Here is a 57,671-nt window from a genome sequence, read left to right as displayed (position 1 = left end):
ATGTAACCCACGCCAGCAAACATTCCGCTTGACACAAACGCATGGGAGATCATGACAATGATAGCACCCTCCAGAACAAGACCGGCATTTTGTAAACCAGACCTTTCGGCAATGGTGAAAATCGCAAAGCAACCCAGGGTAACAAAACCCATATGCGAAATGGAAGAATAAGCGATAAGGCGCTTCATGTCCTGTTGGATAACGGCAACCAAACCAATATAGACCACCGCAATCAACGACAGCGCAATCATCACATCGGCATAATACCGACAGGCATCGGGGACAATGGGTAATGCAAAACGGATGAAACCATAGGCGCCGAGTTTAAGCAGAATGGCGGCAAGAACGATGGAGCCGCCTGCCGGCGCTTCCGTGTGGGCATCAGGCAACCAGGTGTGCACGGGAAACATCGGTATTTTAATGGCGAAGCCCAGGAAAAACGCTATAAAAATCAATGTCTGGGCAGTCATGCTCAGTTTTACAGCATAGAACGTTTCAATTTTAAAGGATCCAGCAATGTAGCCCATGTAAAGAAAGGAGGCCAGCATTAACACAGAGCCTAAAAAGGTGTACAGGAAGAATTTAATGGCAGCATAAACACGATTGTCCGAACCCCAGATACCAATAATCAGGTACATGGGAATTAAGGTCGCTTCCCAGAAAATATAAAAGACAATGGCGTCCGTGGCAGCAAAGACCCCGACCAAAAAGCCCTGCATAATCAAAAAGGCAGCCATGTATTGTCCAACGCGTTTGTGGATACTCGTCCAGGTGGCCAGCACGACAATCAGGTTAGTAAAAATGCTTAACACAATCAGCAGAAGCGACAAGCCATCAACACCAAGACTGTAATTAATCCCTAAAGCCGGCATCCAGGCCATGTCTTCCAGATATTGCATGCTGTACGTGTTCACATCAAATCCGTTCACCAACGGGATACAGATGAGCAACGTCAGCAATATCGTAAACAATGCCAGATAACGTGAGACATTGGGATTGTTGTCATCACCGGTCAGGAATACAAACACGCCTCCAATAATGGGTAACCAGATCAACAAATTGAGCAAATGATGCATACCTTCACCTTATAATCAGCCTAATAGCAACCAGCATAAGAAAACAATTAAACCCAACACCATGACCGTTGCATAGTGATATAAATAGCCGCTTTGAATACCACGTCCCTTCTGAGCGAACCAGCGCACTGTTCGTCCTGCACCGTTCACAACCAGTCCATCAATGAGGCGTTGATCGCCGGTATTGTAAAAGAATCGACCGAGCGCTTTAGAACCGCCCACAATCACTTTGTCATTAAAGGTGTCAAAGCCATACTTATTAAGCAACAGGCGGTAAATCCAGGAGAAGGAACTCGCTAGTTTTGCCGGGATGGCAGGGAAGGCAATGTAACCTGCCCAGGCAATGGCGATTCCGACCAGGGTTAACCAGAACGTCAGTGACAACGGAGCATGCAATGCCGCCTGTAAAGGGGAGTGCACTTCGCGGGACAATTCTTCAAGCACGTTGTGTTCAGGCAGCACAAACAGTGACTTACCCAGCAGAGTCGGCACATTGTATAGCATAGGCATGAACAGAATATACCCAATAATCACCGAGGGTATGGCCAGAATCACTAATGGCAACCAGACTACGGCGGGTGATTCATGCACATGGTCAAAGGTGTGCTTATCCATGCGCGGTGTGCCATGGAAAGTCATAAAAAAGGATCGGAACGTGTAAATGGCAGTCACCATGGCGCCGAGGGCGACGCAGAAGTAGGCATAAGTGCTTCCTGGGATGGTGGATACTTTCGCTGCCTCAATGATGGTATCCTTCGAATAAAATCCTGCAAACGGCGGGATGGCACACAACGCCAGGCTGCCGATAATGTAGGTGACGTAAGTAATGGGCATTTTACGCCAGAGGCCGCCCATTTTTCGCATATCCTGTTCATGGTGCATGCCAATAATCACGGAACCGGCGCCAAGGAATAACAGTGCTTTAAAGCAGGCATGCGTCAACAAATGGAACATACCGGCACTGTAGGCAGAAGCGCCCATGCCAACCATCATGTAACCCAACTGCGACAAGGTAGAGTAAGCGACCACACGTTTGATGTCATTCATCACCAGCGCCAGGAGGCCAGTGAACAATGCACCCGTTGCGCCAATAACAAGAACCAGGGACAGGGCTGTTGTGGAATATTCCATCAATGGTGAAATCCGACCAATCATGAACACACCCGCAGTCACCATCGTGGCGGCATGAATTAATGCTGAAATGGGTGTTGGACCCTCCATCGACTCGGGTAACCAGACATGCAGGGGAACCTGAGCGGATTTACCCATGGCGCCAATGTACAACAGGATGCAGATCACAGTGACCAGCGACCAAGGATGGCCAGAATACAGTTCAATGGTTTGGGTATTCAAACTGGATGCGCTTTTGAATACCACGTCATAATCCAGGCTTCCGGTGTATGCCAGTACGAGACCAATGCCCAGGACAAAACCAAAATCCCCTACCCGGTTGACTAAAAACGCCTTAAGGCTCCCTTCAATGGCAGACTCCTTACTGTACCAAAAACCGATCAGGAGATAGGACACAAGACCTACACCTTCCCAACCAAAAAACAGTTGCAGGAAGTTATTGGCAGAAACCAACATGAGCATCATGAAGGTAAACAAGGATATGTAGCTGAAGAATCGTTGATAACCGTCATCATCAGCCATGTAGCCAATACTGTAAATATGAACCAGTAAGGAGACAAACGTCACAATAACCAGCATCACCACTGACAGGGGATCGATTAAAAAGCCGATATGAAATTCATAGGGAAAAAACATCCCACCGCTTGCCCAGGTGTAGAGGTTGACATTCACTGATTCGTGAGCGCCGCTTAAAATCGCGACTGCAACATAGAGCGACAGAAGAAATGACAGCGCCACACCGGCTATAGTGACCGAATGCGCACCAACCCGTCCAATCTGGTTACGGAAAAAGCCTGCGACAAGCGAGCCGAGCAGCGGTGCGAGGACAATGATAAGACATAGTTGTTGAATGCTCACGTTGTTAACCTTTTAAATGATTCATTTTATCAACATCAATATTGCCCCGATTACGATAGAGCAACATCACTATAGCTAGGCCAATGGCCGCTTCAGCGGCAGCAACCGTTAATATAAAAAAGACGAACACATGCCCAGTCACGCTTCCATAATAGTGAGAAAAAGCAACAAAATTCGTGTTTACGGCTAATAACATCAGTTCGATGCACACCAGCAACAGGATGATATTCTTTCGGTTAAGCATAATGCCAACAATACTTAAGCCGAAAAGAATGGCTGCCAGAATGAGGTAATTGTTTACTGGTATCATGGTCATTCCTATGATTGTTTTTCTGACTTCATCGCAATCAGTTCAATTCGATCGTTGCGATCAGTCATAATCTGGCTGAGTATGCTTTGCCGCTTGGATCGGATAATGTTTCGATGCGCCAAAGTAATGGCTGCAATGATAGCGACCAACAACAACACGGCCGCCAACTCAAATGCGAATACGTAATCGGTATAAAGAACCCTGCCAATGGCTTCTGTGTTTGAAATCGTCTTTGCAGGTTGGGCAACCACTTCATCGTACTCGTTAAAGTCATCAACTACCGATGTTGTAACTGGGGTTTGTTCAACCGCTGCTTTAAACATATTATCCGGCAAGGCAATGAGCAGTAATCCAGTCAGGAATGCCACTATAATCAAGCCAAAGGGAAGGTAACGTACAAAATGGGATTTCATGGATTCAACGTCGATATTCAACATCATAACCACGAAAAGGAACAGGGTCATTACTGCTCCCACATAGACTAAAATAAGAATCAGTGCAAGGAACTCCGCGGCAACCAGAATCCAGAGTACGGCACTGGCAAAAAATGTCAGCACCAGAAACAGCACGCAGCGTACCGGGTTATTTTGAGTAACCACCATTAGTGCTGAAAAAATTGCCAGCGCAGCAAAAACATAAAATACAGTTTGTATTAGCAACTCATGCATGTCGCACCTCGTTAGCGGTAATCTTTATCAGCATCTCTATCTTCAGCCAGTTTCTTTTCCATCAGGCTGCCGATAGCCAACAGTTTATCTTTGGTTAAAATATTCTGCCCGCGCTCCGTGTAGTGATAGTGCTGGATAGGGGTCAATACAATGGAATCGACCGGGCAGGATTCTTCACACAAACCGCAATAAATGCATTTAAAGCTGTCAATATCATAACGTGTTGTGCGACGGGAGCCGTCTTCGCGCACTTCCGATTCGATGGTAATCGCCAGCGCAGGACACACGGCTTCGCATAATTTGCAGGCGATGCAGCGCTCTTCACCATTTGGATAACGGCGCAAGGCTAACATGCCCCGGAAGCGGGGAGATACGGGAGTACTTTCCTCGGGAAACTGCACGGTAAATTTCTTTTTGAAGAAATATTTACCCGTCACTGACAATCCAGAGAAAAGCTCCAGCAACAGGAAGCTCTTTATGTAATGTTTGATGTATCGATATAATTTTTTCATTACTTAGCTCATTGCTCGTTAAAACCATGGCTTCAGATGAGTTATTACCATCAAGGCGGTAACAATCACCCAAACTATGGTCACCGGGATTAAAACTTTCCAACCCAGGCGCATTAACTGATCATAGCGATAGCGAGGGAAAGTGGCGCGAATCCACAAATAAACAAAAAGGAAAAAAGAGATTTTTAAAAGCAGCCATACAAAGCCGGGAACGACAAAGAAAATGCTGTTAAGAAGGGGAATGCCTTCAAAAGGCGATAACCAGCCTCCCAGAAAAAGAATGGACAACATGGTGGAAATGAGAATCATGCTGGCATATTCGGAAAGGAAAAACAGCGCAAATCCAATCCCCGAATACTCGACATGGAATCCCGCAACAATCTCTGACTCCCCTTCCGCCAAATCAAATGGCGCGCGATTGGTTTCCGCAATACCGGCAATCCAGCAGGTTACAAACAAAGGCAATAACGGCAAAAACCACCAGTGCCAGAGTCCTCCGCGTTGAGATTGGACTATTTCGGTCAGATTCATGCTGCCAGCGGCTAACAATACGCCAACCAGAGCAAAACCCATGGCAATTTCATAAGACACTGTCTGTGCTGTGCTTCGTAAAGCACCAAACATGGCGTATTTTGAATTCGATGCCCAGCCGGCGATGAGAACACCGTAAACCCCCAGGGAACTCATGGCGAACAGGTAAAGCACACCGGCATTGATGTCGGCTAAAACCATGCCTTCCGAGAAAGGAATAACAGCCCAGCCCACCAACGAAGGTGCCAGTGCAAATAATGGTGCAATAATGAACAGGTACTTGTTCGATTTCGTCGGGATAATGATTTCTTTCGTGATTAACTTAATCAAATCAGCAAAAGGCTGTAACAGCCCTTTAAAACCCACGCGGTTAGGACCGATCCGTACCTGAATGTAGCCAATGACCTTGCGCTCAGCATAGGTAAGATAAGCGACAGCGATCAGCAGGGGCACGACAATGATTAATATTTTTATAATAATCCACAGCAAAATGCCTATATCATGTAGCATAATCTTACCTGTTAGCGCTTAATAGTGATTGCAGCAAAAGAATGCCCAAGGTCAACTGTTTCAGGCATTGCATTGGCTACCCATACAACATCGGGTGCTATTCGCTCGTCTCGTTTGAGCGGCAATGTTATCTCAATATCTCCTTGAGATACAGTAGCAACCTCATCTAATTTCAATCTATTTGCCGTATCGGGATGTACACGGATACAAGCGGGCTCCGCCGCTGCACAATGTTGCAGAGCCTGCGTGCTGCGCACAATGGCATCGCAACGGTACAAGGGCCACTCACCCACCCTGACCAGCTGCTGGTGATAAGAAGGCAGCGACTCGGGGTAGTAGGGTTGGTATTTCACGCCGGATGTCATGTCAACAATGGATTTCACCTCGGTCAGGATTTCATCGCTGGAGACGTAAGTAAAATTCTGACAATGCAGCAGATTGCCCAATACCCTCAGTATCTTCCACGCCGGACGCGCTTCTTCATAAGGACTGCAGGCACCTTTCACGCTTTGCCAGCGGTTTTCAACATTAATGTAGGTTCCAGAGGTTTCTGCATAAGGAGCCATGGGCAGAATCACATCTGCATAATCAAACATCGATTCATGTTGAAAAGCAGAAACCATGACTACAAATTCCGCAGCAAGCATGGACTGTCTGGCATTAAAAGGATTGGCAAAATCAAACCCAGGTTCAACCCCCAGCAGGAAATAGCCTTTTAATTTGGCATCAAGCGCTGATTGCACATCAAGACCGGGTTGAGACACTGTTTTGCCTGCTGTGGTTCGATGAGGAAGCATCCCCGCCAGTTCTGCCCCGGCTGCGTTAGCGCCTGAGGTTAATCGCAACACACGCAGACCACTGATTGTTTCAAGCACATGCACCAGCGTGCGCAGCAAAGCCGCATCAGGATGATTTTCGCAAAGCGCACCCATGATGATAGCCGCCTTGCTTTGGCTCAATTCAGCGGCCATGGCGCGAGAGACGTCATCGACTTCGAGACCCACGATTAAACGTTGAACGGCCTCAGGCAACTTCTGAACATCGGCAGCCATGGCTGCAACCAGTTTTGCCAACTGCATGGGCATTTCCTGGGGTGAGACAATGGCTTTCGCCCGAACATCGAAATGGTAGTCATAGTCCACGGGATTAATCGCAAACAACCTGGCTCCGTTTCGAAACGCTTTACGAACTCGAAGGCCGGCGAGCGGAACTTCGCGATGAACATTGCAGCCCAACAAAAGAATTGCCTGTTGATGTTCAATGTCCGTCAGGCTTAATTGATTCTCCCAGGCGGCAGGCAAGCCATCCTGATCGCGGAAATCAATTTGTCTTAAGCGGTAATCGAGATTATTAACCCCCAGTTCCCGCATTAATTTTTGCAATAAATAGAATTCCTCAAGGGTAGAGGAAGGCGAAGCAAACGCAGCAAATTGCTCGGGTCCATGCTGTTTAATGATGCGGCTCATCCCTTCGGCCACAAATTTCAGTGCAGTTTCCCAATCCACTGTCTGCCATTGCCCCTGAGTTTTGATCATCGGGTGGCCTGCACGCATTTCGCTTTTAAGCCCCAAATAGCTGAATCGATCGCGGTCAGAAAGCCAGGTTTCATTGATGGCTTCATTTTCTTTAGGGACAGCACGCATGACCTGATTACGCCGAACATGCAAGTACACATTGGAACCCAGGCAGTCATGAGGGGCTAAGCTGTCATGTTGGGTTAATTCCCAGGCCCTGGCTGTAAAGCGATAGGGCTTGGACGTCAACGCACCTACCGGGCATAAATCAATGATATTGCCTGATACTTCCGATTGGATGCTGTGTTGCACGTAGGTGCCTATTTGCATCTTTTCACCGCGTCCGGTCGCACCAAGCTCACGCAGACCGGCCACTTCCTCACCAAATCGCACACAGCGCGTGCAATGGATGCAGCGGGTCATCTCTGTCGCGATCAAAGGGCCCAGATTATCGTCTTCAACGGAACGCTTGGTTTCCTCGTATTCGGAACTGTCATGTCCAAATCCCATGGAAATGTCCTGTAACTCACACTCTCCGCCCTGATCACAAATAGGGCAATCGAGAGGATGGTTAATTAACAGGAATTCCATTACCGCTTCCTGGGAACGAATGGCTTCTTCAGATTTGGTAAACACTTTCATGCCGTTCGTGATCGGTGTCGCACACGCGGGGACAGGTTTTCGACCGTTTTCTACTTCAACCAGGCACATACGGCAATTGGCGGCAACAGACAATTTCTTGTGATAGCAGAATCGCGGAATATAAATCCCCGCTTCATCAGCCACTTCAATGATCATTTTGCCATTTTCAACTTCAAATGTTTTCCCGTCGATTTCAATGGTAGCCATTGTCTAAACCTTCTCAATTATGCTGCGACGATCGAGCGTTTATGCTTAATAAAATACTCAAACTCATGATAAAAATGTTTCACGAAGCTCTGCACCGGCCAGGCAGCCGCTTCTCCTAATGCACAAATGGTGCGGCCATCAATTTTATTGGCCACGTTGACAAGTTTTTCAATGTCACCCGGCTCGCCGTGCCCTTCACGAATACGATGGATCAGACGAACCATCCAACCGGTACCCTCACGACAAGGTGTGCATTGACCGCAGGACTCGTCCATGTAAAATTCAGAAATGCGGTAGAGCGCATCCACCATACAGGTGGTTTCGTCCATAATGATGACCGCACCGGAACCCAGACCGGAACCTGCTTTTTGAATGCTGTCATAATCCATATCCAGACCCATCATGACATCCCCAGGGAGGACACGCATGGAGGAACCGCCCGGAATAACCGCCTTGATTTTATTGCCATTGCGTACACCGCCTGCCAAGTCCAGCAGGGTTTTAAAGGGTGTTCCCAGCGGAATTTCAAAATTACCTGGCTTGTTGACATGGCCACTGACACTGAAACATTTCGTCCCGCCATTGTTTGGCTTGCCGAGTTTTAAGAACCATTCACCGCCTTTTTCCAGAATAGGAGGAACGGAAGCAAATGTTTCTGTGTTATTGATGGTCGTGGGTTTGCCATAAAGACCGTAATTGGCTGGGAAAGGGGGTTTGAAACGCGGCAAACCCTTTTTACCTTCCAGCGAATTTAACAAGGCAGTTTCTTCACCGCAAATGTAAGCGCCGGCACCAAGGTGATTGTATAAATCGAAATCAATGCCGCTGCCCAGGATGTTTTTACCCAGGAGCCCCTCGGCATAAGCCTCCTTTAAGGCCTGCTCTGTTCGCTCAAAAGGCAGCCAGAATTCGCCGCGGATGTAGTTGTAGCCTACCGTAGCGCCCATAACGTAACCCGCAATCGCCATACCCTCTATCAACTGGTGGGGGTTATTGGCGAGAATTTCCCTGTCTTTGCATGTACCGGGCTCCCCTTCATCCGAATTGCATACCACATACTTTTGTACAGGAGCATTTCGGTTCATGAAACTCCACTTAAGGCCAGTAGGGAAACCCGCACCGCCGCGTCCGCGCAAGGCTGAGGTCTTTAATTCCTCAATAATTTGCTGAGGCGGGATTTTTTCGCTCAGAATACGTCTCCACGCACTATACCCACCCACACTTAGATATGATTTTAACGTCCAAGGCTCTTGCAGATGGAATGTTCGGTAACAGACTTGATTTAATTCAACCATGGCAATCACCTCTATCGTTCATTGATACTGTTCCAACACGTGATCAATTTTTTCAGGGTTTAAATTCTCGTGATACTCTTTGTTGACCTGCATCATCGGTGCATTAACGCAGGCACCGAGGCACTCGACTGAGCGGAGGGTGAAGCGCCCATCAGCGGTTGTTTCCCCAAGCTGAATGCCCAATTTGGACTGCAGGTAGTTAACCACTTCCGATGAACCCATCAGTTTACAGGAAATATTAGTACACACATTAACCAGATGACGCCCGATGGGCTTGTGTTCATACATGGTGTAAAAGGTGGCGACTTCATAAACGGCAATGGCTGGCATCTCCAGGTAATCGGCAACCGCGTCCATCAATTCAGGCGACAAATACCCGTGTTCCTCCTGAACGATACGCAGGGCGCTCATTACGGCGGATTGCTTTTGATCCGCTGGATATTTCGCTATCCAGTAATTAATTTCACTGATCCGCTCTGCTGATATCAGTTGACAAAGTATTTTAGCTGAATGCTCAGACATGCTTCTAACCTTAAAAAACGTTTAATCCAACAGCGTCGTGTTACCGATCGATTTCACCGAAAACAATATCCTGACTGGCAAGGATGGCTACTCCATCAGCCAACATATGGCCTCTGACCATTTCATCGTATCCCGCTAAGTGGGCAAAACCAGGCGCCCGAATTTTCAAACGGTAGGGTTTGTTCGCGCCATCAGAAACCAGATAAATACCAAATTCACCCTTAGGGGCCTCCACTGCGCTGTAAACCTCGCCCCGCGGCAAGGAGAAACCTTCCGTGTACAGCTTAAAGTGATGAATCAGCGCTTCCATGTCATGTTTCATTTCAACCCGTCGCGGCGGCGTAATCTTGTGATCCTCGAGTCGAACCGGACCCGGATTTTTGCGCAGCCATTCGATGCATTGGCGCATAATGCGGTTGGATTGTCTCAATTCCTCGACGCGCACCAGGTAACGATCATAGCAGTCACCGGTTTTGCCGACCGGTATATCGAAATCGACCTGATCATAGGCAGCATAAGGCTGTTTTTTACGCAAATCCCAGGCAATACCGGAGGCACGCAGCATGGGGCCGCTGAACCCCCATTGCAGGGCATCCTCAGGGGAAACCACACCGATATCTACCGTGCGCTGTTTCCAGATTCGGTTATCGGTTAATAATGTTTCGTACTCATCCACGCACTTTGGAAAACGCTCAGTAAAAGCCCAGAGAAAATCAAGCAGGCTTCCCTGACGATTTTCGTTCATTTTTTCCACTTCCCGCTCATTGTGCCATCGGGATGCCTTGTATTGCGGCATGCTGTCAGGAAGATCACGGGCAACGCCGCCAGGCCGATAGTACTTGGCGTGCATACGGGCGCCGGACACGGCCTCGTAGCAGTCAAACAAATCTTCCCGCTCACGGAAACAGTACAAAAAGACTGTCATGGCGCCAATATCCAGAGCACTGGCACCTAACCAGAGCAAATGGTTAAGAACCCGTGTTACTTCATCAAACAGGGTGCGGATGTATTGAGCACGCACCGGCGCTTCAATGCCCAATAATTTTTCAATGGCCAGCACGTAGGCATGCTCATTACACATCATGGACACGTAATCAAGCCTGTCCATGTAGCCAATGTTTTGCAGGTAAGGTTTTGACTCGGCCAACTTTTCAGTCGCACGATGCAACAAACCAATGTGCGGATCCGCACGGACGATGGTCTCCCCCTCAAGCTCAAGAACCAGGCGTAATACACCATGGGCAGCAGGATGCTGGGGGCCAAAGTTAAGCGTATAATTTTTTAATTCAATCATGGCTCACTCCATGGTTATCAAGATAACGGTTGTCGTTGCGTATTACCTTGGGTACCAGGATTCGGGGTTCTATGCTGACCGGCTCATACACGACTTTTTGTTGACGTGCGTCGTAACGCATTTCAACCTCACCAATCAAAGGGAAGTCCTTGCGGAACGGGTGACCGATGAATCCATAATCCGTCAGCAGACGTCTAAGATCAGGATGACCGGAGAAAAGAATACCAAATAAGTCGTAAGCTTCACGCTCAAACCAGTTGGCTGACTTCCATAGTTCATGGACCGATGGAATAACCAGATTATGCTCATCAAGAAATACTTTGACACGAACGCGTTGGTTTTTGGCTGTTGAGAGCAGGTGATAGACTACAGCAAAGCGAGGTTTATCAAAGACAAAGGCTCTGGCTTCATGCGCCTCCACGCCACGGGAAAAGCCGCTTTCAGTGGCTGCTTCGGTTTCCCAGTCATAGGAACCGTAATCGAGGTAATCCACGGCACAAACATCCATCAGCTGATCGAATGCAAAATGCTCATGCTCCTTCAACTGCTCCAGGACCTGCTTTACGTGTGCGGGACTGCATTCAATCGTAATTTCATGCGTTGCCACATCGATGGAGTCAATCAAATGAGCCAATTCAGTGTTTATTTTTTCGGCCAAGCTAGTCAGTTTAGTCATCGATAGATACCTGTGCTCGTTATGCTTCTATTACAGGTTTACGCCTGATTTTATTCTGTAACTGGATAATGCCGTAAAGAAGCGCTTCAGCCGTTGGAGGACAGCCCGGTACATACACATCAACCGGTACAATGCGATCACAACCCCGCACGACCGAATAGGAATAATGGTAATAACCCCCGCCATTAGCACATGACCCCATGGAAATGACCCAGCGGGGTTCAGGCATTTGGTCATAGACCTTACGGAGGGCAGGTGCCATTTTGTTGCACAGGGTACCGGCAACAATCATGACATCCGATTGCCGGGGACTGGGTCTGAAAATAATCCCAAAGCGGTCCAAATCATAGCGGGCAGCACCCACATGCATCATCTCTACTGCGCAACAGGCCAGGCCAAACGTCATCGGCCACATCGAACCGCTGCGCGCCCAACCCACCAGTTTCTCAACGGAGGTTGTGACAAAGCCCGTTTTTTGCAATTCTGCAACAGCCATAGCAAGCCTCTAAAATAATATATCTTGGTTTAATAACACGCCGCCACAGGACTCCACGCGGGATTGATAAAAACAAATCATTCCCATTCAAGAGCGCCCCGCTTCCATTCGTAGATAAAGCCAATGACCAGCAGGCCGAGAAAGATCATCATCGCTGAGAAACCAAACCAACCTATCTCACGCAATACCAAGGCCCAGGGGAAGAAAAAAGCAGTTTCCAGATCAAAGATAATAAAAAGTATAGCAACCAGATAAAATCTGACATCAAAAGGGATGTGGGAACTTTCAAACGCATTAAAGCCGCACTCATAGGGCGCGTTCTTGGCTGAATCCGGTTGATGTTTGGAAAACAATGACGCGGCAGTAATCATAGCAATGCCTAAAGCCAGGGCTATGATAATAAAAACTAATATTGGCAAGTATTGTGATAGCATCATTCATATCGCTCGGATAAATGGTGCCGAAGGCCGGACTCGAACCGGCACGGCTTACGCCACCGCCCCCTCAAGACGGCGTGTCTACCAATTCCACCACTTCGGCATATTTAGTTATTCTTTTCCGTTTTTACTGCTATCAACCGGCACCGGAATCGCGTTATTTGGCGCGCTGATTGGTTGAGGAATGGCTTGTTGTTCTGCCTTTTGGTATTGTGTGGATACCATATAGGACAGGAACAAACTTGTCACAAAAAATGTCAATGCCAATCCGCCGGTCAATTTGAACAGAAATCCTCCGGTACCCTGGCTGCCGAAAACGGTATTTGATGCGCCTGAACCAAACGCAGCACCAATATCGGCGCCTTTTCCATGCTGTATCAACACCAGTCCAATCAGGACCAAGGCGACCAGCACATGAATGATTAAAATTAATTGATACATTTAACAATTTCCACAAACTGTTGTGCATTAAGGGATGCACCACCAATTAAACCACCGTCGACATCCGGCATGGAAAACAACGAGGCTGCATTTTTGTCATTTACACTTCCGCCATATAGCAGCGGTAATGCAGCAGCGTCTTCCTTGCTGAATTCGCTCACTAATTCTCTAATAAACCCGTGCATTTCCTGAGCTTGCTCAGGGCTCGCTGTTTGACCGGTGCCTATTGCCCATACGGGTTCATAAGCGATGACTGCATTGCCAAAACAAGCCGAGTCTTCTTTAGCTACGGCTAAAATCTGACGGGTCAATACGTCTTTCGTTTTTCCTTGCTGGCGCTCCTCAAGCGTCTCGCCCACGCAAAGAACGGGTATCATACCATGATCTTTTACATGGTGGTATTTATCAGCAACAAATTTTTCGCTTTCTCCGAAAAGTTGCCTTCTCTCCGAATGACCTACCAACACATACCGGCATTGGTAATCGTTAAGCATTGTGCTGGAAAGTTCACCCGTATAAGCGCCCGTGTTCGCCGGGTAAACATTCTGCGCGCCCCAGCTAATGCAGCTGTCCTGCAGAAGCGCCTGCACCAGAGGCAGGTAAATCGCGGGCGGCATCACGGCACATTCCCTGCCGTGGCTTAATTCAGGCAGTTGCTGAATGAGGTCTTTGAGCAGCGGGGTAATGGTGCTGACTGTACCATTCATTTTCCAGTTCCCGGCTACAATTTTTTTCCTCATTGCCACTCCAGTTAATAACCGGGGCAATATACCTTAATGTTGTTCGAAATCCTAGTATTTTGCTTGATTTTTATGAACTGCTCCGTTAATTATAGAAATTGAGCTTCTTTTCAGTCCAGGGTGTACTCAGGGATTGACTTATTTGTATTCAGGAGAATCGCATGAAAGAGGAACTCAGAGCCCTGGCAGCTCAACTTCTTACCTCATCACCGCCGACGAACTTCCTTTCGTTCTATACTCTTTTCACCCATTATGATCATTTATTCAATCCAGAGAGCAGCCCCCCTGAGGAAGTCAAAGCATTATGGCTGTTTCTCCATGACGTCAGGGACTTGCTGCAACGCTGGAAAAGCAATGCGGACAAACAGGCTGCAATCGCTGCGATCCATGACGAGAAAAAGCGCAACCGCAGCGAACTCCAGCTGATTAGGGACAGTCTCAAGTCCCATGATCTTGAGGCACGTAAGATAAAAAGCCAGCTTGAAGAACCCTATCAGCAACTCTATGAAATCTATGCCAAACTACAATACCAGAAGGACCCCATACTGGCGCTTCCAATTTATACCGGCCTTCGTGAGCGCGAGGTGTTGATCACAGGACTTGAAGAAACCCTTACCAGGGAATTGAACAGCATCAAATTTAACGATCTCAAACTCATTCTCAATAGGAACTGGTTAAGAATCAGCGACATTCAAAGGCAGTTAAAAGAGCTCAATATCACACTGATCTCTTACAACGACATACGCCTTCTGAGGAGCGAGCTGGAGAATATTCAAGGTCAGATCATCGGGCATGAGCGATATCTTCAGGAGTTTACCCGCTACTCGCAGCGCTTAAAGGAGTCCATATCCCATCAAGAGCTTTCAAGTACCCTTAAGCAGTTAAGCGACGAACTTGAAGCATCCCAACAGACACTCAAAATGCTGGATAAAGACATTGAACAATTTGTCCTTCCTGCTGAAGTGAAACGGGATCTGACCTATTTGTTTGATGAAGCAACGGACAAGGAGAACCTGCTTTACATAAAAGGTTGGCAACAAGTCATCAGCACATCAAGTCTAAATCCATTAGCCTGGGTGAACTGGTTAAATAATAAGAACTACGCCCAGAATGTTCAGAGCATGGAGCATCATTATGCCTACCTTTCGCTTTTGCTCAAACGGAACAAACTGCAATCAACCATTGATTCACTCAATAAAAAAAGAGACGATGCTCAAGCGATGTTGCCAGAAGCCCCTAAAGAAGGGCAAACGGCGTCCGCGCCGGATTCACTCAATCGGACAATTGTTCAGCTTATCCAATCGTATGATGCGTCCTATTCCGGGCAGAATAACAGCAGCCTGGAATTAAAGCAGGAGCTTGACAGGCTCAGTCTTGCCGCGTCAGGTAACATCAGTCTATTAGGCAAGGGCTTGAAACTGGTCCAGGAGCTTAGCGAACTTCTTTCGGAAAACACACGCCTTCGCACTCACAATAACATTATTCATGGCAATGAACTTCAGTTATCGCCGACGCAGATTAAAGAGCTGACGGAGAAAACCCCGGCCCGTAAAATTCGTATTGAGGAATTGATTCGGCAAATTAGCCAGTGCAAAGAGTATTTAGCTCGTATGCAGCAGGTAACCTTGTCTGATACCCACACGATGGACCTCAATTTACGGACCATTCAGTTGAAGCGTCGGCAAAAAGAGTTGCGGGAAGAGTTAGGCCGCCTGCCGCCACCCCATGAGTTGCCCCTTGAACAGAGCCAGCTGGAGAAAGAGCTCGAACTAAATCTGAAGCAATTGAAAGCCTTATTGTCTGAGCAGGATAATGGCAAAGTCGAAGACCCGAGTGAGAATCATCCTTTGCCGCTTAAACAGGAGATTGAGTACCATCAAAAACTAGATGGGATGCACCAGAACATTCTGCCACTGCTTCAAGGGCTGGACCAGGACTTGAGGCACTGGTACCAGAACCTGTTTATCGCCCTGCGATCCCAGGCCAATGACAAAAAACATTATTATCAGGCAGCTCAACTGTTAAGGGACATTCATTTCGAATTGGCATACCCTCATCCGACAACGCCACATGCCGTGCTTCAAGCGTATCAAACCCTCGCCCCACACCCGGATAAAGATTGCGCGCTTTTGCTTAAACTGAAGCCTGCGGTACCGGTGATGGACACAAAGCCCGACGAGGTGAAATCGCCCGCCCTGAAAACACGACTTGACAACCTGTATGCCCATCAGGCCGGCATGCAGAATAAGCACCCCCGAGAAGCCAAATTACTGGAGCAGGCAACCATCAATCTGCATCAGTTAGCCCATATCGCGGAAGCGAATGAGGAAAATGACGATCTTCAGAACATGACGGAATGCCTGGTCGACCCCCGTTATGAAACCCTGCAAACGCATCGCGGCTTTTTGAAGATCGTGGAAATGCTTGCGCAGTTTATAACTTATCTCCTCCGGATGGTTTCACCCAGGGCAAATGACCATCGGCATCGTTTTTTCTTTATACCGACTTGTTCGTCGCAACTGCTGCAAGCCACCAACCACGAATTAATCAGTTGCCCTGCCTAGGGCAACGGTTAATTTTTATGCGCAGTCTTTTCAAAGGATATAATTTCATCGCGTAACCACTGCGCGTGACGCGCCACTTCCTGTTCATCGATGCCTTCTACCATGACCCGAAGCAAGGGCTCAGTCCCTGATGCGCGTAAGAGCACGCGCCCATTGTTATTCAACTGGCGGCTGACATCATCAACCAGATGAGTAATGTTTGGGTGGCTGGCCAGTTCACTGGCATCCCTGGTTTTAATGTTAATCAGGGTTTGCGGTAACAGCTGAATGCCTTCCGTGAGCTCTTTTAACGATTTATCCTGTTTAACCATACAGGCTAAAACCTGCAAGGACGCAATGATGCCATCGCCCGTTGTGGTTTTGTCCAGGCAAACAATGTGCCCTGAAGGCTCACCGCCTATTTTCCAATCCTTTTCTTTCAATGCTTCCAGCACATAACGGTCGCCAACCTTGGCGCGCAAAAACGGAATCCCCATGGTTTCAAGCGCCTTCTGCAATCCGAAATTGCTCATCTGTGTCCCTACCACGCCCCCTTGCAGCATGCCGCGCTGATGCCGTTCCCGAGCAATGATATAAATGATTTGATCCCCATCCACAACATTGCCCTCGGCATCAACCATGATGCAGCGATCGCCATCACCGTCCAGAGCAATGCCTAGGTCAGCGCGCGATTGAATGACACGCTGGCGGAGTATTTCGGGCGCTGTGGAACCGCAATGCGCATTGATATTAAAGCCATCCGGCTCATCCCCGATTGCAATCACTTCGGCTCCAAGCTCAGTGAACACATTCGGTGCAATATGGTAGGTGGCGCCATTGGCACAATCAACAACCAGTTTAATTCCCGACAAGCGCGTCATGGAGGGAATGCTGGATTTGCAGAACTCAATGTAACGGCCGGCGGCATCATTGATGCGTCGTGCTTTTCCCAAATGCCGGGCTTCTGCGGTCTGTAAGGGTTTTTCTATTTCTGCCTCGATGGCAAGTTCCATGGCATCTGGAAATTTACTGCCGTCGGAGGAAAAAAATTTAATGCCGTTGTCCTCAAAAAGATTATGAGACGCACTGATGACAATGCCGGCATTGGCCCTTAGCGTTTGCGTCAGATAAGCAATGCCAGGCGTAGGCATCGGTCCCAACAGGGCTACATCGACACCCGCCGCAGCCAACCCTGCTTCCAGCGCCGATTCAAGCATGTAACCTGAAACCCGCGTGTCTTTGCCGATGATGACCTTTTTACGCTGTTCATTACCCAACACCCGGCCTAAAGCCCACCCCAATTTCAGCATGAACTCAGGATTGACAATGGACAATCCAACCCGTCCCCGAATCCCATCTGTACCAAAGTATTTACGTTGATTCATCCTTATTACCTCACTCATTCTCAGCCTGGACAATGGCGTCAATCATCGACAAGGCCTGATTGGTTTCATCCACATCGTGGGTTCTGATGATTGCGACTCCCTGCAATCCGGCAAAAACTGCCACAGCAATACTGCCAATCAGCCGCTCCTCCACCGCTTTATTCAATACCGCCCCTAATGTACTTTTACGCGAAGCACCAAGCAACAGGGGTAATCCGTGCTGCTGAAAACGCTGAATATGTTTTGTAAGCCACAAATTATGCTGAACAGACTTACCGAAACCAAATCCTGGATCAAGAATAAGGTGCTGCGGAGCAATACCCGCCTGCGTGCATCGCTCAATGCGGTCAATGAAGAAATCATTGATTTCATCCACTACATCTTTACTATAGTAGGGATTTTCCTGCATCGTTTCCGGTATGCCCTTCATGTGCATCAAACACACTGGAACTTTTAACTCCGCCGCGGCCGCAAGGGCTCCTTCCTCGGAAAGGGCTTTTATATCATTAATCAAATCCGCGCCTGCCGCAACAGCCGCACGCATAACCTCCGCCCTGGTGGTATCAATCGATAAACAAATATCGCTTTCCTGACGTATCTTTTCTATCACGGGAAGCACGCGATCCAATTGTTCCTGTATCGACACCGCACGGGCACCCGGTTGCGACGACTCGCCGCCTAAATCAATTATATCCGCGCCGGCGTCCCTCATGGTTAAGGCTTGTTGCAGCGCGGCGTCCGGATTGAGGTAACGCCCACCGTCGGCAAAGGAGTCTGGGGTGATATTCAATACACCCATAATGAGGGGTTTGGCAGAAACAGGGATAGAATAGGTCCTGGCATAATGAGTAAGCCAATTTAAAAACTCGCTGTTATTCACGTTTCTCTCAGGATAAAGGGAATGGTAATGGCAATTGGGCGGGGTAACCTTAACGCGGGCGAAAGCCGCGTCAAGGTTACTTCCGGTTAATGTTCTCCCGCAGGATGATCAACCGTTTTTCCATTAATGGGTTTATTGGATTCACCGGTTTCAGGGGAGTTTTTTTCTATGCGTTTGGTTTCATCCCAGTCTTCAGGAGGGGTAGGCTCTTTGCCTGCCATAATTTCACTGATTTGATGGGTATCGATCGTTTCATATTTAATCAAGGCCTCCGCCATGACGTGCAATCTATCCATGGCTGCAACCAGAATAGTTCTGGCACGCTCGTAGTTTCTATCAATGATTTTTCTTACTTCTTCGTCAATATGCTCAGCAGTTTTGTCGGACACTTCTTTACGCTGGCTGACGCTGCGGCCCAGGAAAACTTCCCCTTCTTCTTCACCGAAGGTCAAAGGACCCAAGTCAGACAAGCCCCAACTGGTCACCATCTTACGAGCGATTTCTGTAGCCCGCATGATGTCATTCGATGCGCCAGTCGTCACGCTTTCAGCCCCAAAGATGAGCTCCTCGGCAATCCGGCCGCCAAACAGGCTGGATAACTGACTCTCCAGACGCCGCTTGCTGTGGCTGTAGCGATCCTGCTCAGGCAGAAACATGGTCACACCCAACGCACGTCCACGAGGGATAATGGTGACTTTATAAACCGGATCATGTTCCGGCACGGACAACCCGACAATCGCATGACCTGCCTCGTGATAAGCCGTCAGTTTTTTCTCGTTTTCATCCATCACCATGGAGCGGCGTTCAGCGCCCATCATGATTTTGTCTTTGGCTTTGTCCAGTTCAACCAGACTGACTTTGCGCTTGTTGGCACGAGCTGCAAACAAGGCGGCCTCGTTAACCAGGTTGGCTAAGTCGGCACCGGAGAATCCCGGCGTACCGCGAGCAATAGGCAGGATTTCCACGTGCTTTTCCAAGGGTACTTTTTGCAGATGCACTTTGAGGATTTGTTCGCGTCCACGGATATCGGGTAAAGGAACGACAACCTGCCGGTCAAAACGGCCAGGACGAAGCAGGGCCGGATCAAGCACATCAGGACGGTTGGTGGCAGAAACCACAATCACGCCTTCATTCCCCTCGAACCCATCCATTTCCACCAGCAACTGGTTCAAGGTTTGTTCCCGTTCGTCATGTCCGCCGCCAAGTCCTGCACCGCGATGACGACCGACCGCATCAATTTCGTCAATAAAGATGATGCAAGGCGCGTGTTTCTTCGCCTGTTCAAACATATCACGTACACGGGAAGCACCAACACCCACAAACATTTCCACAAAATCAGAACCTGAAATGGTAAAGAAAGGCACTTTGGCTTCACCGGCTACAGCCTTGGCCAACAGGGTTTTACCCGTTCCCGGGGGGCCAACCAGCAAAACGCCGCGGGGAATACGACCGCCTAAATTCTGAAACTTGGTCGGATCCCTTAAGAAATCAACCAATTCCTTCACTTCTTCTTTGGCCTCATCCACACCCGCCACATCGGCAAACGTCACTTTAACCTGATCTTCGCCCAGCAGGCGCGCGCGCGAACGTCCAAACGACATGGCTCCTCGACCGCCGCCGCCTTGCATCTGGCGCATAAAAAAGAACCAGACACCAATCAGTAAAAACATGGGGAACCAGTTAATGAAGACATGAACAAGGAAACTTTCCTGTGGTTTTTCCTGACCACTGACATCCACCTTGCCTTTCAATAATTCACCCAGCAGGGCATCATCCTGCAACGGCATGTAGGTTACGAAACGTTGGTTCTTTTTAGTCATGCCCTTGATGACTTTACTGTCTTCAATGGTCACTGAATTGACGTTACCCTGCTCCACTTCTTTAAGGAACTGGCTGTAGGATAATTTTTGAGTGTCAGCGTGCCGTGGCCCAAAATTGCTGAACACTGAAACCAGTACAATAGCAACAATTAGCCACAGAATCAGATTTTTTACCATGTCGTTCAAAGTATTAACCTCAATTGTACGTATTTCTACGTCGTTAGAACGATAAAGTTACTATAAATTATAGCCCTTCGCCAGCAAATAGGTTTCTCGCGAGCGAGAACGTGAGGCCATTGGTTTACGAATAACTACTTTTTCAAATCGTGTGCGGGCCTGTTTAATCAACTCATCAAACCCCGCACCATGAAATATTTTTATCAGCATTGAACCGCCAGGCTTAAGGGTCTTGTCAGCAAAATCAAAGGCTAATTCCGCAAGGTACATTGCGCGCGGAATATCGACAGCGGCCGTACCGCTCATATTTGGGGCCATATCTGATAAAAGCAAGTCCACACTGCGCTCAGGGATTAAATTCGTTAATTGATGCAGCACCTCATCTTCACGGAAATCACCCTGAATGAAATCGACATCAGGCAAGGCATCCATGGGCAAAATATCCAAGGCAACAATACGCCCCTGGCCCTCAAGTTTTTGACTGACGTATTGGGTCCAGCCGCCCGGGGCGGCGCCCAGGTCAACCACCGTCATGCCCGGGCGAAGCAGATGTTCTTTAACATCCACTTCCTTCAATTTATAGACAGCGCGGCTTCGATACCCTTCTGATTGCGCTTTTTTGACATAAACGTCATCAAAATGTTCTTGCAACCATCGCTTACTGCTTTTGGAACGTGGCATACTGAAAAATGAATTGGAAAACTCTCGCTATCATACTTAAATTTACTACCTTTTCCCAGCAAAACGTGCAATAATTCGCCATTTATTTTCTCAGGATCCCCCAGTGAACACTGCGTTTAAACAGGCTCTAAAAGCCAAAGCCCATCATTTAAAACCAGTCATCTTGATTGGTGCCAAAGGATTGACCCCTCCCGTTATTGAAGAAACCAGCCATGCCCTTAACGCGCATGAACTGATTAAAGTAAAAATTAATGGCGCTGAAAAAGAAGATCGTGAAGTCATGATTCACGATCTCTGTGACGCCTTGCAGGCCGAACTCATTCAGGTCATTGGCAATACGGCAGTGATTTACCGCAAAAAAGAAGATTGAGACAGCCCCGCAGGGCGCTTTCCTATCCCTCTTCCGGAAGGAGGATCTTACACTGTCCTCCTTTGAACGATTGCGCACGCTCTCCCTCCCCTCTGGCTGATAATTCCCTCCTCCTGGGGAAAGAAGAATATTCTGAAAGTCCGTTAAGTCCCACTTGAAAATGAGAATGATTATCATTTATATTTAATCCATCTTTGTTGATGGAATTCAGACTATGGCACTTGCATATGGTAATTTTCATGATTTAAGTCATCAATTACGCTTCCTGTTATTTGAAGTAGGCATTGGTCTTCCACAAAACGCCGTGGATCATTACATCACGGTCGCCCACCGTGACTGCCTGCAGCGCCTTAAACAGGCGGCCATCATGGAACAACTGGGTTTAGCCCCTCCAAGTCATCACGTTCATGATTGGCTTGATTTATTGAAAGACAGAATGAAACAGACTCACCCGGCCAGCGCCTTTTATCACTGGCAGGACTTACGCCAGGAACTCAATGAAAGCATCGCCAATGAGGCACTGGCCTTAGCCTATCGCCAACGCTGGGAGGCTGATTTAAAAAGGCAGCTTCATGGCCGAACGTTCTGGAACTGGCTAAATCAACGCAGTGCACAGGAGAGCACGGGGCTATTGGAGCAATGGGGGTGCACAGGGCATCCCTACCATCCCAATTTTCGTTGTAAAATGGGATTTAACCGTCGCGAAGTCATGCAATATTCGCCGGAATTCAATGCCCAGGTGGCCATCCACTGGGGCGCTTTGCGGCGTGATCGCGCTCACGTAAGCCATGGCCGTGTGGATTATCAGTCCCTGCTGCAAAGCCAGTTTCCACACGAGTATCAGCGCTGGCGGGATAATCTCTGCTTTAAGCAAATGAACCCCGAGGATTATTACCCATTGCCCATCCATCCCTGGCAATGGCGTAATAAAATTCAGAGCCTGTGTGCTGAACTGCTCGATAATAAAGAATTACTTTTAATTCCCCATCATCAACTCACTCGCCCTTCCATGTCCTTTCGCACCATGATGACGCAGGGCGACAAAAGCGGCCATTTAAAATTGGCAGCCGCGGTGCACACCACCTCGGCGTTGCGCACCGTTTCTCCGGCTTCGGTGGACAACGGCCCCGTCTTATCCTCCTGGATTAAAAAGCTCCTGCAGGATCAGGATGACTATCGAGGGACGCTTTTTTTAGCCGGTGACCTCGCTGGAATCAATATCAATCATTCCGCCATCCCCGCCCATCAACGCAATCAAGCCGCTTTGCTCCTGCGGGAAAACCCGGTTGTTTATGTGCAGCATGAAACACAGCGCTTAATCCCACTTGCCGCACTTTTGACCCAATCACCCGCAGGACCCTATCCGTTGCTGCTTGAAATCATCGAAGCCAGCGGGCTGTCTCTGCGTGAGTATTTTACTGTTTACTGCCGCCTGGTGCTTGCCAGCCAACTGCATCTGATGATGCGCTACGGCATTGCCATGGAAAGCCACCAGCAAAATACCTTAATCCGTTTTGACGATCACCTTCCTTCAGCCGTGGTTGTACGTGACCTTGGAGGAATCCGCCTATCGACCCATCCCGTTTATGACCACGTCGCCAAACCCCGATTGCATCCCGATTCAACCTTAGCCAGTCCTGAGCTTGACGGGGTGTGCGACAAATTCATCCATGGCAATCTGCAAAGCAATCTGGCCCATGTGATCGCGGCCCTGAATCAGCAGGGTCAGGTTACAGCCTGCGAATTATGGCAGCGGGCAAGTGCCGAATTAAAGCGTTTATTCGCTGAACTGGCTCCCGCGGTTCCAGCTGATCTTGCCGATTGGTATTATCAAAAATTGTTAGTCAGGCCATGGCCATATAAAAACCTGCTATCCATGCGGCTGCAGGGAAACCAGGATGACTTGTTTAGCTTTGTCGCCAACCCGTTGAGCGTATTCTCATGAGCAAGCGTTTAGAATGGATCCTTCTCGTCAGTCAGTTCGTTATGCTGCTTGCGATGGAAATGACAAATCCCTTTCTTCCCCTGCTGGTTGCAAGCCAATCCAGTTCCCTTAAAGCCGCTGTTTTTTACAGTACCCTGGCTTTGGCACTGCCCATGGTAGCCAACATTATCATGGGGCCGTTGTGGGGCCGGCTGGCCGATCGCTGGGGATACAAACGGATGTTGATGCGGGCGGCCTGGGCCCTGGTTTTCTGCCAAGGTCTGATGCTTGTTGCCAATTCGGCTTCAGCGATCCTCATTGTCCGTATTATTCAGGGCGGCTTTGCCGGATTCATTGTCGCCATGCAGACCTATGCCTTATCCCTTTGCGATTGGCACCGAAAGAGCCGTCAATTGGCGCGTCTGCAATCCGCCAAAGCCGTCGCCACCACCGTTGCAGGCCTTATTGGCGGTTTGTGTCTGACTTACAGCGGTTATCGCGGCCTCTACAGCACCGCCTTGCTGCTCAGCCTGTTGACCGCACTGGTCATGCAGAAACAGTTACCGGACTCTGGCCGTCAACACGTCAATTTCCCCATGAAAAGAGGCGCTTCGTTGAGCGCCATGGGGCTTTTTACCAGCGTCATCGGTTTATTGATTCTGTTGACCCAGATGGCCAAATGTTTAACCGATCCCGTCTTTTCTGTGGCTATTGCCCACTTGCTTAACGCGGATGCCGTGTTCATCGGCCTGCTTTACTCTCTCCCTGCGGTCTCAATGCTTCTGGTTTCGGACTGGTGCGGGCGGCAATTTGATCAATGCCGTCTCCACCCGGAACGGATTAAATACTATTTATTGAGCTTTTTCTTATTGGGTGCACTCATCCTGCTGGCCCAGGGTTTGTTTATTAACCGGTTCAGCCTGATTGGTCTGCGTCTTCTTTGGGGGGTGGTGCTTGCAGCACTTTTGCCTGCCCTGTTTACCCTAATCAGTGACAGGCACCCACAACAGGGCTATGCCCTGGGCGTGGCCAACTCGTTAGCCAAACTCGGTAATTTAACGGGTCTTTGCCTTGGGGGGTATCTGGCGGGGTTTATGACCCTCGCGCAATTGTTTTTAGTGGTTGCGGCGCTCTATGCCATGATGGCCTTGCTTGCTTCGACTGTGCTGCTGCCGCACCGTTTCCCCCTTCAATCCGCTGTTGAGGTGCCATGATGAGAAAATCAGCCTGGATCATGATTTTATTGACCTGGTTCCTGGGCAATATGAGCATCCATTTTATAACCCCGGCTTTGCCGCAACTGGCTGCTTTTTTTAACGTGACCCCACGGATAGCCCAATTGACCATCAGCTTTTTTTTAGCCGGTAAAGCCGTCAGCATGCTTTTATGGAGCCAACTGTCTGAACACCACGGCCGCAAGCCCATTTTTATCCTGGGCTTATTACTTTACACCCTCAGTAATTGGCTTTGCTCATTCAGTCATTCCGCGCTTTTTTTTCTTTCATGCCGGTTTGTGCAGGGCATTGCTGTGGGCGCCACCCTGCTCATGGGGCGGGCGATGGTGAATGACACCCATGATGAACAACAGGCCACCCGGCAATTTGCTTTTTTATTTTCCTTAGCCGGGTTGTTTATCTGCTTTTTGCCTTTTATAGGCGGACGTATTCATCAGTTTTGGCCCTGGCAGACTGCAATGCTCACCATGGCCGCGTATGGATTATTACTACTGTGTTTCACTGCCTGCATCGATGAAACCCATACCACCCCGCCGGATGCGTTGACGTTACGGCAAACAATTAAACTGGTTTTTCACAACGCTCTGTTCGTGCGTTACCTGCTGGTATCGGCTTTTATGATGGCCGGTGAATCGGCATTCAATACCAGCGCTTCGTTTATTTTAATCCAGGGTGGGGGGTTTAGCGTCAGCCAGTATGGCAGCATTAAAACACTCATGGCCATCATGCACCTGCTGGGAACAGGGGCCTGCGGCTGGCTCATCCGTTATTTCAGCAGCGCCCAGCTGGTGGTGCTGGGGGTGCGGTTTTTTGCTGCCAGCGCCTTCCTGATGGTTCTCTTTTCATGGACAGACGCCAGCCTCGTTTTTCTCTTCATTTTACCCATGATGGTGTATTATTTCGGCACAGGGTTTATCGTCGCGTCGAGCACCGCCGCGTCCGTGCGTCCTTTTCCGCGGCACATGGCCACGGCACTGGCATTGACCCTGTTCTGTCAGTTTGCCTGTTCCGCGCTGTTCAGTTTAATCAGCAGCCTGCTCAGTATTGAGCGTGTTGTGCCATTTATGTGCCTGATGAGCTTGATTGGGATTTGCAGTTTAATGACCGGATCCGGTCTTTCGCTTGACAAATCACCTTCGCAACAAGGTGACAGTCGCGGCAGGATTGTATAAACTTGAGGGCGATTAATAATAGAATCGTGGCAGCAAGGCGGCAGCCTTGCTCTTGCTGGCCAAAAACAAAAGGTCAATAAATTATTGTGTCTCACCCGATACTAAAACATATTCCTAATGCATTGACCGTATTACGGCTGATATTGATTATTCCTTTTTTGGTTTATCTTTATCGTAAAAATTACCCGATAGCCTTTTACGTGTTCATGCTTGCAGGATTTACCGATGGCTTTGACGGCTGGCTGGCGAGGCATTTCAGCTGGCAGAGCCTTTTTGGCTCATTCATTGACCCCCTGGCGGATAAATTATTAATTGCCTCCAGCTTTATTTCCTTGGCCTTGATTGGGCAACTGCCCTGGTGGTTGGTTATTCTGGTTTTTTTACGGGACTTCACTATTTCGATGGGCGTCCTGGCCTGGTACTGGTTTGTGCAGCGTCAATTGGATTTTGAGCCTACCGCACTCAGTAAAGTCAACACCACATTACAACTGGCACTGGTTACTGTTTGCCTTTTCGAACTGGCTTTTTTCCCCATTACCGATTATTTAATTCAAACCTTAATCATTCTGACTGCCATTACTACCACAGCCACTTACGTTCATTATGTCTGGACCTGGAGTAGGAAAGCCTGTATTGCCAACCGTTTGCCTCAATGAATAATCAGCAGTTAGCGTTAGCCATTCAATTGAATCACCAGGCCAATTTAACTACTTTTTGCTGGGGTGAGGAAAACCGTTTAATCAGACAGCAGATTGAAGCCATGTTAAAAGGCAAAGGGGATCATTTTCTGTACCTCTGGGGAGCGAAGGGATGCGGTAAGTCGCATTTGCTGCAAGCCTGTTGTCAATTGCATCCTCAGGCCATCTATCTTCCATTGGATATCTTAAAGGAATGGGGGCCAGCCAGCATTGAAGGCATGGCAGACCATGATTTAATCGCCCTGGATAATATTGATGCGATAGCCGGGGACGCGGCCTGGGAAGAAGCCTTGTTTCATCTTTACAATCAGGTTCGCGATCGCGCGGAGGCGACGCTCTTAATCAGCGGCCAGCACCCACCGGCATCGTCTGCCATTCAACTGCCTGATTTGCGTTCACGCCTGGCCTGGGGATTGGTACTGCAGCTTAGGGAATTAAATGATGAATTGAAAATCACCGCCCTGCAGCAACAGGCCGATAAGCGGGGATTCCACTTAAACAGCAGTGTTGCGCTTTTTCTGATTAATCGCTGCGGACGTAACATGCATGAATTACAACGCATCCTGGATAAACTCGATGAAGCGTCTCTGGCTGCCCAAAGACGAATTACTGTCCCTTTTGTAAAAAAAACACTCGGTGTTTGACTTTTTTGCAGGGTCATTACTATAGTAAACCCTTTATGTCTTTTTCCAGGGAGGGAAAATGGACACGGGCGCTATTTTACGCACTGACTTGTTCAGTACGGAGCAGGGCGAAGCGTTGCCTTCACTGCTTGTTCAAAATCTGGAACGATTCACCCGCCAGCATTACCTGATTCAGGATGCCATGCAGTTCAATGAGGCTGTTTTAGGAGCTGGCAAACCAGGTGATTTGGCTGTTTTTTATGGGCATCATGATCGTATAATCGGCTTTATGCGCATTTATCGGCAACTATTTTGCGTGGATGCCCGGGACTACATTGTTTTTCTGGGTGGGACTTACCATGATCAACGGCTGAATATTTGTTACAGTGCAGCCAAAATCGGACTCATTCAGGCCATGAAGTACAAATTGAGTCATCCCGAGCAGGAGCTGGTGTTTTTCTCCAATGTCAATACGCCAACCAAGTACCAGTTTTTGTCGACTATGAGCGAGATATACTATCCACGACCGCAAAAGCCTGTCCCCGGGCCGATTCTTCAATTGGTGAACAAGCTCAAGGCGTACAATCACTGGCAATCAGCCGCCCATCATCCCATGGTGATCACCAATCAATTGGCGGTCCTTCATCCCGACCTGCCGCTTATCGAGCAGAATGAATTGACGGATTATTATCACAGCATCAATCCCGAGTACCGCAAAGGCCACTCCCTATTGGTTTACCTGCCGCTTAACCTGGCCACCATAGGCCATGGTATCCGACAGGTAGTGACTAACTCGCCTCATTTAATGAGTTCCGACAGCTGTTAGGTATATACTTTGCCATTGACCTGTTCTTCATGGGTCACCTGGGTGGCATTGACCACGGCGGCGGGCAAATGGGATTTGGGTTGGGTAGTAAACAGACTTAAAGCCACCAAAGGTGATACCTTTTCCTCATCCGGTGATTTTTTGCTTTTCTCCTCATCAGCCAACTCGACTGATTCTGCCGACAAGCCCCCGGTGGGTTTTTCTACCACAACACGGATGGGTTCGGCCACCGTTAAAAGAGCCAATTCCAACTGAGACACTTTTTGTTCAAGCTTGCCTTTTTCTTTCTTTTCAAAGCCCAACGCGTTATCTAATTCATTAGCACGCTGTGTTTCCTTTTTCAAAGCAGACTGTAATCTTAGATTTTCTAGTCTCGTTATTTCGAGCAGCTTTTGGGTTTCTTCCATTTTCTTTAATTCTTCCTGAGTCTCTTTAAGCCGCCTTTCCATCTCAATTGCTGCATTGTCTACTTTTTCTTTTTCAACAACGACTTTTTGCAATTTTTCGGTTACTTGAGCCAGCGTCTCTTCCGCATGTTCTTTCTGTATAACCAATTCATTGTTTCGCGCACGGATATTATCCACTTCTTTTTCTAGTTTTCCAGCGGTTCCAATTGTTCCTGCATGAGCCGTCTTTTCTTTACGAAGTTCTTCTTCAGTGGATGAAACACGTTTTAATTGATCTTTTTGATGGCTGATGTTCTCAAGCAGGCTCTGGATTTCATGATTTTCATCGTTGTTCTCTTTTTTATCAGTTAACTTCTCAATTTTTTCTTTATCAAGACCGATCATTCGACCAATGAGGTTTTCAATACCGGGACGCTCGACAAACCAGTAGACAGCAAGTGCGGCCAGACCAACGCCCACGCTGACTAAAATAATAGGCCAGAACGTGGCGGAAACGCTACCTACAATAGCCCCCGCAATGGCCAGAGCCACCGTTTGGCCTGCAAAAAAACCACCGCTGAAAAAAATGACACCGGTGATAGCCGCTGTCACCAATTTGGCGGCTTTAAGGGCTGGCCTGTCCAACGACTTTTCCAACGTTTCAGCGTCTTTTAAAATTTCTTCCCGACGTGCCTTTAAAGCCTGGATCAACTCTATGTATTCTTCAAGTTCCTGTGGGGTTTTCTTCTTGCGCCATTCGGAATTAATTTTTATCCGCAGTGCCTTAATGGATTCAAGTTCTTTGGTGTAGAGATCAACCATCTTCGGCGCGCTTTTCAAATTCACACCCAGATTATGGGATATCTCGACTAAGTCAAACGCATAAAAAACCAGAATGGACAGAACAGAAAAGACTGTACCGGCAACAAAAATGCCCACCGTAGGCAGATTAAAAATACCCAATAAAGCCGTGACGCCATCGAAACCTTCACAGCCAAAAAAGACAGTGCCCGCAGCGGCTAAAAGAATGAGTTTAAGCTTGTTAAGCCAATTGGACTTTTTCTTTTCTGCAATTTTATTGACTTGTAAAGCTTTCTCCATATCTTTTAAATGGGCTGCAATCAACGCTTCAACATAGTACCGCTCTTTATCTGTCAAGGTTTGAGACGTGGATGCAAACAACCTCAGTAAATCTTGAAGCCCAGCCTTTGCAGGCTCAGACTTTGAACTGTCTGATTCATCTAAAAAAACAGCTGGAACTATCGGCTTCAGATCGATGCCCGCCTTTTTAGCCTTGGCGATTACTTTTAACGTCGCTTTTCTGGTTACAGGAGGTAAACTCACGTCAGTACTCCACTGGATTATGTTGATTCACTGCGAGCAGTGCATACCTGGGATCATACTGAATGTTTATTAAACAAATATTAACAGGCGCATGGTATTGAAAATAAAATTTATTCCGATACCGGAAGTGAGTATTCAGGAACAGATAAGGGGGCGTGCGGAGAATACCCAAAGCGCGTGATGATGGCTAATTCCGTCCCTGTCGTCACCACCGCCTACACAGAATGTGCCTTAACATCCAGGGTACGGGTCTCTTTACTCTGCATTATTGTGATAAAAGACTTACAATGGAGCAAGAAAACCCTTTATTTTATTCATCCTGAGGGGTTTTGATGTAATGGCTTAAGCGTGCGGAAATTAACCACATGAAAATGCCAATGGCTAGAGTTACCAAGCCAATCCAGGCAAATACATTGGTGTAGATAGCCAAAGACTCCAAACCCGGTTTCACATGCTCAGGTAACGCGGTAAAGGAAGCGACGGAAGCACCGATAAACCCGGCCACCGCAGACGTGAGAAACCACATGCCCATCACAAAACCGGCAATCTGGGCAGGCACCAGTTCAGCCACCATGGCAACGCCGAGAGCCGAAACAAACAATTCGCCGGTACTTTGGAAAAAGTAACTGGCCACCAGCCACCAGGACGAAACCAAGCCGGACTCGTCATGAAAAAAACGTGCAAAATAAAGGAGGGTAAAGCTGATGCCGCAGCAAATCATGCCTACTGCAAATTTGTAGGGAATGTGGAAATGCACGCGTGATTTGTGCAGGCGGCTGTAAAACAAGGCCAGAATGGGACTCATGATAATAATCCAGATGGGATTCAGTGCCTGGAAAGTCTGGGGATCGAAGGTGACGCCTAACAGGACCGGGTGCACATTATTGACCGCAAACAAATTCAATGAGGTCGGCATTTGTTGATAAAGAGTAAAAAAAACAATGGCTTCAATCATCAGCACCAACGCCACAACCATGCGCAGGAAGGAACGATTCTTTTCGCGGCGCATATAAACAAAGTAAATCCCCACGACAATTGCCGTCACCAGCCAGACTAATTCCTGAGCAATCATCACATGCTGCAACAGGTAGGCCGAGGCGAAGGTCGCTGAGACAATGCCGGCAACCACCACAGCCCATTGCCATAACTGGATGACTTTATTGTCTGCTTCGGTATTCACATTCGCAACATGCTGACGCTGAAACCAATAGTTGGCCAATCCTAATACCAGTCCGATGAAGCTCACAAAATAAGCGTAGGGGTATCCATAGCGGGAAGAAATGGCAGGCCCGGCAATCAGAGCCACCGTTGAGCCTAAATTAATGGCCATGTAATACAAGGTGAAACCGCCGTGCAGGCGGGGATCGTCTTCCGTGTAGCATTTGGCGAGAAGGCTGGAGGGGTTTGCCTTAAACAAACCATTACCCACACAGATTAAGCCAAGCGCAAGAAAAACGCGCTCCTCGTCTGCGAAAGCCAGCGCGAGGTAGCCCAGAGCCAGTGTGATTAATCCCAGAACGATGGTTCGCTTGGTACCAAGTACTTTATCGCCGAGGTAGCCGCCAAAAGCGACCATTCCATACACCAAAGCCGAAAAAGCGCCAAAAGCAAAATAGGCTTCGTTGTCGCTGAATCCTAAAAACCGCATGAAATACAGGGTAAGAATGCCCTGTACCGTATAAAAACCAAACCGCTCCCAGATTTCCAGCATGAAAATCATGTGGAAAGCGCGTGGTTGCTCACGAAATAATGCTAGCATGAGCCGCCGCCTCATCAATCCATATCAAGATTAACTAAGCTATACCACTTTATTGAGGATTGCAATCGTAGAAATTACTTTGGCTTGTGGCCTTTGGCTTCCTCGCCTTCCTCCTCACCTTCCTCCTCACCTTCCTCCTCATCCTCCTCTTTATTCTGAACGACGGAAGTGCTTGGTGAACTGTCCTTGGCATGATGTTCATTAGCAATAGCCAACATCATCGATGCCTCGGGTTTTTCCAGTAGCGAAATCGTGAAGTCAGCTGCGTTTTCCAAATCAAGCTGCTCCTTCTCACTGAGTTTCAATTCACCGTCCCTGATTTGCTTAACGGCTTGCCCCAGTAATTTCAGAGCAGGTTTAATGGATTCAAACAGATCAGAGACACAACTCAGGTTTTCATGCGGACATTCGGCCTTGAGATTTTGTTTTAATTGGGTAAAGAAATTCAAAACCCCTTTGGCATCGTTTTTTTCGACCAGGGTGGTGAGTTTGCGATCCATTTCATCCATATGCTCTTCCTGGATTTCCAGATCCTGGCGAAGCTTAATGAGTTCCTCTCTGGAGCGCCCAGTTAACAGACTTAAGCGCGGGTGCGGGTTTTCAATCCTTAACTCTGTATCCTTTTCAGCAAGCGCATCACTGCCTGTCAAGGCAACCTTTTCCTTGTCGGCATCGATTAACTCCGGCGAGGGTTCGTTGGAATTGTCCTTGTCCTGACTGAATTTACTCGCAACCCAGCTGCCAAATTTTTTAAGATAGGGCGCAACCATGGGCCCCAGGAAACGCCCCGCCGCATAGCTGACGCCGATGACACCTGCGGCAGCCAGAATGCTTAAGCCAGCCACCGGAAAAAACAGGCTCACAACGGCGCCAATCACAACCATGGAGCCTAAACCAATGGCAACACCCTTATCCATAAAGGCGGTGACGCCCATTTTTTTGAGTTTGACTTTGTCAGTGGCCTGTTTATCGTACAATCCCTGCAGATCCTTCTCCAACTTCTCCGCCTGCTTGTCAAGCGTTGTCAGACGGTCTGCGATTTGGCTTATTCGTCCTGAATCCTTGGTCGCATCGAGTGTTCCAAGCTCATGCTCCAATTGCTCAGCTTCCGAAGCAATGGCCTTTAACTCCGTCATGCCGGTTTCAATGCTTGTTTCCGTTTCCTTCAGGGATTTTTTCAACTTCTGGCGTTGATAAATCATATTTCCCAGCGTAATGACACTGACTCCCAAAGCGATACCCGCAGCGGCTACACCAATGTAAGGCGCGGCAACCGGAACCAGGATGGCAGTTAATGCAAGTCCAAGTCCCACGGCTGAATACAACCAGCGTCCCGTTTTAGACAGAGTAATCGGCTTTTCACCGGCGATGAATGCCGCCAGAGAAACAAGAGGGATACGAATAAAATCAACCGCCGCCAGGGCAGCGCCGGCGATGTGAAACCCGGAGCCCGCCGCCTGCAGCGGCTGAGACACGTGACCTGTTGCAGCAATAAGACTGCTGATGGTGCCGCCAGTCCTACCCATGCCCTGCAGCAACCCGGTCAGACCGGGTATTTTGGCTTTAAGCATATCCATTACAAAACCGGGATTAGCCGGTGGATGGCCTTCAAATGTCCGGTCCTTAAGCTCCTGCAATTTTCGTGCATGCTCAGTGGCTTTTTTACGCAAGGCTTCCGGAGTTAATTCCTCGTCGAGATCGGTTTCGGGTACAAAACTGGGTGGGGGATTGGGGATTTTATCCTGACTCATTACTACACCTTATTGATGGCAATAATTATTACTATAGCAAACCGTTGCTTAACGAATGCTGATGTAATGAAATAAATCCCTCTGCTCAGTGGAAATTTAAACAATTCATCCTGGCTTTCTTAAGAGGCTTGCCAGAAACACCCGAAGTCATCTATATTTTCAACATTAATTTTAAGAATAAGAGTCCATGGCTAAAAAAGCCCTTTATCTTGCTGGCGGCGGTGCTCGAGGCGCCTATCAGGCCGGCGTATTGCAAGCCATCAGCACCATTCTTGGGGTTAAGAAGATACCCTTTGAAGTCATCAGCGGTGTCAGCGTCGGCAGCATCAATGCAGCGATCCTGGCTGAAAACGCAACGGACTTCCCGGCTGGCGTGGAAAAGCTGGTGGGTCTCTGGGGCGAAATCCGTTGTTCGCAGATTTATAACGCAAGTAATTATGAGTTAAGCAAATCGGTTTTCCGCAACTTAAGCCACATGATCATCAAACAGCGGCAATCCGGTTATCTGCTCAATACGCTTCCTCTGCACGACTTCATCAATAGCAATGTCGATTTTGAGGCCATCGAGCGTCACATCATCGATAATCACATCGAAACGCTTGAAGTCATCAGCAACTGCTATGAAACCCATCAAACCGTTTCCTTTTACCAGCATACCGATGCCTTTTTTGAGGATTGGAATTACCCCAGGCACATGAGTGAGCGCACCAACTTACGAATGGAGCACATTCTGGCTTCCGGTGCGCTGCCTTTGTTTTTCCCCACTGTTAAAATCAATGGCCTTCATTACGGGGACGGCAGTATGGGGCTGGTTTCTCCATTGCGCGGCGCCATACGCTGCCAGGTTGAAAAGATTCTTATCCTTGGCACACGGCAATTGCCGGAGGCAACCAATACCGAAAAATTACGCAATGGCGACATTGGTTTTGCACACATCCTGGGAGGCATGCTGAACGGCCTGTTCCTGGATAACCTCGACCGGGATATTGAACTCGTCAATCGCATGAACGACATCGCCCGCATGATTTCCTTATGGAAAAAACGCCGCTCCCCCTGGCGTCCCATTGAGACACTGCATTTGCGCCCCAGCATCGACATGGCCGCCATTGCTCAGGAACAATACAAAAACATGCCGGCACTGCTGCGTTTCCTGCTGAATACGCTTGGGGCCAAAAGTCACTCGGGCGATCTGCTTAGTTTTCTCTTGTTTGAAAAGGAATTCACTCAGGAACTCATTCAGCTGGGTTATGATGACACCATCAATGCCAAAGCGGCCGTTGAAGATTTCTTTTCCTAGCGTTTCCCAAGCTGCTTTTCGCGCAACAGGGCCAGCACTGCTGCACGTTCCGGAAAAAGACCATGCCAGATAAAAAATGCCTCAGCAGCCTGCTCTACCAGCATGCCCAAACCATCTGCTACCCCACAGCCCCTTTGCCTTGCCCAGGTGACAAACGGCGTACTGCCCTGCAGTGTATAAGACAAGTCATAGCAGAATGAATCCGCCTTGATTGCCCCCGCAGGCCAGCTGATTTCCTCCTGCCGGGTACCGGCAGACGTGGCGTTGATGAGAAGATCAAATGGCGAGGAGCTTCCCCAGGCCTGGCAATGAATGGAGGGAAAATCGGCCTGTAAATCCTCCGCACGGTGAAGGCTGCGGTTAGTGACAGTGAGGCCAGCAATGCCTTCCGCCAGCAGCGGCGCGATAATTCCCCGCGCCGCGCCGCCTGCTCCTAAAATTAACACGTGCTTATCGGCAAGGGAGATGTGGGTTTTCAAATCGCGAATTAAGCCGATGCCATCCGTGTTGTCCGCGTGCAAATGCCCTTGCTTCATCCACAGGGTATTGGCTGCACGGGCTTGCCGGCAACGCGGCGTTACCTGTTCTGCCAGCTGGTAGGCCTCTTCTTTAAAAGGAAGGGTCACATTAAGCCCCTTCCCCTGAGCAGCAAAAAAATCCTGCACGGCCGTCACAAAATAACCGGGCTCAACAGCGATTTTTTCATAACTTAACGAAACACCACTCTGAAGAGCGAACTGTTCATGAATAAACGGCGATAAACTATGGGCCACAGGATGGCCCATCACAGCATAACGATTAACCATGAATCCTCTTTAATCTTTAAGGCTCTTGCTGACAATTTCTTTCAGGTCACGCGATAATTCCAGCGCGTTCAGCCGCTCCAATTGGTTACGCATTAATTCCTGTCTTGGTTTATTAAAGCGTCTTAAGCGGGTGAACGGCGTGGCCAGTCTTGCAGTCACTTGGGGATTCATTTTATCCAGTTCAACCAGGATATCAGTTAAAAACCCATAGCCGCTGGCGTTTAACGCATGGAAATGCCGGTAATTGCTCATACAGAACGCCCCAATGAGCGAGCGCACTTTGTTGGGATTCTTTAGAGAAAACGCCGGATGATGGACTAATTGTTTCACCCGTTCCAACGTATTGGCCGCCTCGCCTGTGGCCTGTACGGCAAACCATTTATCAAGCACCAGTTCATCGTTTTGCCACTGGTCGAAAAAGCGCTCGGCCGTCTCTTCGCGAACCGCACTGTCCTGACTATTGTTTAATAAGGCAAAGCTGGCCATTTGGTCGGTCATGGTTTTAGCCTTTGCAAATTGCTGTTGGCAAAGCGGCAGGGTTTCTTTCTCGCGCGCCTTCATCATCAACCACAGGCAGACGTTGCGTAATTTGCGCCGCTGGTAAGCCTGCGCATCCATCTGATGTTTTTCTTCACGCCACAACGCCTGGTAGGTTTCAGACAGCGAGCCATACAATGCCTCGCCTAAGGCGGCGCGATAAAAATCACGCGCAGCCTCCACGGCATCGACATCAATTTCCTGCAGGGAAGAGGTAACCTCCTCGAAACAGGGCGGGTTTAAAAGTTCAGCCCGCAATGCGCTGTTGAGGGTTTCATCAAGCAGCACATGATGAGACGCCTGAAGCAGCGGCGCGGGGATAGACCAGTGTGATTTGTTGGTTTTTAATAAACCATCAATGCAATCAATGGCCAGTCGCTGGGCAATGTCCCATTTGGCAAACCCGTCGCTTTCAAAGCGAAGCAACGCCAGCGATTCGTCCTGACTCAGGTCACGTTTTAGTTTAACCGGCGCAGAAAAATCACGCAGCAAGGACACGAAGGGCTTCTTCTTTAAACCCGGAAAGGTGAAGGTTTGCTCTTGCTCACGCAATTCAAGCACCTCTTTCTCTAACGGAATCGGTAACCCCTGTTCATCAAAGCAAGCCATACGCACCGGAATATGGAAAGGCGCTTTCTCACTGGCTTCAGGCGTGGGCGGGCAATACTGGCTTAATGTTAAGGTCAGGCAATCGTCTTTAAACTTGGTTTTTGCGGTAATTTCCGGCGTACCAGCCTGGCTGTACCAGCGTTTAAATTGGGTCAAGTCAACCTGATTGGCGTCTTCCATCGCCGCCACAAAATCATTAATGGTGACTGCCTGGCCATCATGCCGCTTGAAGTACAGGTCCATCCCGCGGCGAAAACCGGCCTTTCCCAGCAGGGTTTGCTGCATGCGAATGACTTCCGCACCCTTGTTGTAAACCGTTGCCGTATAAAAGTTATTGATCTCCTGATAGGATTCAGGGCGTACCGGATGAGCCATACTCCCGGCATCTTCCGGGAATTGCTGGGCTCGCAACACCTTCACATCCAGAATGCGGTTAACATCACGGGCATGCATGTCCCGGGAAAACTCCTGATCACGAAAAACGGTTAACCCTTCTTTCAGGCTAAGCTGAAACCAGTCACGGCAAGTCACACGATTGCCAGTCCAGTTATGGAAATACTCATGGCCAACCACTCCTTCAATGTCAGCAAAATCCTGATCGGTGGCTGTGTCGGGGCGTGCAAGAATGTATTTGGAATTGAAAATGTTCAAGCCTTTGTTTTCCATCGCACCCATATTGAAATCACTGACGGCGACAATCATGAAAATATCCAGATCGTACTCACGTCCATATTCCTCTTCATCCCAGCGCATGGCGCGTTTTAGCGATTCCATGGCATGGCTGCATTTGTCTTCGTTGCCGGGTTCCACATAAATGCGTAAATCCACCGAGCGCCCGGAGCAGGTGGTAAACTGGTCTTCAACACAGCTTAAATTGCCGGCAACCAGTGCGAAGAGATAACAGGGTTTTTTAAACGGATCCTGCCAGACTACCCAATGCCTGCCGCCGTCTGCCAGACCGCGGTCAACCGGATTGCCATTGGATAACAGCACGGGGTATTTGGCTTTGTCAGCACAGATGCGGGTTGTATAGGTCGCCAGGACATCGGGCCTGTCCGGGAAATAGGTGATGCGGCGAAAACCTTCCGCTTCGCACTGGGTGCAAAACATCTGATTGGAACGATACAGGCCAGAGAGTTTGCTGTTTTTCTGTGGATAGATGCGGGTCACTACCGTTATTGTGGCTTCATCGGGGCAATTTTCAATCAGCAGATGACCATCCACAAAACGGTAATTTTTTTCCTCTGCCTGACGGCCATCGATATGAAGGCTGACCAATTCCAGTTCATCGCCGAACAGTTGCAGGGGGCCTGTATACTGTCGTTTGACCGTCATGTCATTCGTCACCAGCGCATGATCGTCAAACAGTTCAAAATTCAATTGAACCGTTTTGATTGTAAATACAGGGGATTGGTAATTTTTCAAATAAACCGTGGTCTCTGGCATGAACATTGCTCCATTCTGGGTACAATTAATTTTGAATAATAAAAATCTGTATAAATAATGATTTGATTCTTTTTAATTTTTTTATGCCTTAGCTCTACTTCGGGAACCATTTTGGTTCTATACTAAATTTAAGGATAGTTTGTCGCTTTTATCAGAGAAATGCAAAGTGGTAAAGGCAAGACGTGCGTTTCCCACCAGGGATTTTAGTGAAAGGGGATGGCTTATGAGCACAGAAGATTTTTTATCGAATTACACTCGACGCTTTGTCGACAACAAAGAAGAAGAATTGACTCTGAATGAGTATCTGGAGTTGTGTAAAACCGACCCAACGGCTTATGCCAATCCTGCGGAACGCCTGCTGCTGGCCATTGGCGAGCCCGAATTGATTGACACACGTCATGATCCCGTCCTATCAAGATTATTTTCCAACAAAGTCATTCACCGTTACCCGGTATTCCGAGAATTTTTCGGCATGGAAGAACCCATCGAACAGATTGTGGGTTTCTTAAAACACGCGGCCCAGGGTTTGGAAGAAACCAAACAGGTCCTCTACCTGCTGGGTCCCGTTGGCGGCGGTAAGTCTTCGCTGGCTGAGAAGCTGAAGGATTTGATGCAAAAAGTGCCTTTTTACGCCATCAAGGGCTCACCGGTGTTTGATTCGCCGCTGTCCTTGTTTGATCCGGAGGAAGACGGTGACATTTTAAGGGAACGGTATGGTATTCCCAACCGACACCTGCGCTACGTCATGTCCCCCTGGGCGGTTAAACGCCTGCAGGAATTCAATGGCGACATCAATCAGTTTAAAGTGATTAAATTAAAACCTTCGCGCTTGAAACAAATTGCCGTTTCCAAAACGGAGCCGGGTGATGAAAATAATCAGGACATCTCCTCACTGGTCGGTAAAGTCGATATCCGTAAACTCGAAGAATTTTCTCAGGATGATCCCGATGCCTACAGTTACTCCGGCGGTTTATGCCGCGCCAACCGCGGTATTATGGAGTTTGTGGAAATGTTCAAAGCACCCATCAAGGTGCTGCATCCGCTGTTGACTGCGACTCAGGAAGGCAATTACAACGCCACCGAAGGCTTGTCCGCCATCCCCTTTGAAGGCATTATTCTGGCTCACTCCAATGAATCGGAGTGGCAATCCTTCCGCAACAATAAAAACAATGAAGCCTTTATTGACCGCATTAATATTGTCAAAGTTCCTTATTGCCTGCGTGTGTCTGAAGAAATCAAAATTTATCAGAAACTGCTTGATAACAGCTCATTAAAAAGCGCCCCCTGTGCGCCCGGAACGCTGGATATGCTAGCCCAGTTTTCCGTGTTGACTCGCCTGAAAGAACCACAGAATTCAAGCATTTATTCGAAAATGCGCGTTTATAACGGCGAAAGCCTTAAAGACACGGATCCCAAGGCCAAATCCTATCAGGAATACCGTGATTTTGCCGGTGTGGATGAAGGCATGAGCGGCATCTCCACCCGCTTTGCCTTCAAAATTCTGTCCAAAGTTTTTAACTTTGACCACACCGAAATCGCTGCGAACCCGGTGCATCTGCTGTACGTGCTGGAGCGACAGATTGAGCAGGAACAGTTTCCTCAGGAACTGCATGAGAAATACCTGGCTTTCATCAAAGAGCATCTGACTCACCGTTACGTTGAGTTCATCGGCAAGGAAATTCAGACTGCCTACCTGGAATCCTACTCCGAGTATGGTCAGAACATCTTCGATCGTTACATCACCTATGCCGATTTCTGGATTCAGGATCAGGATTACCGCGATCCGGATACTGGCGAAATCTTTGACAGGCCGTCATTAAACTCCGAATTGGAAAAAATTGAAAAACCGGCTGGTATTTCCAATCCCAAGGACTTCCGAAATGAAGTGGTGAATTTCGTCTTGCGTGCACGGGCGAATAACCATGGCAAGAATCCAATATGGAACAGTTATGAAAAATTAAAAACGGTCATTGAGAAAAAGATGTTTACCAATACCGAAGACTTGTTACCTGTGATTTCTTTTAATGCCAAAGCATCGGAAGACGACAAGAAGAAACACGAAGAATTTATTGCCCGCATGGTTGACAAAGGGTATACCCGCAAGCAGGTTAGATTACTTTGCGAATGGTATTTACGTGTACGCAAATCGCAATAACACCAGCATAAAGGGTTGTTTTTTTCTATTATTGAAAGAGGCAGCCCGGATGCGGATAAGGATGTGGCCATGTCACAACTGATCGATCGACGACAAAACGCCGGCAAAAAAAGCACGGTGAATCGCCAGCGCTTTCTTCGCCGTTACAAAAACCAGATTAAACGCGCTGTCTCTGATGCGGTGGGTAAACGAAGCATTACCGAAATCGATCAGGGCGAACAAATCAGTATTCCAGCGAGAGACATTTCTGAACCGCGCTTTCACCGCGGCCAGGGCGGACGTATTGAACGGGTGTTACCCGGGAATGATCAGTTCATAGCCGGTGACCGGATTAAACGCCCCTCCGAAAGCGGGGCTGGCGGCAGCGGCGGCCAGGCCAGTGACAGCGGCGAAGGCGAAGATGATTTTGTCTTCCAGCTTTCCCGCGAAGAATTTCTTGAAATTTATTTTGAGGATCTCGAATTACCGGATTTGGTAAAAAAGGAACTGGCTCGTCTCACCACCTATAAAACGGTGCGAGCCGGCGTAACCAGCAGTGGAATTCCCAGCAACATCAACGTGGTGCGCTCCATGCGTCAGGCAACTGGGCGCCGCGTGGCACTGTCATCCCCTTACAAACGTCAATTACGCGAAGCGGAAGACGAGCTGGCCAGACTCGAAGCAGATGCCACCGCCGATCAGGACATCGTGGCTAAGGTCAGGCAGACGGTTGAATTTTTAAAACGCAAAATTCAGGCTGTGCCGTTCATTGACACCATTGATTTGCGCTATAATCACCGCATACGAATTCCTTCACCGTCTACACAGGCCGTTATGTTTTGTGTCATGGACGTTTCAGGCTCCATGGATGAAGCCAAAAAGGACATCGCCAAACGCTTTTTTATTCTTCTCTACCTCTTCCTGACCAAAAATTATGAAAAAATAGAGCTGGTTTTTATTCGCCACCACACCTCTGCCAAGGAAGTGAATGAGGAGGAATTCTTTTACTCCCGCGAGACCGGCGGTACGGTCGTCTCCAGTGCACTGGAACTTCTGCATGCCATTATCGAAGCCCGCTACCCGCCTTCTTCATGGAATATCTATGTCGCTCAGGCATCCGACGGCGACAACTGGAATGCCGACTCGCCCTATTGTCAGGAGTTGCTGCAGGAGAAGATCATGCCTCTGCTGCAATATTTTGCCTACATTGAAATCATGCCCCGCCATCATCAAAGCCTTTGGGAAGTGTATCAGCAGGTTAAAAACAACTACCCCAACTTTGCCATGGAAAACATCGATAATGTCACCGACATTTATCCTGTATTTCGTGAGTTATTCAAAAGGAAGACGGTATGAGGAAAAAGCCGATATCAACAGGTGCGGAATGGACCTTTGAATTAATTCAAACTTACGACAAAGAAATCGGACGTTTAGCCACTGACTATAAGCTGGACACTTACCCCAATCAGATTGAAATCATTACCGCGGAGCAGATGATGGATGCCTACGCCTCCGTAGGCATGCCGATTGGCTACCATCACTGGTCTTTTGGTAAGCATTTCGTGGGGGTGGAAAAAAGTTATAAACGCGGCCAGATGGGTTTAGCTTATGAACTGGTCATTAATTCCAACCCCTGCATTTCTTATTTGATGGAAGAAAACACCATGGCCATGCAGGCGTTGGTGATTGCTCATGCCTGTTATGGTCATAATTCGTTTTTCAAAAACAATTACCTGTTTAAGATGTGGACCTCGGCGGATGCCATCATTGACTACCTGGTTTTTGCCAGAAATTACATCAGTCAATGCGAGGAACGGCATGGTATTGATGAAGTGGAGGCCGTCCTTGATGCCTGCCATGCGCTGATGAATTATGGGGTTGACCGATACAAACACCCCGCCACCTTGTCCATTCAGGAAGAAAAAATCAGGCAGCAAAACCGCGAGATGTATTTGCAATCCCAGGTTAATGAATTGTGGCGAACCATTCCGCAAAGCAAACACGTGGATGCCAACGGCCATAAAAAGCGTTTCCCGGAAGAGCCGCAGGAGAATATCCTTTATTTCATTGAAAAGAATGCGCCCTTACTCGAATCCTGGCAACGGGAAATTGTAAGGATTGTGCGTAAAATTGCCCAATATTTTTATCCGCAGGGGCAAACCAAAGTGATGAATGAAGGTTGGGCATGCTTCTGGCATTACACTCTGCTGCACGGCCTCTACGATGAAGGCCTGGTCACCGATGAATTTATGCTGGAAATCCTGCAGAGTCATACCAATGTGATCATGCAGCCGCCTTTTAACAGCCCGTATTACAGCGGCATCAACCCGTACACGCTGGGTTACCACATGATGCAGGACATCAAGCGCATTTGCGAATCTCCCACCGAAGAAGACAAACGCTGGTTCCCTTTCCTCGTCAATACCGATTGGCTCAGCAGTCTCGATACCGCCATGCGCAATTTCAAAGACGAAAGTTTCATTGCCCAGTACCTGTCGCCGCGCTTAATCCGCGAATTAAAATTATTCCACATTGTGGATGACGACCGGCAGCCGGAGCTCATTATTGGGGCAATTCACGATGAGTCGGGTTATCAGACCATTCGTGAGTCGCTGTCATCGCAATACAACCTGGGTAACCTGGAACCCGATATTCAGGTGTATTCCGTCGATGTCGCAGGCGATCGATCGCTCACTCTGCGATACACCCAGCAAAACCGCATTCCTTTAGGTGAAAGTACAGACGAAGTATTAAAACACCTGCATACCTTATGGAAATTCCCAGTCATTCTGCAAGCGGTTGACACGGAGGGTGAGATTCTTCAGGAGTATCATTGCCCGCCGTTGCCGACGACCAAAAGCGGTAAAGAAATCCACTAAAAAGGGTCATTTAACAGCGGCCTTATTAACACCCTCTCCCATGGGAGAGGGTTAAGACTCACCTTATTCACTGGCCAATTCAATTGCAAAGGCAAGGCCTAAACGGGTGAAATTGGTCATGTGCTCAAGACTTAAGAGCGACATGGTATCGGATGAGGTATGAATGTAGGGGTTGTGATCATCGAAGCTGGTTTCACACGGGAACGCCGCAGGAATACCCTCGTCAGTCCATGAGGCATGGTCACTGCAGCCATAGCCACAACGCGAATAATTGACGGGGACTTTGACGTATTGTGTGATTAACGAAGCGACAAAATCACTGAGTTTTTTATCGGTGTAATCTTTAAAGACCCATATGGTTTGATCTTTGGGATCATTGCGGAAACCCGTCATATCAAATTGAATCGCTGCCTTGACCGGAATGGATTTATTCATGAATTCCTCAACGACATGCTGAGAACCAACAAGACCACGTTCCTCGGCTGCGTACCAGATGATATAAACCGGGCGTTTTAATTTCTGGTCGCTGGCCAACAGGACACGGGCAATTTCCATTACACTGGACGAACCGCTGCCATCATCGCCGGCACCGGGCATACGGCCATCCAGGGTATCCATGTGAGCGCCAATGACGATGCCTGGGGCTTTAATGTCTTTACCGATCACCGTGACCACTGAGGGTTGTTTGTACCAGCCGGTTTTAACCAGGTACGTGTCCGTGTCTTGACGTCCGTACTCGGTTGCCATTTTTTCAAAACTGGCTTTTATCCAATTGGCCGTTTCAACACCGGTATCCTTGGTGGCGGAACGGTTGTAATAGTTGGTTAAATGCGTCAGCGTGTCCCAGATGTTATCCGCATTGACCTGCGCCAGTACCGCATCCACTTCAGCCTGGTGTTTAATCTCGTAGTTTTCAGCCTGCACCGCTTTTTTAGGGGGTGCGTTTAACAAGGCTTGCGCTTTTTCAGGCAGCAGCCCGGCCTTGGCGCGGGCCAGTTTGTGGCTCACATTGATGTAATGCCCGCAACCCACTTTATCGGCGAGACGCGTGATGGTGTCCAAATCGTCTGAAGGGACAGAAATAATTTTAAAATTGCGGTTTTCAGCCAGTACCGGGTAGTCACTTGACAAGTGACTGGCCAAGCATTGAGGCACTTGCAACTGTTCGTTAATCACAACGGGCTTTGCAACAACAGGGCCTGCGAGGGCGACGCTTGCGGAAAGACCGATCATCCATTGTTTCAGACGCATTATTTCTCCTTAGTAATAAAATGCCCTTTGATAGTACATGATGACCGCCATGTTGCAACTTCTTTTTTTAGCGACGAACTAATCGAACACACTGATTCTTTTTGCATCTACTTTATTGATAATCATTTTCATTTGTTATAAAGTACCACGGCTTTCAAATGCTCAGGGTGAATGATGAAAACAAAAAAAATTCCGTATTATCTTTTTCTGTTCCTGTTAACGGCAGGCGCCAGCCTGATTCTTGGCTTTTTAAGTTTTGGCGGCATGTATGCCCTGTTGCCTTTATTGCCTCTGGCTTTCACGGCCTTTGGTTTGTCGGTGGCTTACGAAGGTGAAATTTATTTTCAGAATATTAAAGGGGCATTTAATAAAATAACGGGGCGCGATTACCTAAAGCGTTACCTTGCCAACCAGTACCTGCTGGAAAAATTCCCAAAAGAGGAAGAATTTAATAGCAACGAGCCTCTACCGCAATTCTTTATCGATTACCGGGCCCAATTGCTGGAAATGGAAAAATTCAAGCATGTCAAACTGAATGCGGCCAGCCGGAAACGCAAAAAACAACTGAAGCAACGCCTGCGTGACATGGAAAACTGGTTTGCGCTGCAGCTCTTCGCCAAAGACGATGAGGGGGAAGGGATGCTGCCACTGACCCCCTATGAAAGTAGATTACGTGAGTGGCTTAAAACGCACCAGCAGAAAGAAAGTCAGGATTTATTGGCAAGCCGCCAGCGTCTTTATCGTGTGGTCCAGGCGTTCAGTGTCTTAGCCGCTGTCTTTATGGGGATAGGCACGACCTACCTGTTAGTGGGTGAATTCGCAACCATTCCGCTGCTGGCCACCATTCCTTTCGGCTTTTTGCCAGCCATCATTCTACCCATGGCCATTGTCGCCGGGACGGCGTATGGTTTCCTGACCTACAATGCCATCACCGACATGATTAATAACGATACCCTGCGCAAGTGGTATCGGCGTCTTCGTGATGACTTTAAACAGGGCGTAACCGTCAAAAATGTCTTTATGGCGGTCACGGCCGTACTCCTGTTGGGTTTAGCCACTGCCTTGACCATCTGCACCGCCGGTACCTGGTGGACGGTGGCTAAAAATGCCCAACCCCTGTTTGGCTGGATGGTCAAAATACCCAGTTTTGTCATGGGGGTGATCAATCCCATCATTACCGGCTTTTCCGCCTTGATTTTTAATCTCGAAAATACCGCTGATTCACTGAATATCATTTACTCTGCGTTAAACAGCGGCCGTAATTTTTTCCAGCGCGCGATCACGCGATTGAGTAAATGGGGCGGGGAATTGTATGCGCGGGAAAACTGGGGGCAGATCCTTAACCCGTTTCGTTTAATCCTGAAATTAACCATTGTGCCTTTGCGCATCCTGTTCTTTTTCGGCCATTTAGTCAGTATCGGCGTTACCGCGGACAGGGTCCCGGGCATTCCCGAAATTTTGTCGGCCGTTCTCGGCATTGTCAGCGAAGGGTTTGAAGACATGCATTATTTCATGTCCCACTCCCATGAGCACCGCCACACTGATTTTCGTGATGTGCTGAACGAACGCCTGGGGAAAGAACACGGGCATTCGCATGAGGCGGATTTACCGACCCGGATGCTCAGGTTCATTTTCATACCCATCTATTTTCTGGCCGCCCTGTGGGATTACGGATTCAGCCAACTCAATAACCCGGAAGTCAATCAACGCAGCCCGCATGCCGATTTTAAGAGCGCCTGGAATAAACAACGCGGCAATCCCTTTGACTCGGAAACCAAAGAAAATGTGGTGGTGGAAACACAACCCTCTGAGGAGTGGGAAACCGAGCAGGCCCTGTATCATGTCAATCTTTACCGGCAGGAGCATTTCAGACCAACGCTTTTGAAGCCTGAGGTGGCGGACAAGAAGTCGAAAAAACTCCAGGAACTGGATAAGTCGTTGCGTAGTGGCGAGGCCAGGGCTCACGAATTGGTTAAAAACGAAGCCAGGAATCCTGTTTACAAAACCCATCGCTTTTTCAGCAAAGGCCCTACCCAGACCGAGGCATTTCTGGAAAAACTGTCAAACCGGATTTCCCCAGCGGCATAAACTGCCCCTTCCTGGATTTAGCCTTCGGGCTTTATCCAGGTTCATTCGGCTGACTAAGTCAGTAAATTTTTTAACCCCTGCAAATGCGACCGCGCCAAGGCTTTGGATTGAGCCTCGTTACGCTCCTTGCTTTTGCCAAACCACTCCAGATGATCCTCCGGCAATTCGTCTAGAAAACGACTGGGCAGGCAATCCTGCAACTCCCCCCCGCGTCGCCTCTGACGGGCTAAAGTAAAGCACAGTCCTTTTTGCGCCCGGGTAATGCCGACATAAGCAAGCCGACGTTCTTCATCAATTTGCTCCTCGTCAATACTGACCCGATGAGGCAACAACTCTTCTTCCATGCCGACTAAATAAACGTAAGGGAATTCCAGGCCTTTGGACGCATGCAGGGTCAACAACTGCACGGTTTCCCGATCATAATCCTCCGACTGTTCCAGGATATCGATTAAAATCAATTTGTTGATGACATCCGCCAGCGACGGTGTTTCGTCTTTAGCCAACAGACGACCGACCCATTCCAGTAACTCCAGGACATTTTCCATGCGTTTCTGAGCCTTTGCCGGCGCATCACTCTGTTCATAAAGGTAGGCTTCATAGCCGCTTTCCTCCACCATCTGACGCAAAGGTTCCATGCTGCCATCGCCAAGGCGCGACTTGATGGTTTCCAGCCATTGCTTGAATTGCGCCAACGCAGCACGCGGTTTATCGGTGAGCAGTTCGCTTAATGCCAGGTGGTCGGCCGAGGCATAGAGACTGTGTCCGCGGGCGTGGGCATAATTACCTAGCACATCAAGACTGGCCTCGCCAATGCCCCGCTTGGGCGTGTTCACAGCACGCAAAAAGGCCGCGTTGTCGTGCTCGTTACACAGAAGCTTCAGGTAAGCCAGAATATCCTTGACTTCGGTGCGGGCAAACCAGGATTGCCCACCGCTTATCCGGTAGGCAATGCCATGATGGCGAAGCACCTTTTCAAACACCCGGGACTGGTGGTTGCCCCGGTATAAAATGGCGTAGTCGCCGTATTCATTGCCCATCCTGAGTTTGTGGCTGATTAAGTCGGCCACCACTTGTTCTGCTTCATCATTTTCATCACGGCAACACAGTACCCTGAGCATCTCCCCATGGCCTAAATCACTCCACAGGCGCTTGTCAAAAAGATGCGCATTGTTGGCAATCAGGGTATTGGCCACATGCAGAATGCGGCTGGTGGAGCGGTAATTCTGCTCGAGTTTAATCACGTTCAATTGCGGGTAATCTTTTTGCAGTTGCGCCAGATTTTCCGGACGAGCACCGCGCCAGGCATAAATCGACTGATCATCATCCCCCACCACGGTAAACTGGGCGCGCACGCCGGTTAATAAGCGCACCAATTCATACTGGCTGGTATTGGAATCCTGGTATTCATCAATCAGTAGATGGCGGATTTGATTCTGCCAGCGCTCCCGCACCTCGTCATGCTCCATCAGCAGTTTCACCGGCAAACGGATTAGATCATCAAAATCCACCGCATTATACGCTTTCAAGGCCTGTTGATACTCAGGATAGAGTCGCGCGGCCTCTTCGGCATGAGGGGACGATCCGAAGGCAGAAGACTGGATTTTTTCAGGAGAAAGCGATTGATTTTTCCAATGGGAAATCTGATGCTGAATCTGCATGACATAATCCCGCTCATTGGCTTTCCCGGTTGGCAGCAGGCCGCGCAACAGTTGCAGGCTATCCTCCGCATCAAAAATAGAAAATCCTTTCTTAAGGCCTGCCAGGCCCAGTTCACGTTTTAAGATCCCAAGGCCCAGGGTATGAAAGGTCGCCACTTTCAGACCGCGCCGTTTGCCTGCGGGCAGGGTGGCGGCCACCCGTTCCCGCATTTCATTCGCCGCCTTGTTGGTAAAAGTCACGGCATACACGGTAGCCGGCGCATAACCGCATTGTTCAATCAAGTAGGCGATTTTTTGAGTAATGACCCGTGTCTTGCCGCTTCCGGCGCCGGCCAGCACCAGCAAAGGTCCGCCGATGTAAGTGACAGCCGCCATTTGTTGTGGATTAAGCTTCATGACCCCTCGCCAAAAAACTGGCATTATCGCGCGTCAAAAGCAGGCAGGCAATGAACTTTGTGCTAGAATCTGTCTTTTTTGGCTTTAGCGATTAATGATGAGAGAACCGGATTCCCTGCAGGGCTTTATTTTTGAAAACGAAACCATACGCGGCGCCATTGCCCATCTCGATGACAGCTTTCAAGCCATCATGCAGCAACGCCCTTATCCTCCCATGGTGCGTAATTTATTGGGCGAGGCCCTGATTTCCTGCCTGCTGCTCGCCGGCAGCGTGAAATTTGAGGGGGAAATCAGTTTGCAGTTTCAGGGAGACAGTCGTCTGCCCTTGTTGCTGGTGCAATGCGATAATCAATTAAACCTGCGCGGGTTTGCCAAATTTGAAGACAATCTTGAAATTGCTGATTATGCCGACGCGTTTCTTCAGGGGCAAATGGCATTGACCATTAATCAATACCAGCAGACACAAGCCTATCAAAGTGTCGTGCCGCTTCACTCCACGTCCATGAGTGAAAATTTAATGCATTATTTTGCCCAATCCGAGCAGATTGCCACACGGGTCTGGCTGGCGGTTAATGACGAACGCGCCGCCGGCATGCTGCTGCAGCTTCTGCCCGGGCAATCCGACAGCCAACAGCGTGAGCATTTTTGGGAGTATGCCGTGCAACTGGGCCAGACGGTCAGCGAACAGGAATTACTGACGCTTGATAATCAAACCCTGCTTTTCAGGTTGTACCATGAAACCGAACTACGCCTGTTCCCCAGCCGGGAAACCCGTTTTCAGTGCCGCTGCAGTCCTGAAAAAATGAAGCAGGTCATCGGGGTGCTGGGTGAAAGCGAAGCCCAACAATTGTTGCAGGAGCAGGGGAAAATTGAAATTGCCTGTGACTTTTGCAACAGTCATTACCAATTTGATGCCATTGATATTGCGTTATTGTTCAGAAAATAGCGGGATAACCGCGGTTGCCGCGGTTACCCTGCCCCTTAAAGCCATCAGGCATCTAAGGAAAACGCTTGCACTGTCTCAGCCAGAGCTTCCAGCTTACGAATGGAATCCGTCTTAAAAAAGGTCGATTTATGATTCACATTCTGCGGAGGAGAATGACCGAATTGAGCGATTAATCCCCTGACTCGCTCAACAAAATCGACAATGTATTTCCCAACCCCACGGTGATTTTCCAACTCTCCCCTCGCCTGATCAAGAGCCGAATTGGCATTTGTTACAAAGAGTTTCCCATTTTTGTGCTGCTGATAATCCGCGTAATTTTGATTAAGCTTATCGTACAGGGTCTTGGATTCATTATAAGCCGGTTGGTATTTCTGAGGATTTTTTTTACTCTCCTTTTTAAAGTCCTCTACTTTTTTGTGAAGGTCGCTTAACTGCGCCTCAAACTTCATTTCATGCGGCTTAGGCTTCAAAAGCGACACGTTTTCCGTGCCGCGGTCTGCCTGAACGGATTCCTCTACAACAGGTTTGTTGTGCTTGGTCGTTTCCGTAAAGGGTAGAATAATAACCTCATCCACCGGCTCTTTGGAAGGCAATACATTCGCCTCATGATAGGCTTTGATAAAGCGTATCCGCTCTTCTGAGGTAATGAGCTTATACTTTTCAAACACCAGCAGGATCTTATTCAACAAAGAAGGGGTAATCGACACGGCAAACTGCGCATGATAATGGTCAGCATCCCAATCAAAATCATCGCGATGGTAACAACTGTGATCAGTATCTTCACGATGCACAAAACGCTTCACATCGAACTCGCTTGTCACAGACTGCAGCGCGTTTCTGAGCTTAATGCCCTGACACTCCTCGAAACGCATCACCTCCATCAATACCAGAAGCACTTCCATTGGATGCTTGCCTTCTAAGCTTTCAACAGAGGGCTGATGTGACTTCGGATAGATGGTAAGCGTGTTTTTATAGAGACTAAAGTTAATCTTTTCGGTCAGATGCGTAAACGCCCGTGTCATTACTCCACTCCGGTAGGTTAGTCGGAGCTGATTCTAGGCGATAAAGCTTAAGATTTTATTAACCTAATCGATTCATTGCATTGGCAGATCCCAGGTTGGGATAGCACGGCCCTCTGCATCACAGAATTGAATGTAATCGCTACGCATCGCCTGCAGAATATGCTGAAGCTTTAAAAACTGCAGACTGAGTTCCAGGTACAACTGCGCCAGTTGACGCCCCTGCAATTCGCTGATGGTCATGTAGGCCGCCTGTCCCATGTCGACAAAATAGTTCAGGCTAACCTGTCGTTTTCTAGCGATACCGGGAAAAAGGCCGCAAAACAGCAGGCTTTTATCGCCGACATCCCGCAGCAATTCAACCTGACGGCATTTGCCGTTTTGCATGGACTCCAGGAAATCAAGCGCAATGACCGATTCAATCAGTTTAGGTCCCTGCGTGTAGCGCATCAGCAGAAAAACCAGATAACTTTCCGTGTTTTCATTGAGTACAAGTTGAGTGGAAGCCTGCGCTTCATTGATTAAAGCATGCCATTGACTTATTTCGGTAGGATGTAAAATAAGTTTTTTCATGAATCTTCCCCTTTTCCTACGTCCTAGTTTAAGTTTAGCAAACGGCATACCAATTTCCTGAGTCAGGCAACATTTTGTAGTCAAATGGGTACCTTTTCTGTCAATCGATTTCTTGCGAGGCCAAAGTCAACGGCTTAAGCTATTGAAGCACCATCGTTTTTTCCCTAGACTGAGAACAATTTAGCATTGCGAGTGACTATCATGATTAAATTGAAGATCACGTTATTGCTCCTGGGATGGGCCGCGTCTATCCAACCTGTTTTTTCGTTTAATGATCCCCTCACCTGCGAAGCGACGCGCGAGAAGCCCTGCATCGTACAAGACACCGAAACCCCGGCATCGCCTGTGGGCAGCCTGCGGGATACCTTGATGATTAGCGATTACTACCATGGCAATCTCGCTGGTGTTGATAGCCTGCGCATGTCATTAAGCGCCGAGCCTGGCAGCCAGGGGTGGCAACAGGTGGCGGATTACATTCGCTCCCGGGCAGGCATTGAGCCCCACCAGGTTCTGGTGCTTGATTTGCGTCAGGAAAACCATGGCTACCTGAATGGCAATGCCATCACCCTCTGTGATCTTCATAACTGGCTGAATCTGGGTAAAACCGCGGAAGAATCGATTGCAACAGAGACGCAATGGCTGGCACGCCTGTCGTCATTAAAAAAAATAGACAACGTACTGACCGTTCAGCAATTCGCCAAAAAAGATTACAGCACCGGCAATTCCATTGCGGTGGAAACCCTGCTCAGCGAAAAGGAACAGGTCACTCAAACAGGCTTTGCCTATCGCCGGTTACCGGTTACCGATCACCGCGCGCCGCTGGATAAAGAAGTCGATACCTTTGTTTCCCTGATCAAGAAATTGCCGAAAGGCATGTGGCTTCATGTGCATTGCCGTGGCGGCAAGGGCCGCTCCACCACGCTGCTGGCCATGTACGATATGTTAAACAACGCCGACAAGGCTTCATTCAATGACATCATTGAACGGCTGGCGTCCATCCCGCCCTATTACGATTTAACCCAGATTGTGCGTACTGATCCGGATCTAACGCCTTACTATCAGGAACGGCTTCAGTTTTTGCAGCATTTTTATGAGTATGCCGAGGCTCGCCTTAAGGGGTATTCAGGTCCCTGGTCGCAATGGAAAGCGGAACATCAGTTAGTCTAAGCGCGCGTCAAAGCACTTTGTTAAAATGCGGGTAATCAATGCGTTTGACAGGACGGTTGTCGGCTATGGGCTCAATAAAACTGTGAATCAGCCCTTGCCAAAACCCCTGATACAAATGAGCCTGAAGCGGATGGTGGTCATCGATCGGAAAACAGGGACCGTGATTGGCTTCCAGCAGCCACACCCGCTCATGACTATCCACCATAAAATCAAACCCAAAAAGGGCAAGGGTTCGTTGCCTGCTGCAACGGAAAGCCTCGGGAAAATCATAGCGCAACCCCTGCAGAACCTGTTGCAGGATTGCGTCAATTTGTGGCAGATAGTGACTGAATTGCGCAAATCGACTGGCGGGGATCTGAATGACATTGACCTCCGGATCGAGCAAGTGCTCATTGGTTAAGTGGGGCCGCAAATCGGAGAAGTCCTCGACATAAGGATGCAGGGCGACATTAAAGTAACCGTCTTTATAGCAAAAAGCGCCATCGTAGTTGGTCAGAATCACAAACAAGCGGATGCTGTATTTACGATCATCCCTTAATAAATGGGGGCTTAAATAACGCTGCAGGACATGCATACCGCCCATGCGTTTTGAGTGTACGTAATGCGCGGCTAAAGCCTCCGGTGTGTCAAACAAGCGTATGTGTTGCCCGTTGTTTAACAACGCCGGTTTTAATATCCAGACTAATTTTTCGTGAGGCGGCAGTTGGGCATGAATGCCCACCAGATGATGCACCACTTCCTGCCAATTGCCCTCATCGACACAAAAAGTTTGAGGCGCGATCTGCGGGCAATAGTCCGCGACAAGTTGTGCCAGCAAATGCTTGTATTCCAGAGTCTGTGCAGCCGCCTCGTTAAACAGCAGCACCTTGTCATTGATGCTGGACAGGCAGTTAAAGCGCGTAACCTTCCACCCCTGCTGCGACAAACAGCGGCTTAGATTGAAATGAGTCGGGGACAGTGAAGTATCTAAGTGATACCGTCTTGAGGTGAATGGCACGCTGTTTATTCTCCACGGGATGTCATGCACGAAGCGGCTTTTTCTGAAGCCCATTGGCAACAATACCTGCTGCTAACCCCCAGAATGCCGCGCCCATTCCTAAAATGGTAATCCCGGAGGTGCTGATCATCAAGGTCAGCAACGCAGCTTCACGGCGATGGGCGTCTGTAAACGCGGCTTGTAAATTACTGCCTATGGTAGCAAAGAGGGCTAAGCCCGCGATAGCCGTGATCAGAACCTTGGGAAAAGAAGCCAGGACATCCACCATCGCTGCAGCAAACAGGCCCATCAATAGATAAAAGACACCGGCCCAGAGACTGGCGAGATACCGTAACTCAGGATCACGACCGGCTTCTTTACCCGCACAAATCGCGGCGGTAATTGCCGCGAGATTACAGGAAAAGCCGCCGAAAGGCGCGAATAACACATTCGTGAGGCCAGTCCAGCTGATTAAAGTGGAGACGGGCGGGCGGTAACCTTCCGCATGGAGAACAGCAATGCCCGGGATATTCTGCGAGGTCATGGTGACAATAAACAAAGGTAGGCTCACGCTGAATAAAAGCGGCCAGGACCATTGAGGCTCGACCCACACAGGCCGGGTCAACCCGTGCTGAATCAAAGTATGGGTAAATACCCCCTGACAGTAGGCGAACAGCAGGCCGATGGCAAGCACCCCCACCATCACGTAGCGGGGGAAAAAGCGTTTACCCAGTAAATAACTGGCCAGCAAGGCCGTAACCAAGCCGGGATCCTCCTGCCAACTGGTAAACACATTCAGCCCAAAATGAAGCAGAACCCCGGCGAGCATGGCCGCCACCAAGTCACGAGGAATAAAATCCATGACCTTTTCAAAATAGCCGCTTAAACCGGCAATCAACGTCAGTAAACCAGTGACCATAAATGCGGCCACCGCCTGCGGCAGGGAAAGGCCAGCGAGACTGGTCATCAATAAGGCGGCACCTGGCGTGGACCAGGCCGTTAAGACCGGCATGCGGTAATATAAGGACAATCCCATTGTGCTTAAGGATGTGCCAAGGCCCAATGCCAAAAGCCATGAACTGATTTCCGCCTTGTCTGCGCCAGCGGCGGCGGCCGCCTGAAAAACAATGGCGGCGGAACTGGTAAACCCCACCATCACCGCGATAAAGCCGGCTACGGCATGACTTATAGAAAAATACTTCAACATCGCGCCACCTCATGATTAAATACAGGATACATTCGCTGTGCGTTATAGCGCACAGCCAAAGGATAGCACCGTGCGTTATAACGCACAAGCGTTGAGAGGAAAAATTTTGGACATTTTTGCACAACACATCGCCAATCACCTGAAAACCCTTCGCCAGCAGCGCGGCTGGAGTCTGGACAAGGCGGCTCAGGAAACTGGCGTCAGCAAGGCAATGCTTGGCCAAATCGAGCGCCTGGAATCAAGCCCCACAGTGGCTACCTTGTGGAAAATTGCCAGCGGTTTTCATGTGTCGTTCTCGTCCTTTCTTGAAGACAGTCCAGGCAACGCCACCGAAACCATTTACCGCCCGCAACCCCAACAGGCGTTGCAGCATGCGGATGAGCAACTCAAAATCACGTCCTTATTCCCCTTTGATCCGGAACTGCGCTTTGAATGCTTTATGATTGAACTTTTACCGCACTGTGAGCAATTATCCACGCCGCATGAACCCGGCGTCATTGAACACATCATTGTGATTGAGGGAACCGTTGACATTCTGATTCATCAGGACTGGCATGTGCTTCACCCGGGCGATGGGCTTCGTTTTGATGCCAGCAAACCGCATGGCTACCGCAATACCCATGATAAAAGCGCTTTTTTCCATGACATTATCCATTACCCTGTGCAATAAAATCCCCTGTGCTTAAGCCGCCTGGCAGCCCACGCCATGATTTTTGTAAATGCTTTGTTAAGAAAAACAAAACGGCATGATCTGAAAAGGGCATGTGCTATTATTTACATAAGTTGGTTTTATACGAGATTCTCATGTCCTCAACACCAGAAGATGCCGCCCCCCAAACAAAAAATCCCACAGCTGAGCGCATCAAGGCGGCCAAGACATTTTATGAGGTGCTGGGTGTGCCTCCGAACGCGAGCACTGAAGACATCAGTAAAGCCTATAAAAAAGCGGCCTTGTTGACTCATCCCGATAAATACAAAGAGCCCGACGCCGAAGAAGTCTTCAAAAAACTGGGTGAAGCCTATTCTGTCTTAAAGGATGACGAGAAACGCCATCAATACGACCTCTCTTTCTCTGACCCGGCTCCGGATAAGGACGATAAACCGGATAATGACATCGACGAGGATGAAGAGTTAGATCAGGACAATGACACTCAACAGTCCACCGCCCCAGGCGGCAAGAAAAAAGACTCCGACAACACCGCCGTACCCCAACAACCTAAACCCAAGGCGGAAGCGGATGCAACCCCCACTAAAAAATCAACAGTTAAAGATAAAAATCGTGCCCAGGAATTAAATGATTCTCTTTTTGATTTCATGACGCCAGCGGCTAAAAAAGGCGAAGACAAGGATCCTAATCAGGAGTGGGTCGATCAGCTGCTGCGATGGGTATTGGAATTTAACCATCAAATAACCAATAAAATATTGGGCTTATTCAGCCAAAACCCGACTGATACCCAGACTCCGACACCGGATGTTCAACAACCCAATCAGGAAACAACGGCGCAGCAGGAGCAGGGCTTGCCTCTATTGGAAGCGATGTCCGATACTGAAGTACTGGCCATTACCGACGGCTCTGAATTGCATTTGGAGGATGGCAACGAACCCGAAACGCCGCAGATCGAAAACAGCGAAACAGCCATTGTACCGTTTAATCCCAATTAACGGGCGATTCCTGCCCTCAAGGAGAGGCAGGAATCGTCGCGGGACTGACCGCCTGTTGGCAAATTCGGTTTAACCCCAGACTCATCGGCTTCAATACCGGCAGTTGTTCGGGTGTGACGTGGTATTGTGAAGCCAGTTTTACCGGGTCGGTAAAGCTTAACCAGACCTGTTTTTTCTCATCCTCAGTCGCCATAATCCGCAAGGGAAGATCCAGGGCAAAGGCCGCATTAGCCTGCATAAGGGCCGTGCCTTTGGCGGGATTACCAATAATCAGCACCTGCGTCTCTGGTAAGGATTGCCCGGCTTTCTCGGCTTCGCCACTGTGGTCAATGCGAGCAAAGATCGTCCCGCCCTGTTTTTTGATAATTGCAGCGACCCGATTCATGGTTTCACTGACCGAATAAGGGCTTTGCAGGGTTTCGGACCAAACCGCCCCAACAGGCGCTGCCAGATTGTAATCGAAAGCACCGGCAATTTTTCGCCCGAGAATATCCAAATCAGGTAATCCACCCTTATTCGCCAGCAGAGTCACACAAACCAATTCCGTGGGTGCTGTAAAACGGCTCAGGAAAGACGAATAACCAGGCAAGTGGCCTTTTATCTCCATAAACCCCGGATGACCGGGGAAGCGCCATCCCGCATTGCCCGGTATGGTTTGACCATTCACAGTCACCGGATGATAGAGGAATTCTCTGTCGGCTGGCTCCTGAACCAGAATGCCGCCAGCCAAACCAATATCCCACAAACTGATGTCTTCTGCCGAGGCGATAATGCCGCTGTCCGCAAAGGTGGCAGTCCAGCTTAACGGCTTGGACGGCGACAGTTTCTGCTCCGTTTGTTCATACCCGGTGACCGGCTCGATGGGGTTAATATACACCCGGTTTTTAAGAAATTGCTGATGTTTAAAGCCCGCTTGGTCATCCTTGACTTCATTATCAATGGTTTTTTCACCGCCGACAAAAAAGGTATGCTTAAGCGCCATGCGTTCAATCTGATTCTTGCTGACAAATTCCTGATAGGTCATGCCGCTTGCCTTTTCGATGACCAGACCCAGCAGGTAATTATTCGTCGCGCTGGCCCGGCTTTGGGTTCCTGGTTTGAACAGAATGGGGGTATTTTTAATCAGTTCCAGCCATTGTGACGGTGTATAGTCTTTACTGTAATCAAAGCCTGAGCTTTCGCGATAATCAGGCAACCCGGACGTTTGGGTCATTAATTGCCGAAGGGTAATACCCTGCCAGGAGGCGGGAATATCCTTTAAGTGAGAGGACAACGCATCATCAAGTTGCAATTTGCCCATTTCTTTCAATTGCATGATGGCAACGGCCGTGTAGGCATTGGTGATTTGTCCAATCGGGAAAACACCATGGGTTGCCACCAGCCGCCTGCTGTCGGTATTAGCCAATCCGTAACCCACCACGCGGGTTATATAAGGCGCCTGGACAATGGCTAAGGACATCCCGGGAACATTGTGTTCTGCCATGTACTGGATAATCAAATCGTCAACGGACTGCCCCTGATAAAGAACGTGAAAATCGCCCCGACCGCTGCCAGCGAATGTGCTTGTCATCATAACCATTCCTTGT

General features: G+C 48.7%; 48 protein-coding genes and 1 tRNA gene (1 of these 49 only partly in view). 17 read left to right on the top strand and 32 right to left on the bottom strand.

Annotated features, from left to right (window positions below; genetic code table 11):
- The 16 genes from DYE45_RS01560 to tpiA form a co-directional block, all read right to left on the bottom strand.
- On the bottom strand, positions 1-1,076 hold the 5' portion of the coding sequence (locus DYE45_RS01560) for a complex I subunit 4 family protein (protein ID WP_108293360.1). Its footprint begins 430 nt before the window's first position; the window shows 1,076 of its 1,506 coding nt (coding positions 1-1,076); the start codon lies at positions 1,074-1,076; the stop codon falls past the left edge of the window.
- A gap of 15 nt (positions 1,077-1,091) precedes the next feature.
- Positions 1,092-3,065 carry an NADH-quinone oxidoreductase subunit L gene (nuoL, locus tag DYE45_RS01555; RefSeq protein ID WP_108293362.1) on the bottom strand — a complete coding sequence of 658 codons (1,974 nt, stop codon included), beginning with the start codon at positions 3,063-3,065 and terminating at the stop codon, positions 1,092-1,094.
- Positions 3,066-3,069: 4 nt separating this feature from the next.
- On the bottom strand, positions 3,070-3,375 hold the full coding sequence (nuoK, locus tag DYE45_RS01550) for an NADH-quinone oxidoreductase subunit NuoK (protein ID WP_108293432.1): 306 nt from the start codon (positions 3,373-3,375) through the stop codon (positions 3,070-3,072).
- Between the two features lie 8 nt (positions 3,376-3,383).
- Entirely contained in the window at positions 3,384-4,043 is a 660-nt protein-coding gene (locus DYE45_RS01545) for an NADH-quinone oxidoreductase subunit J (protein WP_108293364.1), read from the bottom strand.
- 11 nt (positions 4,044-4,054) lie between these two features.
- Entirely contained in the window at positions 4,055-4,555 is a 501-nt protein-coding gene (nuoI, locus tag DYE45_RS01540) for an NADH-quinone oxidoreductase subunit NuoI (protein ID WP_108293366.1), read from the bottom strand.
- Positions 4,556-4,573: 18 nt separating this feature from the next.
- The gene (nuoH, locus tag DYE45_RS01535) at positions 4,574-5,596 is read right to left on the bottom strand and encodes an NADH-quinone oxidoreductase subunit NuoH (protein ID WP_108293368.1); all 1,023 of its coding nucleotides are present in this window, start codon (positions 5,594-5,596) and stop codon (positions 4,574-4,576) included.
- An 11-nt stretch (positions 5,597-5,607) separates the two neighbouring features.
- On the bottom strand, positions 5,608-7,959 hold the full coding sequence (gene nuoG, locus DYE45_RS01530; protein ID WP_115300298.1) for an NADH-quinone oxidoreductase subunit NuoG: 2,352 nt from the start codon (positions 7,957-7,959) through the stop codon (positions 5,608-5,610).
- A 17-nt stretch (positions 7,960-7,976) separates the two neighbouring features.
- A complete protein-coding gene (nuoF, locus tag DYE45_RS01525) occupies positions 7,977-9,254 on the bottom strand; it encodes an NADH-quinone oxidoreductase subunit NuoF (RefSeq protein ID WP_108293434.1) in 1,278 nt (425 codons plus the stop codon).
- Positions 9,255-9,272: 18 nt separating this feature from the next.
- On the bottom strand, positions 9,273-9,776 hold the full coding sequence (gene nuoE / locus DYE45_RS01520; RefSeq protein WP_115300297.1) for an NADH-quinone oxidoreductase subunit NuoE: 504 nt from the start codon (positions 9,774-9,776) through the stop codon (positions 9,273-9,275).
- A 40-nt stretch (positions 9,777-9,816) separates the two neighbouring features.
- The gene (locus DYE45_RS01515; protein WP_108293374.1) at positions 9,817-11,070 is read right to left on the bottom strand and encodes an NADH-quinone oxidoreductase subunit D; all 1,254 of its coding nucleotides are present in this window, start codon (positions 11,068-11,070) and stop codon (positions 9,817-9,819) included.
- A complete protein-coding gene (locus DYE45_RS01510) occupies positions 11,063-11,746 on the bottom strand; it encodes an NADH-quinone oxidoreductase subunit C (protein WP_108293376.1) in 684 nt (227 codons plus the stop codon). The genes DYE45_RS01515 and DYE45_RS01510 overlap by 8 nt, the downstream gene beginning before the upstream one ends.
- Before the next feature lie 19 nt (positions 11,747-11,765).
- Positions 11,766-12,242: a NuoB/complex I 20 kDa subunit family protein gene (locus DYE45_RS01505; RefSeq protein ID WP_058527684.1), complete on the bottom strand. Its 477-nt coding sequence runs from the start codon at positions 12,240-12,242 to the stop codon at positions 11,766-11,768.
- Between the two features lie 77 nt (positions 12,243-12,319).
- Positions 12,320-12,676 carry an NADH-quinone oxidoreductase subunit A gene (locus tag DYE45_RS01500; RefSeq protein WP_058532259.1) on the bottom strand — a complete coding sequence of 119 codons (357 nt, stop codon included), beginning with the start codon at positions 12,674-12,676 and terminating at the stop codon, positions 12,320-12,322.
- A 21-nt stretch (positions 12,677-12,697) separates the two neighbouring features.
- Positions 12,698-12,782, bottom strand: a tRNA-Leu gene (locus DYE45_RS01495).
- 8 nt (positions 12,783-12,790) lie between these two features.
- Positions 12,791-13,120 (bottom strand): preprotein translocase subunit SecG, encoded by a 330-nt coding sequence (gene secG, locus DYE45_RS01490; RefSeq protein ID WP_108293378.1) that lies wholly within the window; start codon positions 13,118-13,120, stop codon positions 12,791-12,793.
- Positions 13,108-13,860 carry a triose-phosphate isomerase gene (tpiA, locus tag DYE45_RS01485; protein ID WP_108293380.1) on the bottom strand — a complete coding sequence of 251 codons (753 nt, stop codon included), beginning with the start codon at positions 13,858-13,860 and terminating at the stop codon, positions 13,108-13,110. Before tpiA ends, secG begins: the two co-directional genes overlap by 13 nt.
- A gap of 161 nt (positions 13,861-14,021) precedes the next feature.
- On the opposite strand from tpiA, the gene DYE45_RS01480 reads away from it, so the two are divergent.
- A complete protein-coding gene (locus DYE45_RS01480) occupies positions 14,022-16,424 on the top strand; it encodes a coiled-coil domain-containing protein (protein ID WP_108293382.1) in 2,403 nt (800 codons plus the stop codon).
- 8 nt (positions 16,425-16,432) lie between these two features.
- Here DYE45_RS01480 and glmM read toward each other — a convergent pair whose 3' ends face one another.
- From glmM to rlmE, 4 genes are all read right to left on the bottom strand, one after another.
- Positions 16,433-17,788 carry a phosphoglucosamine mutase gene (gene glmM / locus DYE45_RS01475; protein ID WP_108293384.1) on the bottom strand — a complete coding sequence of 452 codons (1,356 nt, stop codon included), beginning with the start codon at positions 17,786-17,788 and terminating at the stop codon, positions 16,433-16,435.
- 10 nt (positions 17,789-17,798) lie between these two features.
- Complete coding sequence (gene folP, locus DYE45_RS01470) at positions 17,799-18,668, bottom strand: dihydropteroate synthase (RefSeq protein WP_242602653.1); 870 nt, start codon at positions 18,666-18,668, stop codon at positions 17,799-17,801.
- Positions 18,669-18,754: 86 nt separating this feature from the next.
- Complete coding sequence (ftsH, locus tag DYE45_RS01465) at positions 18,755-20,665, bottom strand: ATP-dependent zinc metalloprotease FtsH (RefSeq protein ID WP_165481674.1); 1,911 nt, start codon at positions 20,663-20,665, stop codon at positions 18,755-18,757.
- A 60-nt stretch (positions 20,666-20,725) separates the two neighbouring features.
- Positions 20,726-21,346: a 23S rRNA (uridine(2552)-2'-O)-methyltransferase RlmE gene (gene rlmE / locus DYE45_RS01460; RefSeq protein ID WP_108293388.1), complete on the bottom strand. Its 621-nt coding sequence runs from the start codon at positions 21,344-21,346 to the stop codon at positions 20,726-20,728.
- 103 nt (positions 21,347-21,449) lie between these two features.
- On the opposite strand from rlmE, the gene yhbY reads away from it, so the two are divergent.
- From yhbY to DYE45_RS01425, 7 genes are all read left to right on the top strand, one after another.
- A complete protein-coding gene (gene yhbY / locus DYE45_RS01455) occupies positions 21,450-21,716 on the top strand; it encodes a ribosome assembly RNA-binding protein YhbY (RefSeq protein WP_108293390.1) in 267 nt (88 codons plus the stop codon).
- A 214-nt stretch (positions 21,717-21,930) separates the two neighbouring features.
- On the top strand, positions 21,931-23,661 hold the full coding sequence (locus DYE45_RS01450) for an IucA/IucC family protein (protein WP_115300296.1): 1,731 nt from the start codon (positions 21,931-21,933) through the stop codon (positions 23,659-23,661).
- A complete protein-coding gene (locus tag DYE45_RS01445) occupies positions 23,658-24,854 on the top strand; it encodes an MFS transporter (RefSeq protein WP_115300295.1) in 1,197 nt (398 codons plus the stop codon). Before DYE45_RS01450 ends, DYE45_RS01445 begins: the two co-directional genes overlap by 4 nt.
- Positions 24,851-26,047, top strand: coding sequence for an MFS transporter (locus tag DYE45_RS01440; RefSeq protein ID WP_278043084.1), 1,197 nt, complete (start codon positions 24,851-24,853; stop codon positions 26,045-26,047). The genes DYE45_RS01445 and DYE45_RS01440 overlap by 4 nt, the downstream gene beginning before the upstream one ends.
- A gap of 98 nt (positions 26,048-26,145) precedes the next feature.
- Entirely contained in the window at positions 26,146-26,703 is a 558-nt protein-coding gene (locus DYE45_RS01435; RefSeq protein WP_108293440.1) for a CDP-alcohol phosphatidyltransferase family protein, read from the top strand.
- A complete protein-coding gene (gene hda, locus DYE45_RS01430; RefSeq protein ID WP_115300294.1) occupies positions 26,700-27,389 on the top strand; it encodes a DnaA regulatory inactivator Hda in 690 nt (229 codons plus the stop codon). Before DYE45_RS01435 ends, hda begins: the two co-directional genes overlap by 4 nt.
- 58 nt (positions 27,390-27,447) lie before the next feature.
- Positions 27,448-28,194 (top strand): hypothetical protein, encoded by a 747-nt coding sequence (locus DYE45_RS01425; protein WP_115300293.1) that lies wholly within the window; start codon positions 27,448-27,450, stop codon positions 28,192-28,194.
- Here the strand turns inward: DYE45_RS01425 and DYE45_RS01420 are convergent.
- The 3 genes from DYE45_RS01420 to DYE45_RS01410 form a co-directional block, all read right to left on the bottom strand.
- The gene (locus DYE45_RS01420) at positions 28,191-29,924 is read right to left on the bottom strand and encodes an AAA family ATPase (protein ID WP_115300292.1); all 1,734 of its coding nucleotides are present in this window, start codon (positions 29,922-29,924) and stop codon (positions 28,191-28,193) included. The two genes, DYE45_RS01425 and DYE45_RS01420, sit on opposite strands and share 4 nt — an antisense overlap.
- A gap of 310 nt (positions 29,925-30,234) precedes the next feature.
- Positions 30,235-31,683, bottom strand: coding sequence for an oligopeptide:H+ symporter (locus DYE45_RS01415; RefSeq protein WP_115300291.1), 1,449 nt, complete (start codon positions 31,681-31,683; stop codon positions 30,235-30,237).
- A 74-nt stretch (positions 31,684-31,757) separates the two neighbouring features.
- Positions 31,758-33,434 carry a hypothetical protein gene (locus DYE45_RS01410; protein ID WP_115300290.1) on the bottom strand — a complete coding sequence of 559 codons (1,677 nt, stop codon included), beginning with the start codon at positions 33,432-33,434 and terminating at the stop codon, positions 31,758-31,760.
- Between the two features lie 187 nt (positions 33,435-33,621).
- On the opposite strand from DYE45_RS01410, the gene DYE45_RS01405 reads away from it, so the two are divergent.
- Positions 33,622-34,731 (top strand): patatin-like phospholipase family protein, encoded by a 1,110-nt coding sequence (locus DYE45_RS01405; protein ID WP_108293406.1) that lies wholly within the window; start codon positions 33,622-33,624, stop codon positions 34,729-34,731.
- On the opposite strand, the gene aroE is transcribed toward DYE45_RS01405, so the two are convergent.
- Together aroE and pepN are read right to left on the bottom strand one after the other, a co-directional pair.
- On the bottom strand, positions 34,728-35,537 hold the full coding sequence (gene aroE, locus DYE45_RS01400) for a shikimate dehydrogenase (RefSeq protein WP_115300289.1): 810 nt from the start codon (positions 35,535-35,537) through the stop codon (positions 34,728-34,730). The genes DYE45_RS01405 and aroE overlap by 4 nt on opposite strands.
- 9 nt (positions 35,538-35,546) lie before the next feature.
- Positions 35,547-38,129, bottom strand: coding sequence for an aminopeptidase N (gene pepN / locus DYE45_RS01395; protein ID WP_108293410.1), 2,583 nt, complete (start codon positions 38,127-38,129; stop codon positions 35,547-35,549).
- 223 nt (positions 38,130-38,352) lie between these two features.
- Between pepN and DYE45_RS01390 the strand changes: the two genes are divergently transcribed.
- The 3 genes from DYE45_RS01390 to DYE45_RS01380 all read left to right on the top strand — a co-directional run bounded on the left by DYE45_RS01390 (position 38,353) and on the right by DYE45_RS01380 (position 43,142).
- On the top strand, positions 38,353-40,284 hold the full coding sequence (locus DYE45_RS01390; protein WP_108293412.1) for a PrkA family serine protein kinase: 1,932 nt from the start codon (positions 38,353-38,355) through the stop codon (positions 40,282-40,284).
- Positions 40,285-40,353: 69 nt separating this feature from the next.
- Positions 40,354-41,619 carry a YeaH/YhbH family protein gene (locus tag DYE45_RS01385; protein ID WP_108293414.1) on the top strand — a complete coding sequence of 422 codons (1,266 nt, stop codon included), beginning with the start codon at positions 40,354-40,356 and terminating at the stop codon, positions 41,617-41,619.
- Positions 41,616-43,142: a SpoVR family protein gene (locus tag DYE45_RS01380; RefSeq protein ID WP_108293416.1), complete on the top strand. Its 1,527-nt coding sequence runs from the start codon at positions 41,616-41,618 to the stop codon at positions 43,140-43,142. Before DYE45_RS01385 ends, DYE45_RS01380 begins: the two co-directional genes overlap by 4 nt.
- A 63-nt stretch (positions 43,143-43,205) precedes the next feature.
- Here the strand turns inward: DYE45_RS01380 and lapA are convergent, their stop codons facing one another.
- Positions 43,206-44,393: an aminopeptidase LapA gene (gene lapA, locus DYE45_RS01375; protein WP_108293418.1), complete on the bottom strand. Its 1,188-nt coding sequence runs from the start codon at positions 44,391-44,393 to the stop codon at positions 43,206-43,208.
- Between the two features lie 171 nt (positions 44,394-44,564).
- Between lapA and DYE45_RS01370 the strand changes: the two genes are divergently transcribed.
- On the top strand, positions 44,565-46,481 hold the full coding sequence (locus DYE45_RS01370; protein WP_115300288.1) for a hypothetical protein: 1,917 nt from the start codon (positions 44,565-44,567) through the stop codon (positions 46,479-46,481).
- 53 nt (positions 46,482-46,534) lie between these two features.
- Here DYE45_RS01370 and DYE45_RS01365 read toward each other — a convergent pair whose 3' ends face one another.
- Complete coding sequence (locus tag DYE45_RS01365) at positions 46,535-48,535, bottom strand: UvrD-helicase domain-containing protein (protein ID WP_108293422.1); 2,001 nt, start codon at positions 48,533-48,535, stop codon at positions 46,535-46,537.
- Positions 48,536-48,632: 97 nt separating this feature from the next.
- Here DYE45_RS01365 and hslO point away from each other — a divergent pair, with 97 nt between their 5' ends.
- Positions 48,633-49,481: an Hsp33 family molecular chaperone HslO gene (hslO, locus tag DYE45_RS01360; protein WP_108293424.1), complete on the top strand. Its 849-nt coding sequence runs from the start codon at positions 48,633-48,635 to the stop codon at positions 49,479-49,481.
- Between the two features lie 44 nt (positions 49,482-49,525).
- On the opposite strand, the gene DYE45_RS01355 is transcribed toward hslO, so the two are convergent.
- Positions 49,526-50,503 (bottom strand): hypothetical protein, encoded by a 978-nt coding sequence (locus tag DYE45_RS01355; RefSeq protein ID WP_115300287.1) that lies wholly within the window; start codon positions 50,501-50,503, stop codon positions 49,526-49,528.
- Between the two features lie 72 nt (positions 50,504-50,575).
- Positions 50,576-51,073 (bottom strand): hypothetical protein, encoded by a 498-nt coding sequence (locus tag DYE45_RS01350; RefSeq protein ID WP_108294727.1) that lies wholly within the window; start codon positions 51,071-51,073, stop codon positions 50,576-50,578.
- 201 nt (positions 51,074-51,274) lie between these two features.
- On the opposite strand from DYE45_RS01350, the gene DYE45_RS01345 reads away from it, so the two are divergent.
- Positions 51,275-52,240 (top strand): phosphatase domain-containing protein, encoded by a 966-nt coding sequence (locus DYE45_RS01345; RefSeq protein ID WP_115300286.1) that lies wholly within the window; start codon positions 51,275-51,277, stop codon positions 52,238-52,240.
- A gap of 7 nt (positions 52,241-52,247) precedes the next feature.
- On the opposite strand, the gene DYE45_RS01340 is transcribed toward DYE45_RS01345, so the two are convergent.
- Both DYE45_RS01340 and DYE45_RS01335 read right to left on the bottom strand, forming a co-directional pair.
- Positions 52,248-53,291 (bottom strand): ATP-grasp domain-containing protein, encoded by a 1,044-nt coding sequence (locus DYE45_RS01340; RefSeq protein ID WP_115300285.1) that lies wholly within the window; start codon positions 53,289-53,291, stop codon positions 52,248-52,250.
- On the bottom strand, positions 53,260-54,423 hold the full coding sequence (locus DYE45_RS01335) for a benzoate/H(+) symporter BenE family transporter (RefSeq protein ID WP_108294733.1): 1,164 nt from the start codon (positions 54,421-54,423) through the stop codon (positions 53,260-53,262). The genes DYE45_RS01340 and DYE45_RS01335 overlap by 32 nt, the downstream gene beginning before the upstream one ends.
- Positions 54,424-54,529: 106 nt before the next feature.
- Between DYE45_RS01335 and DYE45_RS01330 the strand changes: the two genes are divergently transcribed.
- Positions 54,530-55,093 carry a helix-turn-helix domain-containing protein gene (locus tag DYE45_RS01330; protein WP_115301047.1) on the top strand — a complete coding sequence of 188 codons (564 nt, stop codon included), beginning with the start codon at positions 54,530-54,532 and terminating at the stop codon, positions 55,091-55,093.
- A gap of 134 nt (positions 55,094-55,227) precedes the next feature.
- Positions 55,228-56,085 carry a J domain-containing protein gene (locus DYE45_RS01325; RefSeq protein ID WP_108294889.1) on the top strand — a complete coding sequence of 286 codons (858 nt, stop codon included), beginning with the start codon at positions 55,228-55,230 and terminating at the stop codon, positions 56,083-56,085.
- Between the two features lie 16 nt (positions 56,086-56,101).
- Here the strand turns inward: DYE45_RS01325 and DYE45_RS01320 are convergent, their stop codons facing one another.
- Entirely contained in the window at positions 56,102-57,658 is a 1,557-nt protein-coding gene (locus tag DYE45_RS01320; protein WP_242602651.1) for a serine hydrolase, read from the bottom strand.
- Positions 57,659-57,671: the final 13 nt, after the last annotated feature.

Origin of the sequence: Legionella taurinensis (assembly GCF_900452865.1) — a bacterium.
GTDB lineage: Bacteria > Pseudomonadota > Gammaproteobacteria > Legionellales > Legionellaceae > Legionella_C > Legionella_C taurinensis.
This window is presented reverse-complemented; position numbering and strand designations above follow the sequence as displayed.

What these genes read in the sequence shown, in the direction of transcription:
- nuoK (WP_108293432.1), bottom strand. Translation starts at nt 3,375, where the DNA reads ATGATACCAGTAAACAATTACCTCATTCTGGCAGCCATTCTTTTCGGC.
- DYE45_RS01545 (WP_108293364.1), bottom strand. Translation starts at nt 4,043, where the DNA reads ATGCATGAGTTGCTAATACAAACTGTATTTTATGTTTTTGCTGCGCTG.
- nuoI (WP_108293366.1), bottom strand. Translation starts at nt 4,555, where the DNA reads ATGAAAAAATTATATCGATACATCAAACATTACATAAAGAGCTTCCTG.
- nuoH (WP_108293368.1), bottom strand. Translation starts at nt 5,596, where the DNA reads ATGCTACATGATATAGGCATTTTGCTGTGGATTATTATAAAAATATTA.
- nuoG (WP_115300298.1), bottom strand. Translation starts at nt 7,959, where the DNA reads ATGGCTACCATTGAAATCGACGGGAAAACATTTGAAGTTGAAAATGGC.
- nuoF (WP_108293434.1), bottom strand. Translation starts at nt 9,254, where the DNA reads ATGGTTGAATTAAATCAAGTCTGTTACCGAACATTCCATCTGCAAGAG.
- nuoE (WP_115300297.1), bottom strand. Translation starts at nt 9,776, where the DNA reads ATGTCTGAGCATTCAGCTAAAATACTTTGTCAACTGATATCAGCAGAG.
- DYE45_RS01515 (WP_108293374.1), bottom strand. Translation starts at nt 11,070, where the DNA reads ATGATTGAATTAAAAAATTATACGCTTAACTTTGGCCCCCAGCATCCT.
- DYE45_RS01510 (WP_108293376.1), bottom strand. Translation starts at nt 11,746, where the DNA reads ATGACTAAACTGACTAGCTTGGCCGAAAAAATAAACACTGAATTGGCT.
- DYE45_RS01505 (WP_058527684.1), bottom strand. Translation starts at nt 12,242, where the DNA reads ATGGCTGTTGCAGAATTGCAAAAAACGGGCTTTGTCACAACCTCCGTT.
- DYE45_RS01500 (WP_058532259.1), bottom strand. Translation starts at nt 12,676, where the DNA reads ATGCTATCACAATACTTGCCAATATTAGTTTTTATTATCATAGCCCTG.
- secG (WP_108293378.1), bottom strand. Translation starts at nt 13,120, where the DNA reads ATGTATCAATTAATTTTAATCATTCATGTGCTGGTCGCCTTGGTCCTG.
- tpiA (WP_108293380.1), bottom strand. Translation starts at nt 13,860, where the DNA reads ATGAGGAAAAAAATTGTAGCCGGGAACTGGAAAATGAATGGTACAGTC.
- DYE45_RS01480 (WP_108293382.1), top strand. Translation starts at nt 14,022, where the DNA reads ATGAAAGAGGAACTCAGAGCCCTGGCAGCTCAACTTCTTACCTCATCA.
- glmM (WP_108293384.1), bottom strand. Translation starts at nt 17,788, where the DNA reads ATGAATCAACGTAAATACTTTGGTACAGATGGGATTCGGGGACGGGTT.
- ftsH (WP_165481674.1), bottom strand. Translation starts at nt 20,665, where the DNA reads ATGGTAAAAAATCTGATTCTGTGGCTAATTGTTGCTATTGTACTGGTT.
- rlmE (WP_108293388.1), bottom strand. Translation starts at nt 21,346, where the DNA reads ATGCCACGTTCCAAAAGCAGTAAGCGATGGTTGCAAGAACATTTTGAT.
- DYE45_RS01450 (WP_115300296.1), top strand. Translation starts at nt 21,931, where the DNA reads ATGGCACTTGCATATGGTAATTTTCATGATTTAAGTCATCAATTACGC.
- DYE45_RS01445 (WP_115300295.1), top strand. Translation starts at nt 23,658, where the DNA reads ATGAGCAAGCGTTTAGAATGGATCCTTCTCGTCAGTCAGTTCGTTATG.
- DYE45_RS01440 (WP_278043084.1), top strand. Translation starts at nt 24,851, where the DNA reads ATGATGAGAAAATCAGCCTGGATCATGATTTTATTGACCTGGTTCCTG.
- hda (WP_115300294.1), top strand. Translation starts at nt 26,700, where the DNA reads ATGAATAATCAGCAGTTAGCGTTAGCCATTCAATTGAATCACCAGGCC.
- DYE45_RS01425 (WP_115300293.1), top strand. Translation starts at nt 27,448, where the DNA reads ATGGACACGGGCGCTATTTTACGCACTGACTTGTTCAGTACGGAGCAG.
- DYE45_RS01415 (WP_115300291.1), bottom strand. Translation starts at nt 31,683, where the DNA reads ATGCTAGCATTATTTCGTGAGCAACCACGCGCTTTCCACATGATTTTC.
- DYE45_RS01410 (WP_115300290.1), bottom strand. Translation starts at nt 33,434, where the DNA reads ATGAGTCAGGATAAAATCCCCAATCCCCCACCCAGTTTTGTACCCGAA.
- DYE45_RS01405 (WP_108293406.1), top strand. Translation starts at nt 33,622, where the DNA reads ATGGCTAAAAAAGCCCTTTATCTTGCTGGCGGCGGTGCTCGAGGCGCC.
- aroE (WP_115300289.1), bottom strand. Translation starts at nt 35,537, where the DNA reads ATGGTTAATCGTTATGCTGTGATGGGCCATCCTGTGGCCCATAGTTTA.
- pepN (WP_108293410.1), bottom strand. Translation starts at nt 38,129, where the DNA reads ATGCCAGAGACCACGGTTTATTTGAAAAATTACCAATCCCCTGTATTT.
- DYE45_RS01390 (WP_108293412.1), top strand. Translation starts at nt 38,353, where the DNA reads ATGAGCACAGAAGATTTTTTATCGAATTACACTCGACGCTTTGTCGAC.
- DYE45_RS01385 (WP_108293414.1), top strand. Translation starts at nt 40,354, where the DNA reads ATGTCACAACTGATCGATCGACGACAAAACGCCGGCAAAAAAAGCACG.
- DYE45_RS01380 (WP_108293416.1), top strand. Translation starts at nt 41,616, where the DNA reads ATGAGGAAAAAGCCGATATCAACAGGTGCGGAATGGACCTTTGAATTA.
- lapA (WP_108293418.1), bottom strand. Translation starts at nt 44,393, where the DNA reads ATGCGTCTGAAACAATGGATGATCGGTCTTTCCGCAAGCGTCGCCCTC.
- DYE45_RS01370 (WP_115300288.1), top strand. Translation starts at nt 44,565, where the DNA reads ATGATGAAAACAAAAAAAATTCCGTATTATCTTTTTCTGTTCCTGTTA.
- DYE45_RS01365 (WP_108293422.1), bottom strand. Translation starts at nt 48,535, where the DNA reads ATGAAGCTTAATCCACAACAAATGGCGGCTGTCACTTACATCGGCGGA.
- hslO (WP_108293424.1), top strand. Translation starts at nt 48,633, where the DNA reads ATGAGAGAACCGGATTCCCTGCAGGGCTTTATTTTTGAAAACGAAACC.
- DYE45_RS01355 (WP_115300287.1), bottom strand. Translation starts at nt 50,503, where the DNA reads ATGACACGGGCGTTTACGCATCTGACCGAAAAGATTAACTTTAGTCTC.
- DYE45_RS01350 (WP_108294727.1), bottom strand. Translation starts at nt 51,073, where the DNA reads ATGAAAAAACTTATTTTACATCCTACCGAAATAAGTCAATGGCATGCT.
- DYE45_RS01345 (WP_115300286.1), top strand. Translation starts at nt 51,275, where the DNA reads ATGATTAAATTGAAGATCACGTTATTGCTCCTGGGATGGGCCGCGTCT.
- DYE45_RS01340 (WP_115300285.1), bottom strand. Translation starts at nt 53,291, where the DNA reads ATGGGCTTCAGAAAAAGCCGCTTCGTGCATGACATCCCGTGGAGAATA.
- DYE45_RS01335 (WP_108294733.1), bottom strand. Translation starts at nt 54,423, where the DNA reads ATGTTGAAGTATTTTTCTATAAGTCATGCCGTAGCCGGCTTTATCGCG.
- DYE45_RS01325 (WP_108294889.1), top strand. Translation starts at nt 55,228, where the DNA reads ATGTCCTCAACACCAGAAGATGCCGCCCCCCAAACAAAAAATCCCACA.
- DYE45_RS01320 (WP_242602651.1), bottom strand. Translation starts at nt 57,658, where the DNA reads ATGATGACAAGCACATTCGCTGGCAGCGGTCGGGGCGATTTTCACGTT.